The organism is Paenibacillus sp. NPDC058898, assembly GCF_049316025.1.
Taxonomy (GTDB): domain Bacteria; phylum Bacillota; class Bacilli; order Paenibacillales; family Paenibacillaceae; genus Paenibacillus_AQ.
Genome location: NZ_JBMOSM010000008.1, coordinates 200092 through 257762 on the forward strand (window position 1 = coordinate 200092; position 57671 = coordinate 257762).

Annotated in this window: 37 protein-coding genes and 1 pseudogene (2 of these 38 only partly in view); 6 read left to right on the forward strand and 32 right to left on the reverse strand. The window is 50.5% G+C overall.

All coding sequences use genetic code 11. From position 1 onward, the window contains the following. The 3 genes in view from ACOZB4_RS21980 to ACOZB4_RS21990 are tightly spaced (at most 13 nt apart) and all read left to right on the forward strand, a layout consistent with a single transcriptional unit that may run on beyond the window. Positions 1 to 186, forward strand: partial view of an AbrB family transcriptional regulator gene (locus ACOZB4_RS21980; RefSeq protein WP_127594012.1) — the 3' portion only. The gene continues 78 nt to the left of window position 1, outside the view; only the last 186 of its 264 coding nucleotides appear in the window; the start codon falls outside the window, past its left edge; its stop codon occupies positions 184 to 186. After that, positions 183 to 587 (forward strand): type II toxin-antitoxin system death-on-curing family toxin, encoded by a 405-nt coding sequence (locus ACOZB4_RS21985; RefSeq protein ID WP_379408429.1) that lies wholly within the window; start codon positions 183 to 185, stop codon positions 585 to 587. The genes ACOZB4_RS21980 and ACOZB4_RS21985 overlap by 4 nt, the downstream gene beginning before the upstream one ends. 13 nt (positions 588 to 600) lie before the next feature. Next, positions 601 to 960, forward strand: coding sequence for a TetR/AcrR family transcriptional regulator (locus tag ACOZB4_RS21990; protein ID WP_379408425.1), 360 nt, complete (start codon positions 601 to 603; stop codon positions 958 to 960). A gap of 73 nt (positions 961 to 1033) precedes the next feature. Here ACOZB4_RS21990 and ACOZB4_RS21995 read toward each other — a convergent pair whose 3' ends face one another. The 4 genes from ACOZB4_RS21995 to ACOZB4_RS22010 all read right to left on the reverse strand — a co-directional run bounded on the left by ACOZB4_RS21995 (position 1034) and on the right by ACOZB4_RS22010 (position 10266). Next, on the reverse strand, positions 1034 to 2173 hold the full coding sequence (locus ACOZB4_RS21995) for a toxic anion resistance protein (RefSeq protein ID WP_379408420.1): 1140 nt from the start codon (positions 2171 to 2173) through the stop codon (positions 1034 to 1036). 67 nt (positions 2174 to 2240) lie between these two features. Then, positions 2241 to 3929 carry a vWA domain-containing protein gene (locus ACOZB4_RS22000; protein WP_379408417.1) on the reverse strand — a complete coding sequence of 563 codons (1689 nt, stop codon included), beginning with the start codon at positions 3927 to 3929 and terminating at the stop codon, positions 2241 to 2243. A gap of 15 nt (positions 3930 to 3944) precedes the next feature. After that, the gene (locus ACOZB4_RS22005; protein ID WP_379408412.1) at positions 3945 to 4688 is read right to left on the reverse strand and encodes a hypothetical protein; all 744 of its coding nucleotides are present in this window, start codon (positions 4686 to 4688) and stop codon (positions 3945 to 3947) included. Positions 4689 to 5295: 607 nt separating this feature from the next. Further along, the gene (locus ACOZB4_RS22010) at positions 5296 to 10266 is read right to left on the reverse strand and encodes a pullulanase (protein WP_379408409.1); all 4971 of its coding nucleotides are present in this window, start codon (positions 10264 to 10266) and stop codon (positions 5296 to 5298) included. Positions 10267 to 10787: 521 nt separating this feature from the next. Between ACOZB4_RS22010 and ACOZB4_RS22015 the strand changes: the two genes are divergently transcribed. Next, on the forward strand, positions 10788 to 12704 hold the full coding sequence (locus ACOZB4_RS22015) for a beta-N-acetylhexosaminidase (RefSeq protein WP_379408406.1): 1917 nt from the start codon (positions 10788 to 10790) through the stop codon (positions 12702 to 12704). A gap of 233 nt (positions 12705 to 12937) precedes the next feature. On the opposite strand, the gene ACOZB4_RS22020 is transcribed toward ACOZB4_RS22015, so the two are convergent. From ACOZB4_RS22020 to ACOZB4_RS22035, 4 genes are all read right to left on the reverse strand, one after another. Continuing rightward, a complete protein-coding gene (locus ACOZB4_RS22020; RefSeq protein WP_422759645.1) occupies positions 12938 to 13621 on the reverse strand; it encodes a hypothetical protein in 684 nt (227 codons plus the stop codon). Further along, positions 13584 to 14450 carry an ABC transporter ATP-binding protein gene (locus ACOZB4_RS22025; protein ID WP_379408400.1) on the reverse strand — a complete coding sequence of 289 codons (867 nt, stop codon included), beginning with the start codon at positions 14448 to 14450 and terminating at the stop codon, positions 13584 to 13586. The genes ACOZB4_RS22020 and ACOZB4_RS22025 overlap by 38 nt, the downstream gene beginning before the upstream one ends. After that, positions 14447 to 16516: an ABC transporter permease gene (locus tag ACOZB4_RS22030; RefSeq protein WP_379408397.1), complete on the reverse strand. Its 2070-nt coding sequence runs from the start codon at positions 16514 to 16516 to the stop codon at positions 14447 to 14449. The genes ACOZB4_RS22025 and ACOZB4_RS22030 overlap by 4 nt, the downstream gene beginning before the upstream one ends. Positions 16517 to 16597: 81 nt before the next feature. Then, the gene (locus ACOZB4_RS22035; protein WP_379408394.1) at positions 16598 to 16975 is read right to left on the reverse strand and encodes a hypothetical protein; all 378 of its coding nucleotides are present in this window, start codon (positions 16973 to 16975) and stop codon (positions 16598 to 16600) included. Positions 16976 to 17749: 774 nt separating this feature from the next. Between ACOZB4_RS22035 and ACOZB4_RS22040 the strand changes: the two are divergent. Beyond that, positions 17750 to 18526, forward strand: a pseudogene (locus ACOZB4_RS22040) (transposase); the annotation flags it as partial. Positions 18527 to 18634: 108 nt separating this feature from the next. Here ACOZB4_RS22040 and ACOZB4_RS22045 read toward each other — a convergent pair. Further along, complete coding sequence (locus ACOZB4_RS22045; protein ID WP_379408391.1) at positions 18635 to 19954, reverse strand: sulfatase-like hydrolase/transferase; 1320 nt, start codon at positions 19952 to 19954, stop codon at positions 18635 to 18637. A 160-nt stretch (positions 19955 to 20114) separates the two neighbouring features. Here ACOZB4_RS22045 and ACOZB4_RS22050 point away from each other — a divergent pair, with 160 nt between their 5' ends. Continuing rightward, positions 20115 to 20972: an AraC family transcriptional regulator gene (locus ACOZB4_RS22050; RefSeq protein WP_379408386.1), complete on the forward strand. Its 858-nt coding sequence runs from the start codon at positions 20115 to 20117 to the stop codon at positions 20970 to 20972. 129 nt (positions 20973 to 21101) lie between these two features. Here the strand turns inward: ACOZB4_RS22050 and ACOZB4_RS22055 are convergent, their stop codons facing one another. From ACOZB4_RS22055 to ACOZB4_RS22165, 23 genes are all read right to left on the reverse strand, one after another. Further along, entirely contained in the window at positions 21102 to 22085 is a 984-nt protein-coding gene (locus ACOZB4_RS22055; protein ID WP_379408383.1) for a hypothetical protein, read from the reverse strand. After that, entirely contained in the window at positions 22085 to 22573 is a 489-nt protein-coding gene (locus tag ACOZB4_RS22060; RefSeq protein WP_076322520.1) for an RNA polymerase sigma factor, read from the reverse strand. Before ACOZB4_RS22060 ends, ACOZB4_RS22055 begins: the two co-directional genes overlap by 1 nt. A gap of 567 nt (positions 22574 to 23140) precedes the next feature. Continuing rightward, entirely contained in the window at positions 23141 to 29341 is a 6201-nt protein-coding gene (locus ACOZB4_RS22065; RefSeq protein ID WP_379408377.1) for a 5'-nucleotidase C-terminal domain-containing protein, read from the reverse strand. A 227-nt stretch (positions 29342 to 29568) separates the two neighbouring features. Continuing rightward, positions 29569 to 30522 carry an ABC transporter permease gene (locus ACOZB4_RS22070; protein WP_076322522.1) on the reverse strand — a complete coding sequence of 318 codons (954 nt, stop codon included), beginning with the start codon at positions 30520 to 30522 and terminating at the stop codon, positions 29569 to 29571. 6 nt (positions 30523 to 30528) lie between these two features. Further along, complete coding sequence (locus ACOZB4_RS22075; RefSeq protein WP_076322523.1) at positions 30529 to 31584, reverse strand: ABC transporter permease; 1056 nt, start codon at positions 31582 to 31584, stop codon at positions 30529 to 30531. Beyond that, on the reverse strand, positions 31577 to 33109 hold the full coding sequence (locus ACOZB4_RS22080; RefSeq protein ID WP_379408367.1) for an ABC transporter ATP-binding protein: 1533 nt from the start codon (positions 33107 to 33109) through the stop codon (positions 31577 to 31579). Before ACOZB4_RS22080 ends, ACOZB4_RS22075 begins: the two co-directional genes overlap by 8 nt. Positions 33110 to 33507: 398 nt before the next feature. Further along, a complete protein-coding gene (locus ACOZB4_RS22085) occupies positions 33508 to 34614 on the reverse strand; it encodes a BMP family lipoprotein (protein ID WP_076322525.1) in 1107 nt (368 codons plus the stop codon). A 366-nt stretch (positions 34615 to 34980) separates the two neighbouring features. Continuing rightward, positions 34981 to 35169: a hypothetical protein gene (locus ACOZB4_RS22090; protein WP_076322526.1), complete on the reverse strand. Its 189-nt coding sequence runs from the start codon at positions 35167 to 35169 to the stop codon at positions 34981 to 34983. Positions 35170 to 35634: 465 nt separating this feature from the next. Then, complete coding sequence (locus ACOZB4_RS22095) at positions 35635 to 38535, reverse strand: DUF4855 domain-containing protein (RefSeq protein WP_379408358.1); 2901 nt, start codon at positions 38533 to 38535, stop codon at positions 35635 to 35637. A 189-nt stretch (positions 38536 to 38724) separates the two neighbouring features. Further along, positions 38725 to 40275 carry an extracellular solute-binding protein gene (locus tag ACOZB4_RS22100; RefSeq protein WP_379408355.1) on the reverse strand — a complete coding sequence of 517 codons (1551 nt, stop codon included), beginning with the start codon at positions 40273 to 40275 and terminating at the stop codon, positions 38725 to 38727. Positions 40276 to 40382: 107 nt separating this feature from the next. Beyond that, complete coding sequence (locus tag ACOZB4_RS22105; protein WP_379408349.1) at positions 40383 to 41249, reverse strand: carbohydrate ABC transporter permease; 867 nt, start codon at positions 41247 to 41249, stop codon at positions 40383 to 40385. Between the two features lie 72 nt (positions 41250 to 41321). Further along, the gene (locus tag ACOZB4_RS22110; RefSeq protein ID WP_379408799.1) at positions 41322 to 42257 is read right to left on the reverse strand and encodes an ABC transporter permease; all 936 of its coding nucleotides are present in this window, start codon (positions 42255 to 42257) and stop codon (positions 41322 to 41324) included. Between the two features lie 175 nt (positions 42258 to 42432). Beyond that, entirely contained in the window at positions 42433 to 44661 is a 2229-nt protein-coding gene (locus tag ACOZB4_RS22115) for an AraC family transcriptional regulator (protein WP_379408344.1), read from the reverse strand. A 390-nt stretch (positions 44662 to 45051) separates the two neighbouring features. Beyond that, positions 45052 to 46323 carry an endonuclease/exonuclease/phosphatase family protein gene (locus ACOZB4_RS22120; protein ID WP_379408340.1) on the reverse strand — a complete coding sequence of 424 codons (1272 nt, stop codon included), beginning with the start codon at positions 46321 to 46323 and terminating at the stop codon, positions 45052 to 45054. 145 nt (positions 46324 to 46468) lie between these two features. Continuing rightward, positions 46469 to 48148, reverse strand: coding sequence for a DUF4855 domain-containing protein (locus tag ACOZB4_RS22125; protein ID WP_379408336.1), 1680 nt, complete (start codon positions 48146 to 48148; stop codon positions 46469 to 46471). A 76-nt stretch (positions 48149 to 48224) separates the two neighbouring features. Continuing rightward, positions 48225 to 49145: a carbohydrate ABC transporter permease gene (locus ACOZB4_RS22130; protein WP_379408333.1), complete on the reverse strand. Its 921-nt coding sequence runs from the start codon at positions 49143 to 49145 to the stop codon at positions 48225 to 48227. Positions 49146 to 49251: 106 nt separating this feature from the next. Further along, the gene (locus ACOZB4_RS22135) at positions 49252 to 50148 is read right to left on the reverse strand and encodes a carbohydrate ABC transporter permease (protein ID WP_379408328.1); all 897 of its coding nucleotides are present in this window, start codon (positions 50146 to 50148) and stop codon (positions 49252 to 49254) included. 1 nt (position 50149) lies between these two features. Continuing rightward, positions 50150 to 52735, reverse strand: coding sequence for a DUF5696 domain-containing protein (locus ACOZB4_RS22140; RefSeq protein ID WP_422759647.1), 2586 nt, complete (start codon positions 52733 to 52735; stop codon positions 50150 to 50152). A gap of 21 nt (positions 52736 to 52756) precedes the next feature. Next, a complete protein-coding gene (locus tag ACOZB4_RS22145) occupies positions 52757 to 54811 on the reverse strand; it encodes a YIP1 family protein (protein ID WP_379408318.1) in 2055 nt (684 codons plus the stop codon). 18 nt (positions 54812 to 54829) lie between these two features. Next, positions 54830 to 55705, reverse strand: coding sequence for a carbohydrate ABC transporter permease (locus ACOZB4_RS22150; RefSeq protein WP_256720520.1), 876 nt, complete (start codon positions 55703 to 55705; stop codon positions 54830 to 54832). Between the two features lie 2 nt (positions 55706 to 55707). Further along, the gene (locus ACOZB4_RS22155; RefSeq protein ID WP_379408310.1) at positions 55708 to 56580 is read right to left on the reverse strand and encodes a carbohydrate ABC transporter permease; all 873 of its coding nucleotides are present in this window, start codon (positions 56578 to 56580) and stop codon (positions 55708 to 55710) included. Positions 56581 to 56682: 102 nt separating this feature from the next. Then, positions 56683 to 56961 (reverse strand): hypothetical protein, encoded by a 279-nt coding sequence (locus ACOZB4_RS22160; protein ID WP_379408304.1) that lies wholly within the window; start codon positions 56959 to 56961, stop codon positions 56683 to 56685. Then, on the reverse strand, positions 56894 to 57671 hold the final stretch of the coding sequence (locus ACOZB4_RS22165) for an extracellular solute-binding protein (protein WP_379408301.1). It continues 1889 nt past the right edge of the window; only the last 778 of its 2667 coding nucleotides appear in the window; the start codon falls outside the window, past its right edge; its stop codon occupies positions 56894 to 56896. Before ACOZB4_RS22165 ends, ACOZB4_RS22160 begins: the two co-directional genes overlap by 68 nt.

Below are 57671 nucleotides of genomic sequence, written 5' to 3' on the forward strand. Positions count from 1 at the left end.
AAACAGATTGGTCTAGAACTAGGCGATACGGTACAAATTGATGTTAATCAAACAAATGGAGAGATCATCATTAAAAAAGCTAATAAGGTCTCCCTTCCTGATGGCCTCAGCCCTGATTTCTTAGATACTTTGTCTGAGATCATGAGTGAATACGACCAGACCTTAAAAGGGTTAAAAGATCGATGAGCCCTATACGTTATCTAACCTCTCAAGAGGTTATCGCCATAAACGTTGCGATGATACAGAAATATAGTATTGGCGAGCATATCGGCGTGAAAAATTCACATTTACTGGATTCCGCCCTCCATCGGCCTCAATCATCAGCTTTTGGAGAAGACGCTTATTTATCCATCTGGGAAAAGTCAGCTGCATTATTTGAATCACTGGGACAAAATCACCCATTTCAAAATGCCAACAAAAGAACAGCCTTCACGGCTCTTCTCCTGTTTCTACGTTATAACGGTTATCGATTTATCATGGAACAAAAACAAGCAGAGGATTTTACGGTCGATATGGTAAATCATAAATTCACCTTCCAAGAACTTACGTCCCTCATTAAGGAATATTCCATTGAAATAACGCCATAAAACAGCGGTCCTTTTGCGGGCCGCTGTTTCCGCCAATGTATACGCTGTTGTTGTGGTCAAAGTGGCAGAGTGCGTATTTACCCATAAAGGCATTGAAACAGCCACCATGCAGGATGTCGCCACCGAGGCCAAAATGGGCATTGCCACCATTTTTCGGTTTTTTCCGCGTAAGGAAAAACTCGTCGTTGCCATCGCTACGAAAAAGCTGGAAACCGTTCTCGAAACCTTCCGTTCCATCGCGGAACGGCTACGTTCGGCATTTTCGCCAGAAAGCTGTCCCTCCAAAAAAAATCCTGGTGGTCGAGCCGGACCTCGCGCCCGAGAAACAGCTGGCATCCTCAAGCAGATCCTGCTCAATTATTTGCGGGCCTAAGGCTTTGGCCAAATAAAAAGAGTGCGCAGTCTCGTACCTACACACTCTTTTTTAAAATATGTCCCGTCCTGCCTTACAGTCCCAGCTTCTGCCCCCGCTCCAAGCGCTGGATCTGCTGCTCGCCTGTTACCGCCAGCTCACTGAATTGATGGATCGTCTCACGCATCCGCGGGAGCGCCTCCTGCTTGTAAGTGCTGATGGAATCGAGCGCCGACAGCACATCCGTAAACGCTTGCTTCAAGGTATCGACGGAGATACTCGTTTCCAGCGACTGCTTGTGGATCGCCGCACCTTGATCCTTCAGCATTTTGGAGGTAGCGCTGATCAGATTGTTCGTGGTTTCGTTCAGCAGCTCGATTTTCTTCAGGACAATCTTCTGGTTGTACAGGGCACTAGCCACCGTGACCGAGATTTTCAGCGCCGTTACCGTTACGTTTCTCGCCCGATCTACGCCGCGAATTAATTCTTTGTTGTTCCGAATGACCACTTCAATCGCCATAATCCCCTGCTGGTTCACGACCAGCATCTGCTGCAGGTCCATCACGCGCTGGCGCAGCGGGAACAGCACTTCTTCGGTAATAAACCGGATTTTATCCTCCGACTCCTGCCGTATTTTGGCCGCCTCGACCTGGGATTCGATCTCTCCGTCCATGAGCATGCCCAGCTGAATTTCCTTTTGCAGCTTTTTGGTCAGCTCGCGGAGGGTTTGCTGTTCAATCTCCAGCGTGGTGTTGTCGTTCTTTAATACGGTTTTGCCTTTATCAAGAGAAATGATGATATCTGAAATGACGGCATCCGCCTTTTGAAACTTGGCAAAATATCGGCGCAGCGGGTTAAACACCATGCCCAGCAGCCCGCTCTTCGCAAAATCCACAACGCTCGGGTCCAAATCCTTCAGCTGCAGCTGCAGCTCCGTTAACCCTTTGGCCACTTGACCGCCTTCATCCCCGGTTTTCGATAATCTTCCCACCTGAACCTGCAGAAGCGCATTTTTCTCCGAGGAGGATCTCATCGAGCTGATGCCAAAGCTCTCGATGGATTGCAGCACCTGTCTTCGCTTCTCGAGCGATTCGATATCCAGCTCCATGATGGCCTGCACATTGTTAGCTGCCAGCTCCTTCAGCTGCGTGACTTCTTCCGGCTCAGGCTTCACCTGCTCTTCAATCGCCGTCTTAATCTCTTCGGGACTAATGACTTCCATCGTAAATGACAATATAACCCCTCCTACAAGTTTCTTGTGTGAACCATTTCGTTATATGTGAAAAACGCTTGTAATGCTGCTACATCTGCACATTCAGCAGCTGGCCGATTTTGTATACGACATCGTCAGTATCCGCGTTGATGCTGGCTGCTTCATTGATGCTGGATATGCTCTGGAGCGCCTGAATGTTGGCATTATAGCCGATCGTGTATACTGGGATTTTATACGCTTTGATCAGTTCCCGGATGTCATCCAGGGAGTGCCCAACGTTCGTCTCCCCGTCACTCAGCACAAAAATCAGAGGTTTCACGTCGGGATTCGCCGCCATCTCGTCCTGAAGCATCTTCATTGCCACCACAATGCCGTCAAACGTCGCGGTATTCCCGCTGGCTTCAAGGCTATTGATCGCCCCAACAAACATCGACTGCTGATTCAAGTCGTACTTCCCGATCGGAAGATTAATCGTGACATCCGTGGAATACGATACAAAACCGATGCTGTTGTCTCTGCCCAGATATTTCTGTCCCGTCAACAGCGATTCCTTGAGGCGGTTTAACGGCTCACCGTCCATGCTTCCCGACACGTCCGCTACAAACACAGCCGCAACCGGTTTGTTACCATCTTTTTTCTCTTTCCACAGCTTCTGCGCAGAAGGCAGCAGACTGCTGTCGACAACTTCAAGCTCGGATTGGTAATCGTTAAGACCATTGAACCCTTTTTTGTCAGCCATCTTCTGGTATTTGTCCTGCTCGACAAACGCCGCGAATTTCTTAATGATGTCCAGCTTCTCCTTCGGCACTTTCCCGAGCGCATACAAGGGACTGTCGTGCCTTACGCCAAACGGGGTAAAGACGTAACCGCTCTTCATGTCCGCCGCGTTGACATAGGTCTGATACTCCAGGACAAAGGCATCCAGCATGCCGGACTTCGCCGCATCGCGCATCTGGATCGTGGTCGAAGCCGTGAAAGGGACGTTCGCCTGGAATTTCTCGAAGCCCTGTACCGCTTTTTCGCTAAGCAGATCGGAGCTGTCAAACGTTTCAAGGGCCGTGATCAGGAAGTTTAGACCCGTGGAGCTTGCAAAAGGATCTGTGTAACCCATCGCCAATTCGTTATTCGATATCGCATCCGTCAGCGTCTTGACGTTCAAGGAGCCGTACTTCTCCACCAATTCATCGTATTTGGCCTTTCGAGTGACAACGCCGGTCACGTTCCCCGTGAGGCGCTTGGATACAAGCTCGGCCTTGACGCCATATTCCTTGACCATCTCCCCCCACAGTTCATTAGAAGGCGTAAAAGCGTCCGGCACGTACTTTCCGGATGTTATGTAATCGGTTGCGGTTCCCGACGCGATATTACGGATTTTAACCGATACCGGCTTGCCGTTCACCACCGGCTTGGAGTTGTTGAACTCCGCTGCCACTTCATTCAACCAACCGTCAATGCCAGGCCCTGCTTTCTCGGGCGAGGAGAAAATCTCAACATACAAGTCCGTCGTATTCTCGACCGAGATCGGAAACTTGGATATATCGGGCAGAGAGTCGGCTACGGCAACCGGGTCCAGATCGACTTGGCCTTTTATGGGATCCGCCGTCGTGACCACAATGTCCTTGTAGATTTTGTTAATTTTCTTAGCCGCACCTTCCGAATCGACCTCAGACTGGCTCTTGCCCAGATTGGAGGTTAACGTGATCCCCGCATACACCAGAACAAACACGACCACAGCAATGGCCACTAATACGACAAAGGCACTCCCTTTGCTTCGCATAATCATCTCCCTCTCTTATTGCTTATATAGTTTGGTTTGCTTGATTAACGTATCGATTTCCTTCATGCATGGCATCTCCTCCACATCCCGGTAATCGGTGCTGCCAAGCAAGGAAATCTCCAGCAGCAGTTTATCGAGCTTGAGCATGATTTCTTCATTCGCTTCCAGATAACCGGTCACGTATGCCAGATACTCTTGGTATAAGGCTGTTTTTTTCTGCGCCACCTTGCTGGATAGCTGGGATGCTTTGGGCTGATCGGCCATGCGGTTGAAATCGGATGCGGCGAAGACGCCCAGCTTGTTCAGAATCCCTCGGATATTGAGATAGAACAGCTTCTCAACCTCATCGATGACCGCAATGAATTTCTTGTAACTGAGCTCCGTTTGCTCAAAACGCTGACCCAGGACATCCAGCAGTGCGTTTCTCTTTATCTCGATTCGTTCCAACTGGTCCAGGGCAAGGGCGATATCATTCTTCAGCACTTTCACGTTGCGATAATGATGAAGCGCGTCTATGTAATCCTCACGGGTCTGAATCGTTTGGATCGCCTTCACAGCCGGAGGCTTGAATAACAAAACATAACTGCCATAAAAGAGTGCAAGAACACTAACAATCCATACGGTAATGACCGATGCCGACTGGAAGGCGCTATCGCCGCCAATATGGAATCCGAGCAGCCCGGGCGAAACCAGCACAATATTTACGATCGCGATAACCGCCATAAGAAGGAGCAGCTTCACGGATTTCGAGCCATTCAAGAATTAACACCTCCCTTACTCCTATAGAGCGATGACTGATTCGACTTATAACCGCCTTTTAAAATATCCGTAAAACATAGGTAAATGAGGATATAACACATACTACGTCTCATTTCGAAGTTAGATGCATTTTCCTCACGCGATAGGCCTGCCGATTCACAATTCATTCCATTTGGTATCAGATAACTCGCCTTGCTAATATGATACGGGCATGATCGTCCCGTGTCTGGAAAGCCATGGTGGAACGCAGAGAATTGTTGTAAGAATAGAGGCGCCAAGCCGAGGCAAGCAAGATCATAGAGGTAGGGTTACTATATCAAAATTACATAAATAATCCAATGGTTCTGCGACAAAAGACACAAAAAAAGTCCTTCAGGGATTGCCTGAAGGACTTCTAAATTATAAATGACGAACGAACCAACCAAGGCCACTCATATAACTCTGCGTCTAGAGTTGACGGTAGGCAAGGAGTGCATACTTACTATTTATAAGGCGGATGAGGAAGAAAAAAGAAAATACTATCATATGACGGGTAAAAAGAGCCGCTGAATTATCCAGGGCTCTTTTCCTGATTTAATATTCTTGCTTAAGAATATCTGGTGCTACTTCAGAGTCGGTCCAACAGATTCAGCATGGCTTGCGCGCTTTCCGCACGGGTGGTCTCAGCGTGAGGCGTAAACGTACCATTGGCCTGCCCCTTCATCAAGCCAAGGGACAAGGCTTCATTCACCGCTTGGACTGCCCATGGAGAAATTTGCTGCTTATCCTTCAGGTCCGGTGCTTCTGCTAAAGAAGAGACGTTCCCCCTGGTCCGGTATGCACGATAAAGCATCACAGCCAGCTCCTCGCGAGTGATGGCGACGTTCGGCGAGAAGGTGTCCTTGCCTCTGCCATTCACCAGTCCATGCTGATAAGCCGCCGCAATCGCCGAAGCATACCACGCTTCGCCGTCCACATCAGTGAAGGCCGTGCCTTGTGTACTTTCAAGACTCAGGGCACGAACGAGCATTGCAGCGAACTGCGCGCGTGTCAGCGACTGATTCGGGCTGAATTTCGTATCGCCGGTGCCATTTACAATATGCTTCGCGGAAAGCTCTTTTACCGCTTGCTCGGCCCAATGGCCGGTAAGGTCCACAAACGATTTATCATATTCCAATGCAGCATATGTGCTGAATTGGCTGACTTCGGCCGTCAGCAGCCCGTTTACCAGCTTGCCGCCAGCATATTTCAGTTGGCCTTGATCTGAGATATGGTAGATACCGGCCAGCTTGCCGTGAATGGCGCTGTCGACTGCAAATCCAATCGTTACGGGTGCTATGAAACGCTCCATTTTATATGCCTTGCCTTCTTTTGTGCGGACGGAAAGCTGGAAATCATACAGCTTGCTGCCCTGCTTCAGTTTAGCCTTCTCGGAAGCAGCTGCTTTGGCTACGAGTGAGGCAGCCATCTGCGATCCAACCTCTTCCAGCTTAAACGAGATAACCGCATCCTTAGCCTGATCGGCCGGTACGAGCTGGCGCAGCGCTTTGAGCAGCGCGGATGGAAGCTGTACCATCACGCCGCCCTGCTTCAGCGCAAGCGGCTTCTCTCCCAGGATGTCCCCTGCCGTCAGCGGCAAGAGAACCTCGATATCCTCGGCACCCAGTTGAATCGTCACTTTCTCTTGCCCGCTGCGCAGCGACTCTTCGTTGACGATCCGCTGACCCTGATTTGGCTTCGTTCCCGGATCGGTCGACGGATTGCCGCCTCCCCCGCCTCCGTTTCCATTTCCATTTCCATTTCCATTTCCACTGCCAGGGTTGCTGCCGTTCCCACCGTCATCGATCTTAGCTTTCATTTTAATTACAACGGCCGTCAGAGGCTCAAGCGTAATAGAGCCGGAGGTTAACGTAAATCCGGACTTCGCCTTAACGCCGGTCGTGCCCGCTTCGTCGTTATCAACCACCACCGTGCCGGAGGTTAGATCCTCGCTAAGCGTCAACGATCTCGACTGGTTATCGGCATTAACGAATACATAATAATTGCCGGTTCCGTCCGTGGCTTTATTTTTATACGCAATGACCAGATCCTGCGCTTTCACCTCGGGAATCTGCAGCAGGGTCACATTCGAATTCACTATGGACTGATCGCCCAGGCGGAAGGCGTCGGACGATTTTCTTAACTCGATCAATCCGGTCGTATATTCCCGCGTCTTGTTATTCTCCGGATACTTGGTTTCATCCGTTGCCTTTTCCCAATCAAACATGTTGATGGCATCAGAGGAGTCGTAGGAGTCGTGGATGAAATAACCGAAACGGTTTCCCGCCTCGTCCTCTAATTCGTGATATTTTTGCTCGGGCACACCCTGACCCAGCCATTGCTTAGTCCGCCCGTATTCCTGTCCTGCATGGAGGAAAGCCGTTCCTTGCGAAGTCAAAGTAATCAGGTTGCCCAGACGAATGCGTTTATGAATCTCCAGATCATTCGTTGCTATCGAAGGGTCCTTCTTGATAGACTGCGCAATGATGTCGTACAGCGGCAGATTGTCATGGGCTTCAATGTATTGAACGATGTCGCCCGGGTCATCTTCCTTCGTGTTGCTAGGCTGGGCCTTGATATTGTTGAAAATCGTTTGGATGTCGCGTGCGCCGCCCGTAATGAATCTAGGCTCACCTTCATTGCCGAAGCCGGATTTCAGCTCGTTGCGGAACTCATCCGAGAAGACGCCGACGTCGTCCGTCTTATCCATCCAATTCTGGTCTGCCCCCTTGCCTGCCAGGGAAGGATCCGACAGATGTCCGCCGAAGGTGACCCAGCCCTCGCCGATAAACAGAGCGTTCGGGTTAATGGAGGCTGCGGCATCATAGGCGTTCTGTACAGCCTCATACGTGGCGTCGCCCATCATGTCCCAGCGCATGCCGTCGATTTTGTATTCGTCGAACCAGTATTTCACGGAGTCTACCATCAGCTTCTCGGCCATCTTATGGTTGGTTGCCAGGTTGTTGCCGAAGCCGCCGATGAAATTGCCGTTGGCGTCCTGGAAGGCATAATAGTTCGGCACGATATCATTCAGGAATTCTGCCTTGGCCATATGGGTGTATACCACGTCCAATACGACGCCCATGTCCGCCTCGTGGATGGCGTTAATCATCGCTTTCAGTTCCTTGATTCGCAATTCCGGATCCGTAGGATCCTCGGAGTAAGCACCATCAGGCGAGAAATAACTGTGCGGATCATACCCCCAGTTGTACTCATTGTCTTTTGCCGAATATTCCAGCTCCCTGTTCTTCATGGCAGCTTCGTCCCCGTAATACCACGCCATTACGGGCAAAAGCTGAACATGGGTAACGCCTAGGGACTTGATGTATTCGAGCTTCTCTTTGAATGCGTCGTAGGATCCCCAAGTCGCGTTATGCAGATCGTTCTCAATCGTCGGATCCGACGTAAAATCCCGGACGTGAATCTCCCAGATGATGGCGTCTTCCCGCTGCTCATAACCAGGAATGTCCGCAAAACCGAAGCCGGCAGGATCCGTTTGACTCAAGTCGACGATAGCCGCTTTGCCGACGGTATCACCGTCCGGTCCTGCTTCACCTTTGGTGTTCACTCTGAATTGCGCCATGGATTTGGCATATGGATCCAGCACGGCTTTCGTCACACCGTTGTTGGTCACTTCGTATTGATAAAAATATCCTCTAAAATCCTGAATTCCGAGATCTCCCGGTTTCAAATGAACCGACCAAACCCCTTTGTCGCCTTTTTGCAGGGTTACATTGCCGATCAACTGCGTTGCATCATCCTTGCTGTACACATTCGCGGTGACCTCGGTTGCCGTCGGTGCCCACAGCTTGAGCTCGGCCCCACCGGACTGATAAGTCGCCCCGAGATCATCGCCGTCGTACGCGTACATCTCATCCAGCATTCTCCAGCCGGTCGAAGCCGATATGGTTTTTCCGGCGTAGGTTACCTTAAGCGGAGTCTGATCCAGTTGGAATAATGCCGACACTTCGATGGTGGTTTTTCCGACAATCTTCACGTCTTGAATGGTAACCGTGTTGTCGTCCTTATCCTTGATCTGCAGCTCATTCTTCAGCATATCCGCTTCCAAGCCATCGGTCATCGTAAATCCGAGCTGGAGCTTTCCGGGAGCCAATACCTCTGCCGAGACTAACCCCGTAGGCACCTCCCCATGCGGAGATGTGTAGACGGTATTGTCGCCTTCTTTAATAAACAAATGCTGGTATCGGTCTATCAGGGTAAAACCCTTGTCGCCGCCGTCTTTCCCGGCATCTCCCATGGACGGATCCAGCACGAGGAAATTAATCTTCTGGGCCCCCGGCTTCATCGGCACGTCCACGTAAGCGCCGTAACGGTCGGTTTGATCTGCCGGGAACATGGTGGCTCCTGTCGGCCAGTCTTTCGAAGGCGCAGCGACATCATCACCCCATATCCACAAACCGTACGAATCGTAATTCTGATCCTGCCGTTGATAGTGGATGCGCACGGTATCCGCCGGCAGGGCAACAGGCTCAAAGCTGTATACCGTATCGGAGCCTTCCTTGAGCCATACTTCGTTCATGTCAGGCGCGGCTAAGGTGAATTTCTTGTCGCCGCCGTCTTTATTGCCGCTGATGCGATCGACAACGACGATGCCGACTTTTTGGGCGCCGTCCTTGAGCGGAATATCGACGAAGGCCCCGTAGGCGTCCTGCTGCCCGCCAGGGAAGGGCGTTGCGCCTGCCGGCCAATTGGCGGACGGAGATGCGACGTCATCGAATATCCACAGTCCGATGCTGACGTAATTCGCGTCTGCCCGGTTGTAATGGACGCGCAGATGGTTAGCGGGAACCGGCGTTCCCGGATCTGCAGGCACCGTGAAATGAGCGGCAACACCGTGATTGTTCGCATTGTAGCTGAACGTAACCTTCACGTCTTGCGGCAGTTGAAGCCCTTCCCGATTAGTAGGGTAAACCGGACTTGCCGCATCGCTGCCCAAAGCGATTTGATACTCATGATCCCCTTCGTACACATCGGCTGTCACCGTGTATACATTGTCATAATCGGAATCCTGCATGATCAAGCGCGCATCCGTAGGCGACCAGTCGGCCGCTTCGCCGATGCCCGACTGGAAGCTGCCGATCACTCTTGGAAGCTTATCCGCTTCAATCGGAACGTAGTATGTAGAATCCGCAATCCGGTGGGTCCCGTGGTTGTAATAAAAAGTAACCTGAGAGTCCTGAGCGAGCGATATTAGAATGTTGCCATCCTTGCTCGCTCCGCTTGGATTGGAATAATTGGCGGAACCGTAATTCTCATCCCACTTACCGTCAATCGCGATCTTGTACTCGTACGATCCCGCGGGCAAGTGGCCGGTAAAGCTGTATTCTCCGTTCCCCATATTCTTCATGGTTGTCGCGGCGGCGGCCGGGTCCCAATCTCCGCTATGGCCTAGTTCGGATTGCAGAGTCCCCACCAGCGTAACCTGGCTTGGCACGTTATTGGCATCGGCCGTTGATGGCGGAATGCCGAGCATGGAGAAAATCAACGAAACAATCATGATGATAGACCACGTTCGTTTGCTTAAAACAGTCATTCTCATGAACAAATAACCTCCTTCGGTTCTTGGATTAAGTGCAGTTGATGCTATTTTAATGCCAATCATTGCGCAAACGCTTGCATAAATAGGTTTGAGCTTCCATCAAGTAAAGCACGACAATAACTGACAATGGTTAGAGAAATGGTTCGAAATATAGAATGAAATAAAGATAGATGAAAGCGATTACAATGGAAACGTTTGCATTCTTTATTGTAGTATCGAGGTTCCTTGCCGTCAACCACATTTTGGCCTGTTTTCAAAAACTATTTTGCGGCTCAAGTGAGACTCTCTCCAGCAGATCTAGCTCTAACAAATAAAGGGAATCAACCATCGGAATGACTGATTCCCTTCCACGCGCGTTTCATCCGTTTAAGGTGTTACTGATTGTTGTTTCTAGTAAAATGAATTGGAAGCATACTTTCGCAAACTAATGATTGATTTCCCACGACGATTCCCATAACATTAAACATTATAATGATATAATGTTTAATGTTCGCAAAATCATGGATGCAGGGGGATTTCATATGAAATTTCGTTTTGAGGGCGCTGTTACGGATGTCATGCCCGGCATTCAGCTGCTGCTGGATGAGCTTGGCGTAGAGCTTGGGGAGGACGGAGTCCCCATAGAGGTAGCCTTGTCGGATGGAGATCTGGAGGTCGGCAGGGACCGGACTCACACCTATATTCGTTACGGACGAAAACATCAATTTTTCCGGGGACTCGGCTTGCTGGTTCAACATAGCCGCCAAAGCGATACGTTCCACCTTCACGAACGTCAGCAATTTGACCGGATCGGCCCGATGTTCGACCTGTCCCGCAACGCCGTGCTGACCGTGGACAGCTTCAAGCTCATGCTGAACAAGATGGCCCTGATGGGGATGAACAGCGTGATGTTATACATGGAGGATACCTACCAGATCGAAGGCGAGCCGTATTTCGGTTATATGCGCGGTCGCTACACGCAAGCGGAACTGAAAGCCATTGACGATTATGCCGATCAATTCGGCATCGAGGCTTTCCCAAGCATCCAAACCTTGGCGCACCTGGAGGAGTTTCTGAAGTGGGAGCCCATCAAACATTACCGTGATACGAAGGGGGCCCTTCTTGTCGGCAGCGAGCAGACAGATTCCCTGATTGAACGGATGATCGAGGCTGCCAGCGCTCCGTTCCGCAGCAACAAGATTCATATCGGGATGGACGAAGCGGAGGAGCTTGGTCGGGGAAAATATTTGGATCACAACGGTTATGTGAGCCGTTTCGACATTATGATCGCCCATCTGGACAAAGTCCTGGCTGCCGTTCGCAAACGCGGCCTGAAGCCGATGATGTGGAGCGACATGTTTCTGAAGCTCGCTGCCGGCGGAGGCGGCGATGCGGCATATTACGATAAGGAAACGTCGATTCCAGAGGATATGGCCCGCCGCATCCCGAAGGACGTGGACATGGTGTACTGGGACTATACCCACATGGAGCCGGAGGACTATAAGAAGCTGATCGCCAATCACCGTCCGCTGGGGTGCAACCTCGTGTTTGCGGGAGCCGTCTGGATTTTCAACACCTTCGGCGTCAACTACGGTTTGTCCCTGAACGCTTCGGATGTTGCGCTTCAAGTGTGCAAGCAGGAGGGAATTCGCGAGGTATACGCCACGATGTGGGGCGATGACGGCAACGAAGGAAATCCGTTCGCGGCGCTGCTTGGTCTGCAGCTCTATGCCGAGCATGCCTACTCGGAACAGAAGCCGTCCCCGGTTCAGTTGGCGGAACGGGTGAAATTCTGTACGGGCATCGATATGGATACATTCCTCCTGCTTAAGGATCTGGACGAAATCCCCGGCCAGGAGCCGAACAACGCCAAGCAGAGCAACCCGTCGAAATTTTTGCTGTATCAGGACGTGCTCCTCGGGATGTTCGACAAACAGATCGAAGGCCTGGACCTCTCGAACCACTATGCCGAACTGGAGCAAAACCTGCGAGCGAAGCGCGATAGCAGCGCCGAGCTGGACTATCTGTTCGATATGCCGGAGAAGTTGAGCGCCGTCCTCAAACGCAAAAGCGAGATTGGCATTTTGCTGAAGAAAGCCTATGACACCAAGGACACCGATACCTTAGGGCATATGGCCAAGGTCGTGCTCCCTGCCATTTCCAAAGCCGTTCAAGAGCTGCGCATTGTCCACCGCACGCAGTGGCACCGGATGTTTAAGCCCTTCGGCTGGGAGGTCATCGACATCCGCTATGGCGGCGTCATCACCCGCCTGGATAGCGCATCGTTCCGCATTCTAGAATACGTTGAGGGACGGATGGCAAACATTGAGGAGCTTGAGCAGGAACGGCTGGTGTTCAGCACGACCAATCGCGACAACCACAAAGGGGTCGGCTGGTGCAGTCATTATTACCGCATGGCTTCGCCGAACGTGTTCTACCATGTGCTGAATCCTTTTTAAGAATAAGGACGGCATATTGATAGTTCATACCACATACACAAACCCTAAATGAAAAAGAGGTTGTCCCAAAAGTAAATTTTGGAACAACCTCAGCAATAAAATGGGATAGTATTCAAAGAAACCAAGGGGTTAAGCGATCTATTCTCGCCTAAGCTCCTTGGTTTTTGGTATCGACGGCGGCTTTCTTCAGTGGCCAGTCCTTTGCAGCCGCTCTTCCAACAGCTTGACGGCCACTACGTTTTAAATCTTGTTGTAGTTGAAAGCAAGTACTGAGCATTTATAAACATTAATATGCCAAGGACTCCTACCTTTTGAATAAAATAAATTAACTCGGAAACAGGAATTGGTCTCACATTGTGCAGATAAATATCAATTATTTGTAGTGATGAAGTTTGAGTCGTCAACAACATTAAAGAGAGATACGAGGTTGCTGCTATAATTGACCATCCTGTACTCCTAGTAATCACCATTGATAAAAAGCCTAATCCTGCATAAAAAAAAGACTGAACTGATAGTTGAAGACCTAGTGAAATAACTGCCATCAAACCGATCCAATTACTCATAAGAGCAAGCATAACTATCATTAAACACATATACAATAAGAAAAAAATCAAAACTGGCACTACGCCAAGCTTCCAGCGTTTCATAGGCAGGGAAAACAAGACTTCATTACCATTCTCCGACAATAGATCATGCAAAATAAAAATGCTCCACCAGCAACCGAAAATAGGGAAAACCATTTCAATAACTGGCATGGAAAGTACGATGTCTCCATTATTTAAGACAATAACAATTAATAATAATAGAGAAGTTAATAAAGGCAAGTATGCATTGATCCCCATTGATTTCCAATTAAAAATAATATTTAACTTGAGCATACTAATTTCCAACACTCTGCATGTAATAAAAATAGGCATCTTCTAAAGTAGGCATTTCAACCTCACTATTCGGTTCTATATCACCCTCTGATAAGAATCGAATATAAATCTGGTTTTCTATTGGTTGTTGTCTAATAATTTTCACTTTGTTTTCTAAGCTTAACAATTCTTCAGGATTAACCTTTGCTGACCTAATGAGATTATTCACACTCTGCCTAATACTATTTACATTACCTGTTGCTAATATCTTGCCTTTATGGAGAATCGCAATGTTACCGCAAATCGTTTCAATGTCCTCCACGATATGCGAAGAAATGATAATCAAATTTCGCTGCCCAATTTTGTGAAGGATATTACGAAAGCGTATTCTTTCTTCAGGATCCAAACCCGCTGTTGGCTCATCCACAATAATTATTTGCGGTTCTCCTAAAATTGCTTGGGCAATCCCAACGCGTCTAATCATACCTCCCGATAATTTCCCGATTTTTTTATTCCTGTGTTCTAATAAATTCACTTGTTCTAATACGTACTCAACTTTTGCGTTCTTTTCCTTACTTATGCCTTTCATAGTGGCAATGTGCATTAAACACTCCATAACAGTTAGATGCTTATATAAGGAGAACTTCTGTGGAAGATAGCCTATTAAACGTTTAACATCTAATTGATTTCGCCAGTTCACTGTCCCATATTCTATTGAACCTGAGTCAAGTGTTTGAATCGCTGTCAAGATTCTCATGAAAGTCGATTTCCCTGCTCCGTTAGGTCCCAATAGTCCAAAAATCCCAGGTTCGATAGACAATGATATATTGTCTAAAGCCATATATTTTCCATACTTCTTAGAAATAGAATCTATCTTTAGAGTCGTCATTCCAGCCCTTCTCCTTTTGAAGTTTTTGCAATAATCTGGTCCAAATGATCCCAATTTATTTTTTCCTCACTTTTTAAACATTGAATCCACTCATTAAAAAACTGGGACATCATTTTTTCGTCATTAATATTATCATCGAGGAACTCTAACAATTGATTATATGTCGCTAGATGATTAGGATAATAATCTTGCACAACACTAGAATATTTCTTAAGCAAGTTATTCTGATTTTTATCTAATCCAAACTTTATTTGCTCATACCAATAGGAATAGCTTCTGACAAAAAGTTCTCTCATCGTTCTATCTTGTTTTTCCCAATGATAATTTCTAACCAATCCTTCTACGATTTGTCGAATTAAAAATTCCCTTTGGAAGAAGTTGTTGGAATTGAGTAGTATACTGACATCAATAATAGCGTAATTCTCCTCGAACCAAAAGTTTTCATCATTTAATCTTGTCTCAATTAGAAAAATTTTGTTCAGAGGTTTATATTGGTAGGCTAATCGCTGGCTAATATCTTTATATAAATCCACAAATACGTTAATATCGGCCGTCATATCTTTAGACATTCCATATAGAGCATATGGTCTGACTACTTTAATATTATTTACATACAACTCTTCCATCTCGCCAGAGACCAAGGTGATACCCGAAGCGTCGTAAGCTTTCCAAACTCCTTCTCTTGCATCATATTCGAGATTCGTATATAAAGGATCAGGTCCTGTATACCTCATATTTACCTCAAAAGTATTTTCAGGCTTGTATGAATAAAATACAGCCATATATTTATCTATGAATTCAGCAACTGGTTGCTTACCAGGGACGGGGTACCAAGGTAAGAAACCTGGTAACATTACAGCTTGCTGGTTAGAAAAAAACCTTTGAGGTCCAGAACCTGAATATATAATTTCAATATTATATTTTTTGGATACCAATAAAGCACTAGGTAATGAAACAGTTAAATAATCAATTTCTTGAATGAAAGGCATCTCTTCATCAAAGAGTTTTACACTATGAACCTTAAAATTATGATATAGACTGAATATCAGTTTATCCATGTTGACATCAGGTTCAATCTGCATTCTGACCTTATTCTTCAATCCGTTTTTGACAGTAACATCCATGTCGTACTTGCTGACCCTAAATTCAGTGCCTTCTTGATAGCTTTTAATGGTCTTATTCAAATAAAAAGAATTATCTGATTTAATTGCTTGTCTTGAAGTAAGTTCCTCCAGATGCGGTGACATCGCCCTCCAACTTCCCAAGCTTGCCCCTACTGTTATCAAAGTCACTGCAAACATAATAATCTTCCAGTACTTAAATTTGTTTATTTGAGACAATAACGCAACAAAGATACAAATGACCGAGAGAAGCAATCCTAGTTTAGATAACCATCGGAAGTGTTCCATTGGAAAACCGTAAACAATGTGATATGCCCTAAACGGATCTGACTGTCCAAGATTCATAAGAAACATCAATTTCTGAAGCCACACTGGTAGCATTTTGGCTAATGCGACAAAAACAATCTGATTCAGAGGGCCTATAAACATCCCTATAATCAACATAATTGGGAATGCCATTTTTGATTTTATACATATCCCGATAATTAAACCAACAATACCCGAAATGATAAAAGGAATGAACCAATACAATATAAAGAACAAGAAGGATGGATAATAGAAGTCAGCTGGAATCTGATTTATGAAGAAGATTATAAATAATAAGACTAAGTGTAGAAAACAAAAAAAGAGTACTGTCATCACAATATGTATTAATTTACCTATATATTTTTCTCGTAAGCCATTAGGAATGGTTGCAAATACTTCATCAGACTCATTCGAAAATTCTTCTTTAACAAGAAAAATCCCATACGTAATAAACAAGAATATACAAGCTTGTATTATATACGCAGTTCCGTTCAAAGATTCCCCTGGCTGGTGGGACTGTACAAGATCTAGGGAACTGGATCCAAAATACAGTAGAGAACTTATCAATATGAAATAACTCCAATAATTACGGTGCATGATGAGTAATTCAATTTTCGCAGAATTAATAATCTTAGTCATTAGATCCTCCCCCGGTTGGAAAATAAAGGTGCAGAAAAGGAGGGAGAACTCTTCCTTCTCTGCACCAAGTCCTACTAGATATTAGTTTTGTGCTTTTCCATTTGCTACAACGCTATCATAATTAGGACCATCTGGATTGAGATCAAGATGATAGTCATTCGTTGCTACATTTTGGGCGGTATACAAAGTGCCATTAAACCCTATTGGTGCTTCTGCTTGCTTAACAATAGTATTATTCTTATTGTGAAGTTCAAGCCACACAGAGTTTGTGGAATAATTCTGATTATTAAATCCTGTAACTGTTACATCACCGTACATTGGGACTGTAGTGCCGGTAGAATAGGTCTGATAGTAGCTAATACTAACTGTGCTTGCTTGTCCACTTCCGGCAAATACTGCCGCTGTTGCACTCAAACAACCTAAAACGGTAACAATCGCTATTCTATTAATATTCTTCAAAATTACACCTTCCTTTTCAAAATATAGTTTTGCTGGCCAGCAATTCAGTTATTCCAATATAATCATATCCATTATTTCCATTATATTGAATAGAGCTTTATATGATTTATTTTATATTTTATACATTTTTGTGTAAATTAAGAAGACGATTTTTTTGTCGAAAAAAGTATTGTATTAGCTAAGTATGTTGTTTTAAATAATAATTTGAAATTTATAGTCTGACATCATTCGTTAACTTCAAAAAAGAATTTACTATAGACAAAGACGTACATTTACCAGTGATTTACAACAATCATAGTACAGTTATATGAGAAATGACGACTTGGACTCTCTATCTGGACAATCCGGTAGCTGGGGGTGGAGAATAAAGTGGAAAGAACCTAGAACCTGCATCGTGCGTGGGCTCTTACGTAATCAAAGAATCGAACATACAAAAAAGCTTTCTCGCTACTCGAAGTGGGTACATAGAACAGCGATTTTATATGGAGAGGCGGGCATGATAAGCTGATTAGCAACGCGAAGTCTTATGCTTCGCGCCTTTCGCGAGTACTCATGTCCGTAGAGACTCCATGCCAAATCGCTCTATTAGACTATCAAACGTACCTTTAACCACGCAGTATAGCGAAGAGCCCAAAAAAAGGAGCACCGACAGGTGTCTCTTTTCCAGGCTGTCGAGAAAGTCTCGACAGTTATTTTTTTGTACATATAGTTCAACACGACACCGCGTTAATATTATATAATATGAGTTAATAAACCGTTCGGAGGGTGTTAAATATATTGCGTTCTAACCGGGAAAAACAGCAGGCTTACGAGTTTGTTTCCATTGAAGAATTAGTTCCTCCAGATCATCTGCTCCGTAAAGTGGACAAGTATATCAATTTCTCTTTCATCGACGAAAAGGTTCGTCCGCTTTACTATACTGATAATGGGCGACCAGCTATTGACCCTGTCGTGTTATTTAGATGATTTTCCTCGGTTATTTTTATGGCATCCGTTCCGAACGCCAACTCGAACGTGACATTCAGACCAACCTCGCCTATCGCTGGTTTTTGGGGTTAGGTTTAACCGACAAAGTGCCGGATCATTCTACGATTAGCTGGAATCGTCGCACTCGCTTTAAAAGCACAGAGATTTTTCAGGAAATTTTTGATGAAATTGTGCTTCAAGCCATTCAGCACTGTATGGTAGGTGGACGCGTCTTAGTTTCCGATTCAACCACGTCAAGGCGAATGCAAATAAGCATAAGTACACAAAGGAACAAGTTTTACAAAACACCCGGGATTATGAGAGTGAACTTAATGCTGCCGTAGAGGCTGACCGGAATGAACATGGAAAAAAGCCCTAAAACCGAGAGAGGATGTGATTAAGAAAAAGGAAGTTAAGGTGAGCCGACAGATCCCGACAGCGGTTATATGGTCCGTGATGGGAACCGGAGAGATTTTTCTACCTGGACCACCGTACCGTGCACCTGAAATACAATATGATTACGGATATCCATTCACCGCTGGAAATGTCCATGATTCTGTACCGTATTTGTCCCGTTTGGATCGTTGACAAAATGAAAAGAGGTTCGTCCCTCAGTCATCTATGATGACTTTTGGGACAATCTCTTTTCTTAATTTAACTACCATAGCTTAACTGCTATGCTCTGCTCGACTCTCAGGATCCGTGACGCTGAACTTCCTCGTACCAGGCTCGCACATCCCGACTAAGCCGTTCCACGATCTCGGGGTAATGGTCCGCCAGGTTGGAGCGCTCCCCGGGATCCTTGGACAGATCGGACAGATGAACCTGATCCGGAACCACGCGGTCGAAATCAAGTTTCCCGTTCAGCACCAGCTTCCATTTCCCTTCCCGGACAGCCAGTTGGCCTTGATACTCCCAGAACAATTGCTTATGCGGCGACGGCTCGCCCATTCGCAGCATCCCCTTCAGGCTGCTTCCATCCAGTGCAACGCCTTGAAGCGGTGCCGCCGCCGGATCGACGTCCGCCAGATCCAGAAAGGTCGGTACGATGTCCATCATGGCCGCCACCTCATCGCGTACTTGTCCGCCCTCCAATCCGTTCGGCCAGCTTAGTATGGCAGGTTCGCGGATACCGCCTTCAAACAGACTTGCTTTATGCCCGCGAAAGATCCCCGCGCTCCCGCCGTAATAAACGTCTTCTGTCCCGTCCAGCCAGTTCCTGCTCTCGGAGGACGGTCCGTTATCGCTGGAGAAAAAGATGACCGTATCCTCATAACAACCCGCTTCCTTCAGTGCCTTCACAATCTCCCCGACGCCGTCATCCACCGCTGCAATCATGGCGGCCATGACCTGCCGATCCCAAGGCAAATGCGCAAACCGGTTCATGTATTCCTGTGGTGCATGCATCGGATAATGCGGCGCATTGTATGACGTAAACAAGAAGAACGGAGCTTTCTGCTCCCGAGACCGCTTAATGAAATCAACGGATCGTTCCGTAATCAGTTCGGTCATATACCGGCCGTTCTCCCAAACCTCCGTTTCATTTTCCCATAGATCATGAAGGGGATTGACGCCATGGGCTTGGCCCCAATAAAAGATGTGCGAGTAAAAATCGATGCAGCCCGCCTTAAATCCGAAAAACTCATCAAACCCATGCGCGTTCGGACTGGTTTCCTCTGACAGACCCAGATGCCATTTTCCATACAATGCCGTTCTGTAGCCGGCGGGTTTAAGCGCCTTCGCCAATGTTACCTCGGCGGCAGGCAGGCCATGCGAGCCGCGCTTCGCCCCCAGGATTTCACCGACTCCCGCTCTGACCGGATACTTGCCTGTCAATAAAGAGGCTCGTGACGGAGAGCAGACCGGAGAGTTGGAATACCAATTCGTAAAACGAATGCCTTCATCAGCCAATCCATCCAGGTGCGGGGTTTTCACGGTTTCCGAACCGTAACACCCAAGGTCCCCATACCCTAGATCATCGCAATATACGACGATAAAATTCGGTTGTTTCATATCTTAATTCACCTCTACTATGTTCGACTTGTTCCTCATCATCGTACCCTTTGACAGGCCCACAAGGAATGCTCAATCCTTGCAATCGTTATACAATATGTTGCATAGTAGCAACAACAAGAAAAATGATCAGGAACAGCAGGCAGGAGGAGGCGTGACAGTGAACCCAAGACTGTCCAGAGAAGAATACTTTAACAATCCGGTTTCATTTGAGACAAAAATGGGATTGTGGATATACAAATCCGGTACGCACCCCTTTTTCACCGAAAAAATCGGTCCCCGGTCCGTCGGATTTTATAGTATACATTTCGTTGCCAGTGGCAAGGTGAAATTCGGATGGGACGGCAGTAGCGTCTCCCTCTCGGAAGGCGACTTGTTCTGCCTCTTCCCCGGCTCGGTCTATACCTATGTCAAGGACTGCGAGCAGCCGTCTACCACGATCACCTGGACGGCTTTTATGGGCGAGTTGATGCCATCCATATTGGAGCATGTCGATTTATATCCGGAGCGGCCCTATCGACAAAACGCCTTCGGGGACGATACCCTGGCGATCATCAAGGAGATTCAGAGATTGCTCCGGCAGCCCCAGCTAGACCACAGTCTTCAGCTGATGTCATTGGGATTCCAATTGATCCACAGCATCAATTCGAACCGGCACCAATCTCCTTCTTCTGCTGCATCCGACTGGCTCGGATCCATCCCCGGGTATATGCAGCTTCACTGTACCGAGAACCTGTCCGTGGAGGAGCTTGCCGCGTGGGCCGGCGTGCATCGCAGTCACTTTACCCGCGCGTTTACCCGCCGATACGGCATCTCTCCGTCCCGCTACATGCAGCAGTTGATCATGGAGAAAGCGACCCGCCTATTATCCGCCGAGGGCATCAGCATCACGCAGACCGCTTTATCCCTGGGCTATTCGGATTTGTTTACGTTCTCCCGCGCCTTTACCCGGTATTTCGGAATGACGCCGAGTGCATTCGTGAAAGCGAACCGCCCATCATCGACGGAACGCGAATAGCAAGGGACCGCCATGCGATAAAGGGGGCGCCATTAGCGACCCTACATCAACGATTAGAGGCCATCCGATTAGGGATAGCCTCTAGTTTTTTACATTACCTTTTTTTCGTTGTATAAACGGTAGGACGACCTACTCCTCCATCAGCTTCCACAGCGTGGTGAACGCCTCGTCCTCCAATTGAAAGAACACAGGCGCATTGGCATATCGCACATATTGGCCGCCTTTAAACAATCTTAACTGGACCTCCGTCCCGTCCTGCAACTGGATATATAGAAACTTCTGCTCGCCCGACCCGGTCTCGTAGATCCCTTGCTCAAACAGAGGCTCGGCCGCTATCGGCTTCGCTTCATATAAAGCGTCAACGAAGGCTTGCACCTCCGCATCGGCGGAAAGCTCGTGTTGCTTATTCTCGCCCATGTTCCAGCTGTCGAAATCCTGCCATTTGACAGACGTCATGTTCCCCATCAGATTCAGCTTGCCTATGATATCCTCGCCCTTGGCCACCGTAATCCCGTTTAGATGCTCATACAATTCAGCATAGACTTCTCCGTCGTGCTCCATGTAGGACATGATTCTAAAATCGGCGTCATATCCCTTAACCGAGAAAATGTCCATTTCGCCGATTGTCGAAGCAAGCTCCGTGTAATCATCGGGGGAGCTCCACTCCGTAATCCCTGATTTCGACCGACCGAGCTTGTCGCCCCGCAGCTGCTTGGCAATTTCCGGCGATATTTGCGTACCGGTTTGGGTGTAAATATTGCCCTGGTATACAACCAAACCGATCATGTCGGCTTTGACGTTGCTCTCACCCGGAAGCTCGATTTTCGGGATGGTTACCGGGTCATGACCGGCCTGGGCGGTCGGCGGGGTATGCTCTCCAGTCCCTTGCGTTTGCGGAGTATAGGTAACAACGGGAATATCTTCACGATTCAACATTAGCGAAATAACCAAGACTAGCCCCAACATGACAGCCATACTAACGCCTACCATACCCCATCGATTCCTTCTTGTCGTTTGACGCTGATTTTGTTTCATTCCTTTCATGATCCGCTCCTCCAATCCCTTGTCAGGTTCTATTCGATCTATCAATGTTTTGTAGTCATTCCGATTCATCAATCGTCCTCTCCTTCCAAGTCCATGCGCAGCAGCTTCCTGCCGCGCTGAAGACGCATCTTGACCGCAGACTCATTAATCTGCAAGATCCCGGCGATTTCCTTAACGGAATAATCCTCGTAATAAAACAGATGGATCACCGACTTATACTTGAACGGCAAACTCATGACGTTATCCATCAGGGTTCGTTCCGTCGGCTCCACAAAATAATCATTCATATGCTCCATTTTGGTTACCCGCTTGCGCCACAGGCTTCCTTGCATGTTCTTACAATGGTTCGTAATCACCCGAATGAGCCAAGCTTTCTTATGCTCCTGATTGCTGAACTCAGGTGATTTATATATCAGCTTCATAAACGTCTCCTGAATAGCTTCTTCTACATCCTGTTTGTTTCCCAGGTACACCATCGCTATTTTAAAAAGCATGTCGCCGTATAATTCATAGGTTTCCGTAATATCTCCGCCCGGCCGGAGCGAATCGATCTGCATCGCCTTTAGACCTCCTTTTACCCTTAACACAGTTATGGACGCGAATCGGTCACATTTTGTTTATAGTTTTTTCGGCATAAAAAAGAGAATGTCCCAAAAGATCTTAGATCTGGCGTGCCCCTCTTTCTGATAGGAGACGCTCCGTGTACGAATCGTTCCTCCCATCGCTGTTGTCCCCAAATTTCTTAGATATATTTTAATCAAGGAGGAAATTCGGGGACAAAGGCGACCGCTGCCGCTTGTCCGGAATCGTTTCGTCCTCTCCGCTACCATGAGCAAGCACATCCTTTAGACATAAGAAGAGAAACCACATGTTCACAAAATGGATGTGCGATCCATCACCCATTTACGAAAGGGACGGAACGGTGGCAACGTACCAAAAAGCAAGAAATGGCGGTGCTGGGAATCATCCCTAGCACCGCCATTTCTATTTTCCACTTTTGATCAATTGGAGCGATCTTCAGCAGATTTGCTGTTGCCCCCGTATACTACAAAGATGCAGATACAAATCCAATATACATCCTGCCGCTATGCAACATGTTCATTTTGCGTACGTCAAATCCTGCATCATGCGGTGAAGCACAGCAGCGCTTTCCCCACGGTGGCACTCGATTTAGGGTTGAAGCGCTGATTCTGGTCTCCGTTCAGAATACCAAGAACCGCCAATTCATACACCGCTGTCTTGGACCAACCACCGATCGAGGTCGCATCGGCAAAATGGGCTTTTGCCGCGTCGGCTTGGTTGTATCCGGCATACTCCAGCGCGTTGTAGGCCATCACGGCCATCTCTTCGCGCGTGATCGTCCGGTTCGGCTTAAAGGTGCCGTCCGTGTAGCCGGTAATGATACCGGAATCGACGGCTGCCTGGACAGCTCCGGCATACCAATCGGATGACACCACGTCCTGGAAGCTGTCTGACGCAGCGTCTGCAGAAAGGCCCAATGCCCGGACGACAAGCGCTGCGAACTCGGCTCGAGTGACCGATGCGTTCGGAACAAAGGTCTGCTCTGTGCGTCCGGTTACGATCATTTTGGCCGCAAGCGATTCAACGTCTGCCTTGGACCAATGCGTAGCAATATCCTGGAACGTTACCGGGTTCTGCAGCACCAGGTACGTGCTGTTGGTACGGCTATAGATATCGATTTGTTGACCATTCACCTTGAATGGTACCGGCGTATATCCATTGCCGTTTCCGCCCACTCGAACAACCGCAATATCGGTCAAAGCATGCGCTTTGTCGACATTCAGGGACCGCTTCACATACGATTGGAATGAACCGAGCGTGACGGTCTTGCCATTACTGGACTTCGCTGTCACGGTGTAGCTCACAGCCTGCAGCGCATGATATCCTTTGGAAGCTGCTGATTTAAGAGCATCCGAATCCACTGCAAGCTGAATGACCAAGTGAAGGCCGCTAATATCCGAGCCGGTTTGCGCAGCCAGAGTTTGGAGATTGATCTCCTTCTTCGGAAGCTCATAGCTTCCGTAAGGCGTCGCTATCACCAGCACCTGTGCGCTTGTTTGATCAAGCCACGCCCGCAGCGCTTCATTCTCGATGGTAACGGATGAAGAGGAGATTGGCTGCGTGCTTGTTACCTCCACGGTGACTTTTCCGCCCGAAGGCTGTTTCAGTGCTTCCTTCATGGCCGCTCCGGTCACGCTGCCTGCTGCCGCACCATTCTCCACCTTAACAGGAACCTTTACCTTGCCTGGTTCGGCTGGCGGTGTCGTGCCAGGATTCGAAGGATTCACGGGTGGCGTCGTCGGTCCTGGCGTTCCAGGCGTGCCCGGGTTCCCAGGGTTCCCCGGTCCAGGCTCTCCCGGTCCGCCCGGATCAGGTCCTCCTGGAAGCGGCGCTCCCTTCAAGTCCGTAATCCGTCCTTCGACGGCGGAGGTTTTGGCTGTGATGGTGCCTACTTTTTTCACATAGTTCGAGAATACTTCATAGTCAGGCTTATAGAGCAGGTTCACGCGCCCTTCAAGATAGGCCTTCTCGAGAGAAGCATAGAAATCGCCGCCCTTAGCGGTAAACGCGTTCGTCGCTACCTCGTAGGATTTATTCATATCGATCGGCTCGTATCCGTTCTTGCCTTTGACCTCGATACGCAGGACGCGTGATCCAACCGGCTTGGTGGAGTCATAGATAAACTTCATGCCCGCGATATGCGGGAAGCGCCCGTCCTGTGCCGGCGTCTTGGAAACCCCGTTCTCCATGGCTTCTTTAATCTCAGCGCCCGTTAACGTAATCGTGACCAGATCATTGTTAAACGGAAGCACCGTCATCACGTCACCCATTGTGACTTTGCCTGCCTCAATAGATTCGCGTATGCCGCCGCCGTTCTGCAGGGCGATGACCGCATTCGTGCCGGCCGCTTGCGCCGCATCCAGCATGCCATCGGCAATCAGGTTGCCAAGATTCGTTTCCTTCGTCCGCACGTCGGCACGAACGCCGTTCAGCTTTACTTCGGTCAAACCGACTTCCGTTTGTTTTAGTTCCTCCACGCCCGGCTTATATTTGGTGTTCAGAATTTGCAAGGCTTCGGGATCCGGCTTTACCACGTATTGGCCGGCACTATCTTTCTCGTCAACGGAAATGAGCCGGCTATCCCACTCCTGCAGAACACCCTCGTCGTCAAATACGACCTCAAGCTGACCTAAGAATTGGCCTTTTTCCCCTGTCTGCACGATCAGCTTCGGTTCGCTGTCCGACCGGTCCACGACCGCCTCATCCAGCTTGGTATGACTGTGGCCACCCACGATGATGTCGATGCCTTCAACTTCCTTAGCAAGGTTAACGTCCACGTCATAACCGAGGTGCGACAGCACGACGATTTTGTTAATGCTTTCCTTCTGCAGCATCGCCACGGTGTCTCTTGTCTTTTGCACCGCATCATCGAAGGTGACGTCTCCAGGCGAAGCGATGTTCGCCGTGTCTTCGGTTGTAAGTCCAATGAGGCCAACCTGCTCCCCGTCTACTTCCATGATGATGGCCGGGTAGATGGTTGCATCCTTGGCATCCCGGGTCACTTCATTCTTGAATTTCTGGGTCAATAAAGCATCGGCCGAAAAATTCACGTTCGAGGAAACAAACGGGAATTCCGCATGCTCAATGAAATCGTTCAGCACCTCAGATCCTTTATCGAACTCATGGTTACCGAAGGTCATGGCATCATATTGAACCAGGTTTATGAACTCCAGATCCGCCAGTCCCAAATATTGATTAAAATACAGCGTGCCGGAGAATACGTCCCCTGCATCCACGAGCAGAGGATTGACCGCATTGGCTTTGGCTTCCTTGATCGCCGTCACCCGGCGCGCAATGTTATCCGGCGAGTTTACGGTGTCCAGATTGGCATGCGTGTCATTGGTATGCAAAATCGTCAGCGGGAAGCCGTCCACGGCTTCTCCCTTCAGGTCGATCTGCGCGACAACCGGATCATGATCCGATACGCGACCCTTGGAAACCGGGAAGTCGGCATTCAGATGAACGACATCGGCTTGCGCTGAGCGGGTCAGATTCTTACTGACGAGAATATGATCCAGCACCTGCGAGTTCCCGTCATACGTGTAGGTATACCTCTCCTCGAGCGGAAGCGTATCGATCAGATTGTCTAATTCGTTTCCTTTCAAAATGTTCGCCGTCTCGGTAAATTGGAAATCATTCAAATCTCCCAGAACGACGACGTTCGCATCAGGGTTAGCGGACACAACGTCTTTCACGAACCCGTTCACGACCGCTGCAATCTGATGGCGCTGCGTTTCGCTGGAGAGAACCGGCGGCTGGGTATTGCCGAATGGTCCTTGGTCCCCGGATTTCGAGTTAAAATGATTCGCGATGACGATCACTTTCTCGCCCTGGAATTCGAACTGTGCGGCCAAAGGTTTACGCGACGCGTTGAATGCCGCATTCAGCGGATCAATCCGGCCCGGATTCAGGGTTAACTGATCCTTTGCCGCATCATACGCAACGGATTCCGTCGAGGAGCCCTTTTTGCCTTGAACGCTGTCGGATAACTGAACATGATCCGCATTGTAGAGGAACCCGACCCGAATGTTCGCTCCCGGCGCTCCCCCATCGTCATTATTCACCGGATCAATATCGGTAAAGCTGTACGTGGGTCCTCCCGCTGCCTTGATGGCGTTAATCAAGGTCTGGTAGCTTTGATCTGCCGCGGTAGTTCCGTTGTTCTGCTCTCCGTTGTTATCCTGTACTTCTACAAGGCCGATAATATCCGGAGACTTGATGTTATTTACGATCGACTCCGCCAGCTTGTTGATTTTGGTGGAGCTTACGCCCGGATAAAAATTTTCAATATTATACGTCGCTACTCTGAGCTGTCTGTCATTCACGTCGATAGTGGATACCTCTTGCTTAAAAGAGCTGCTGTGGATTGCAGGCAACTCGCCTTTAGCCGGAATCACCTTGAAATTGCCACTGTTATAACCGATTACACCGATCACATCATCGGCAAACGTATCGCCGGTGCTTACTTCCTGCCCCGGATTGCCGTAAGCAATGATAAGACGCTGCGGGTTGAAATTGCCTTGTTCTTTCAGAACGAGACCGCCCGCAGGCGTAATGACATCCGCGGTATCATTCTCGACCCGGGTCGCAATGTTGTAGGTTCCGCTGCTTGTCCAATACGGACTAATGATCGTTGGCTGCGGAAGTCTGACCAGCATGCCCTCCAGAGATTCGTAGAAGTCGATGGCATCTTCGCCCGGATCGAACGTTGTCATGCTGTCATTATCGATAATGGCGGCAGGTATCGGGCGCCCGCCTTTACCTAAGGTAACCGGTTCGGGCAGCTGCTGAGCCTGATCAAGCTTCTTGATGGATTGCAGCTCGATTTGGGTGGAGGTCAAGTTGCTGGAGCTTCCCTCGTTAAACTCGGCCACTTTTCCGGTTACGCTCACCAGATCTCCGATTTGAGGCCGGCTTGGATCTGTGGAATACACAAAAATCGCATCCGAGGTATTCGGATTGGAATCCGGCTTCGGATCCTGGATATAGAATCCCTTGATATTGCCGTTAGAGAACGTATAACCATATTGGGTTACAACACCTTCAATATCGGTTACCGTCTGTCCTGTATACGGCGAAGTATGGTCCTCGCCTTGAATATCCGCGATGCGCGGCTGCTGAGTAGCTTTATAAGCAAATTCGTATACCTTGCTCACATCTGCGCCCGAGACAACAACCGCTTTGATGGTCGTGTCACGGTCTATTTGAATCGGCGAGCTGTACTGTGTACTAGCTTGCGTCGGGTCTGACCCATCGAGCGTATAATAAATGCTCGCCCCTTGCGTAGGGCTGGACAGCGCCACCGTTCCCCCGATGATGATCGGTCCCGCACCCGGACTGGCAATCACGGAGAACATCTCCTCGATTAAGGCATGCTCGCCTAACGGAATCAGCTCATAGATATTTCCGAACTGCTTCACCACGCCCGTGATGCGGCTAAAGGTTTTCACCGTCTTCAGCTTGGACAAGCCGGAATAGATGATGAATTCATGCCCGCCTTGCTCGGCTGTGTATTCCCCAGGTCTATTCTCGGACTTGATAGTTACATCATCCAAGTAGACAAGCCTTGCCTCATAAGTCTCCCCTGCAGCTTCGGATAGATCAGCTCCGGTGACTTGGAGAGCCTGAGGTACTCCTGCATTTGCACCGGTTACGTCATGCGGCAGCAAGGCGTGCGGTTTGATTTCCTGAAGATTGTTATAAATCTCCATCACGCCGGCCACGCTCACCCGATCGCCAACGCTGGCATTGAGGGGGTAGTCATAGAGAACAATACCTGCTGCATCGTCTTGAATGTAGGTTTCTCTGCCTTCAATATGCGTAATGACGCCTTCCGTCCACACATGCTCGCCATTTGCCTTGCTGCGGGCTTCAGCGACAGACGTTTGCGTTAAGATATTGTACTGGAACGAGGAGACGGGCCCATCCGGCTGGCCATTCAGGGCTGCATAGGCATCTACCCGTGTTGGTTCGTTGATTACGATAGGGCCATTGACGATCTGGAATCCTGATCCACTTCCGCCGGACAGATACACATCCGCATAGACGGAAGCCCCTACCGTAGGCGGATACAGCGTAATCTTCGTACCGGCAGGCCAGGCGTTAGGCTCCGGATTAGCCGTTACCATTCCCAAGCCCGTGCCCGGAGTGACCGGCGTAGCTGGACTCGCGCTGTTCCGGGGCTCCGGTGAGGTAACGGTAAAATCCGCCGCATTGTTATCCGTATCGAGGCCACGATCATTTTGACCAACGGTCAGTTCCTTGCGAATCGCTGCCGTGCTGTTGGAAAGAGCTGCTGTCGGGTTCTTTTCATATTCTGAAGCGGAGCCATAACCAATCAGATCGATGCGATCGCCAGCGGCGTTCACCAGGTCCACCTTGCCATTGGAGCCGCTCAAGTTCAGCGATCCTTGAACATTAGGCGCCGGTAGAGTAGCACCTACCGAGCCACTACTCTGTTGTTGGATTAAATAATAAGAATAAGGCTCTATAATACCAGTTAAAGAGGTCGTGCCGTTAAATGTTCCTGCTGCGCTGGCATAACGTACCTTCCAGCCTGTTAGGTCAACCGGACTGCCCGTCGGATTGAACAATTCGATAAAATCATGCGTATACACTGCCCCGCCATTCCCGCCGCCGCCATACACTTGGCTGATTACAACCTGATCATGTTGGGGAGCAGCCTCCGCCACCTTCACGGGACTGAAAGGAACGATGAGACTCAGAAGCATTACAATAGCCATAAACATACTTAGCTGCTTTTGGCACCTATGTAATCGAATGCGCATTCAGGTTTTCACTCCTCTATTCTATTAAATTCTGTAGCCTTATTTACTATATATACCAGAGATGTTTTGGGAGTTCTAACCTAAAGTATGCTAAATGTAAAAAAACCTCCGATAGACCTAACCCTAAGTGGGCATAGGCATATCAGAGGTTCTAGATGTCTTACATCGACTTGCGCAATCCGTTACCGTTTACCTGAATCGAACGGCTCCCCTACGGCTTTCGGCGCATTCGAGGATTTGGAGAAAATCACGAGTGCGATCAGCGTGACAACATAAGGGAAAATCTTGAGAATGACCGGCGGGATCACCGCCAATGACGGGATCACCTGCGATACGTTGGCTACCGTCGTGGCAAATCCGAAGAACAAGGTGGCCAGCAGGATGCCGAGCGGCTTCCATTGTCCGAAGATCAAGGACGCCAGAGCCAGGAACCCTAGTCCTGCAACGTTCCCCGTAAATTCACCGGAATACGTCAACAGAATGACAGCCCCCCCGAGTCCGGAAAAAGCACCCGAGATCATGACGCCGACATAGCGCATGGACTGCACCTTAATGCCGGCTGCTTCCGCTGCGTGCGGATGCTCGCCGCAGGACCGGAGACGCAGACCGAACGGTGTTCTGTACAATATTAGTGCGCTGAGCACTAACACTAACAGAACAAGCCAGGTTGTTGCATAGGTTTTGGTAAAAAACAAATCCCCAATAACCGGTATCTTGGACAGCACAGGCACATCAAACGGTGCAAAACCATTCGTGATGCTGATCTTGCCGCTACCCGTAATGTTACGGGCAAGGAAAATCGTCAGGGCACCCGCGATCATATTGATCGCCGTACCGCTTATAATCTGGTTGGCACTGAGGTTGATACTGGCAAAGGCATGCAACAGCGAGAACAACGCACTCGCTGCCGCTGCTGCCAATAGTCCTACCCATAATACCCACGATTGGCCGGGCCATTGGGCCTGCATTTTGAATATGACAAAGGCTCCGATGAAAGAACCAACAATCATCAAGCCGTCAAGGCCGATATTGACGACCCCGCTTCGTTCACTGAACAGCGCGCCCAAGGCGGTAATCAAAAGCGGGATCGTGTAAGCGATGGCATACGGAAAAATCTGTTCAATCGTTGTCCACATATGTCCTTACTCCCCCTGCTTTTTATTAGCCGCGCGACGCAGCTTCATTTTACGGTATAGTCGTTCGATCAAGATGCTGGTTGCCGCAAAATAGATAATGATGGCGATAATCGAATCGGCGATTTCCGGCGGAATCTCCGTCATGGCATTCATAAACCCTCTGCCCGAATAGAGAATTCCGAAGAACAAGGCCGACACCAATACACCGATAGGTGCATTGATTCCAAGCAGAGCTACGGCAATCCCGTCAAATCCCTGGCTCGGCAGAATGCCGATCTGCATGCTGGAGGCATTCCCCGTATACTGTGCAACACCCGCGAGGCCCGCGAGGCCGCCGGAGATGAACATAGACAGCACGATACTGCGTTTGACAGCGATACCCGCATATTCGGAAGCGTGCCGGTTGAATCCGACCGCCTTCAATTCATATCCGAGCGTTGTTTTGTTAATAAGGAAAGCGACGACCAGAACAGCAATGACCGCGATAAAAAAGCCCAGATTGACATAAGAACCTTGGAACATATCGCTGAGCCACTGCTGATGCAGCATCGCTTCCGGCGGAAGCTGGCGCGATTCCGTCTCCAGGCTCGCCCCTTTGAAGTAACCCGGAATAACATAATAAACGGTCCAGTAGGCCGTCCAGTTCATCATGATCGTGGATACGACCTCGTGCACATTATATTTAGCCTTCAGGAAACCTGGGACAACCGCCCATAGCGCACCTCCGATAAACCCGACCAGTACCATAACCAACAGGAGCAGAGCCCGCGGCAGATCCAGCGAGAGGCCGACAGCCGTCGCGCAAAAGCCACCGAACAGCATCTGGCCTGCAGCACCGATATTAAACAGTCCGGTACGGAAGGCAAAGGCCACGGACAAACCGGTCAAAATAAGCGGAGTCGCCGTCGCCAGCGTATTTCCGATCCTCTCCGGGTTCTTGAGTCCACCCTGGATGAGATACTTATACCCTTCTACCGGATTATGTCCGGTCAGCGCCATAAGCAGTGCCCCCGCAATGAGTCCGAACAGGACGGCAAGCAACGATTTTACGCTGTTATTCATGTGGTGCCTCCTCTTTTTGATACCCGGCCATCATTAGTCCGAGCTCTCTTTCGTTCGTTTCGGAGGTTTTAACGATACCTACCAGTTCACCGTTATTGATAACGGCAATGCGGTCCGACAAGTTCAGCACTTCATCAAGCTCCAGGGAAACCAGCAGAACGGCTTTCCCCTTGTCGCGCTGTTCGATCAGACGCCGGTGAATATATTCAATCGAGCCTACGTCAAGGCCCCGAGTCGGTTGGACGGCAATAAGCAGATCCGGATCGCGCTCTACCTCGCGGCCGATGATCGCTTTTTGCTGGTTACCGCCGGACATCGAACGCACGATCGACCGGCCGCCCGTTCCGGAACGCACATCAAAACTCTGAATGATATGCTCCGCATGCTTGCAGATCGCTGCTGGCTGCAGCAGCCCGTTCTTGGAATACGGTGGGCGGTTATACACCTCGAGGATCAAATTCTCTTCAATCGTATAATCCAGCACGAGTCCCCTCTTTTGGCGGTCCTCCGGAATGTGGCCGATTCCGCTTTCATTTCGTTGACGGACAGATAGACCGTTGAGCGTTTTTCCATTCAAGCTCACCGTTCCGCTCTCCGCCTGCCGAAGTCCGGTAATGGCTTCTATCAGTTCCGATTGACCGTTACCATCCACGCCTGCAATGCCCACAATCTCCCCGGCACGCAGGTCCAGACTAAAGCCTTTGAGCGCATCAACTTTCTTGCTGTTCTTTACCGTAAGCGATTTAATCTCAAGAACGGTCTTGCCCGGGTGACTCTCCTGCTTGTCCACCTTAAAGGAAACACTGCGACCCACCATCATTTCGGCCATTGCCTCGCGGCTCGTGTCTGCCACTTCTACGGTGCCAATCGTCTTGCCGCGGCGGATGACGGTGCAGCGGTCCGCAACCGCTTTAATTTCTTTCAATTTGTGGGTGATCAGAATGATGGATTTGCCTTCATTGACCAGGTTTTTCATAATGCCCTGCAGATCTTCGATTTCCTGAGGGGTCAGCACGGCGGTCGGCTCGTCGAATATGAGCACTTCCGCGTCGCGATACAGCATTTTGAGAATTTCCACTCTCTGCTGCATTCCAACCGAGATATCCTCGATTTTGGCATAAGGGTCCACGTTGAGGCCGTATCGTTTGGACAGCTCCTCAACCCGTTTGGCAGCCGATCTCACGTCCAAGCCGAAAAAGAACTTGCGCGTCTCGCTGCCCAGAATAATATTCTCGGTTACGGTAAACGGCTCGACCAATTTAAAATGCTGATGCACCATCCCGATTCCGAGTTTGTTCGCGACATTCGGATTCGAGATCCGCACGTCCTTGCCGTTGACTTTGATTACGCCACGGTCAGGCTGATACATGCCAAACAGGATGCTCATCAGGGTGGACTTGCCCGCCCCGTTCTCGCCGAGCAGCGCATGAATCTCGCCTTTTTTCAACCTAATCGTGATATCGTCATTGGCCACGATCCCGGGAAATTCCTTGCGGATGCCCACCATCTCGACAACATAGTCCATGGTTTTGGGTCCTCTCCTTCTTTTTTGTTGAATATCTTCCTGTGGATAAACTGCTTTAAAAAAACGCGGGTCGACTCACTTCCAAACAGCCAGAACGCAGTTACATAGATCGATTTCTACATTCAATATCAGGATGCAATCGCTTGCGCCGGTGATACGGTCTGATACCTAAAATAGCCCCACAAAGTGGAGCCTATGCTTCGATGCTTGTTCCAAATACTTTGCGGGGGCCCAAAAACATATAAATGCGATTACAGAATTGCTTACGCTTCGCTGAAATAACTTATAAATTCTGATACCTTAAAAAAAGACGGAGGGAATCCGTCTTTTTTCATGCGGTATCGCTGCTTTTCAAGTAAGTCTATCCACGCTTCTGTAGATGACCTTGGTGTCTTGGATTACTTAATCAAATCGCCTTGCTCTGCCGTAACTTTAATTTCGCCGGCTTTGATCTTGCCAAACACTTCGTCCACTTGCTTAAGGACGTCATCGCTCAGGTTCGGATTCTTCTCAGGAAGGCCGACACCATCATTGGTCGCATCCAGCGTAAGCGTCTGTCCGCCTGGGAATTTACCTTCCATTTCAGCTTTGATCATATCGTAAGCCGCATGGTCGATTTTCTTCACGGCCGAAGTCAGGACAACGGATTTGTCTCCTTCGTAAACGCCATCTTGATACTGGTCAACGTCTACGCCGACGATCCATACTTCAGATCCATTCTGTACGCGAGTCTTCGCTTCGTTAATCGCACCAACGCCAACGCCGCCTGCTGCTGCGAAGATCACGTTTACGCCACGGTCATACATTTGAGCCGCCAATTGGCTGCCTGCTGCAACATCATCAAAGGATCCTTGGTAAACAACGTTTTCTTTGTTAATTACCAGTTTCGTGCCGAGATTCTCGTTGGCGTAAGCTACACCCTGCTGGAAGCCCCAGTTGAACTTCTGTACAGGAGGGATTTCCATGCCGCCGATAAATCCAGCCTGTCCATCCTTCACATGAAGCGCAGTTGCTACGCCAGCCAGGAAACCGGACTCTTGCTCAGCGAAGAAGATGGATACGGTATTTTCCTTAACTACCGGATTGCTGTCGCCGGAATGAGGTGTTCCATCGATAATCACGAATTTAGCATCTGTATACTTGTCCTGTGCTTTGAACACGGCTGTTTCAAATTTGAAGCCTGGAGTTACAATGAACTTAAATCCGGCATCGTACAGGTTTCCGATCTCTTTCGAGTAGTCGGCTTCTGTCGTTCCGGCCGGCTTCAGGTATTTATACTCCATTTTGAAGTCCTTATTGGCCTTCTCGATACCTTCGTACGTTCCTTGGTTAAACGACTTGTCATCGATGGTTCCCGCGTCCGTAACCATCCCTACCTTGAAGTTTGCCTTAGGTGCATCGCCGCCTGCGCCGCCGCTTGGTTCTGACGCCGGTTTGTCGCCGCAACCTGCCAGCATTGTGACAGATAACGCCAAACTGATTAAAGATATGACCCCTTTTTTCATTAAGGATAACCCTCCTAGGTATATATGCCCGAATACTAGATTCGTGCTATTTACAATATATTAATAAAACAGACCCTTTTCAACATAAATTTGGGTGAATCTGTCAAGCTGCATCTGTGTCGCGGTGAAACGTTTAAGACATGTTTTATTCCAATTCTAGTAGAGATAGGAAGCCGTAATTACCGCGGTGTTGATATCACGGTTTTTATAGATAACACGGGGGGTTACAATTGGTGTGGTACGCAAACTTGCAAGTGATCAGACCCTGCAATTTGGAAAAAAATAATAGCCCCTTATGAAAGAAAGCACCTCGGCAAGGTGCTTACAAACATGCTGTTCATTTCAATGAAAGTTTTGAATGAATATTCACTTGCGGCGGGACTTCATCATGCGATTATACGTAATCAATCCGGCAATAATCATGGCGACTACGCCCAAGCTGCTTGCCGACTCTGGCGTCATGCCAAATACCCCTGCCAAATTCGTAACCAAGCTGTTCGTAAGCAGCGCCACCGCAATCAGCATAATCGGACGCCACACGCTATACCTTCTCATTCTCGCAACACCCCCAGCCCAGATTTACAGCAATATAATCCCAAATGACTAAAATCGCTTAATCTATTAGAAACATTATACCATGAATAAGTATGCGTTTACATTGTTCTTAACTTTCTCAGCATGAAATTTCCAGATAGCCCTTGATGTAGTTGGGGAGACTAGCAATCCTTTGCGACTTTGAATCAATTTAGCGGTTTTCTTCTTCCTTCATTATATTAAACGTGTTCATAAACATCGTTATACGCCACATATTTCCCATGTGGTCATCAAGACCGATTCGAAAGCAAAAGCCACGGGCCACAGCGTGGAAATAACGCTGCCTCCATGGCTTTTTTTACGAAACATAAGTTATCATGCATCATGCTCGGCAGAGTTTGCCATAAAATGCCCTCATCCTAAGTCAATTTCTCGGAAATCAGGACATATGCCATCGGAACCTGAGCTCGTGCTGGAAATAACTCATCAGTCCTTTTTATTGTACTCGAATGAAATCTTAACGGGATCCGACATTCCTTCCATAGACAGATAGGCGTCGCAAGTTCCCTTTAAATTGCCGGTAAGCTTGATCATGAATTCGAAACTTCCCGTTTCTGTTCTGGTCGTCTGGCCTTCGTAGCGAACTTTCCCTTTCGAATCGAGTATTTTCAAATTCACTTGGGACTGGCTGCCGTTCACGACCAGACCGTCGATTGTCAATTTCTTCGCAGCGGCATCCACCACGGCTCTTGCGCCGTCGATACCCGTCTCACCTCCTGCCTGATCATCCGTACCGAGAACTTCGATTTCATCAAGGAAGACCCAGACGTTGACCGGGAATTCGACTTTAACGTAGCGGGCAGACACTTTGTCGGCTCCCGCTTTCCCCGGCACGCCGTCTGTTATTCCGCTCCAACCCACGAACTCGGCCGAGGCAGTAACTTGTGCCGGTGGCGGAGTAACGGTTGCCAGCGTGCTCCAGGATTCGCCGTCAGAGGAAACGGAAAAAGTGACGTTCGGAGGGAAATAGATGCCGGGTCCTTTATCCTGAAGAAAATGGGCTCTAATTGCCCCGATCGATTTGTTGCCGCCCAAATCAAATGTGATGGTGCGGCTTCGTTCGTCAGGGTAGTCGCTTCCCGCATGGGCCTGCCACTGCTCGGTGCGGTAATCCGTCCCGCCGAATCGGCCGTCCGTAAGTTCGTTCCCGGAATCGGGATAGTTGCTGTTAGGCTGCTGTGAAATTGTATAGCTTTGGCCAAGAACCAGATTGCTGAGTCCCCATCCGTCAGACCAGGTTTGAATGAGAACTTGGGCGTAGGAATCAAGCACCGTTGCGGCCGGGACCGAAATCAACCCTTGCGCTTGGACGGCCGGGTCGTGAATGTGCGCGAGGAAATCCTGCATATACGTCACAGCGTCCTTCGGCTTGTTTTCGTCCAGAAGAAGCTTGATGGTCTGCAATCGATACGACAACTCTGTGCCAAAATCGGGCTTGATTTCGTTCGATGCGACATAACGCTGTACAAGCTCCGCCATCGTCTCCGGCGCCGGGCTGCTATCAATGGCGTACGTTCCGTTCAAATACTGGTACAGCCAGTCATACATTAAACGCAAACTTGGATCCTTGCTTACCCCTAAGTTGTATACTGCATTATTGCCTTGATAGTGAGCTCTGAAGCCATTTTGCATCAGACCGGATTTGACGCCGCTGTCCAAGTATTCGATAAAACGCTGACGAAGTACGGGATCTGTCAACATTCCGTCATCAAATTCAACTTCGTTCCCCATTCCGTACCGCTTTGCAGTATCTGTAGCATCGTCCAGACGGTCGGAAGCCATTCCGCCGAAGAAATAGTTAGGCTGAAGCGCCGCGGCATCGAACCCTGCGTCTTTCCACATAAACATTTTGTAAGCATATGAGTGTGGAATCCAGAAAACCTTCATGTTCATGGCGTGCACTTTATCCGACACCATGCGAGCTATGTCCGGTCCTGATTCGGATATGTCGATTTGTTCCGGCATCCAGTACATGCCGACAAGCTCAAGATTAGAGTAGTTGGCAGCCTGCCATCTTTGCTGGGTCTGGTCCAGCCACCACTGTACTGCTTTTCCTCTGTTTTCAGACGCTTTTTCTTTGCCTACGACGGAGTCGTTGAAATTTAAGGAACCGCTACCGTCAATGTCGCCAAAATCTGTTAAGGATTCCCCTGGATTCGGAATCATTAACACAACCTTGACTTGATGATCGGGCTGTTTCAGCTTGGCCCCAACTTCCTTGGCGGCCACATTCAACTGCTGCATATCGCCCGTGGCTGCAAATGTTTTATCCAAATACCATTTCCAATCGTCCAGGTTCGTATGTCCCTGACCGAAATCGCGACCAGCAGGCGAAGCAATCCCGAGATATAGAACGCCGTCATAAAGCCAATCGACCGGCTCGCCGTCTTTATTTACATAGCTGATATTAGGGATAATCCGTTCCTTCTTCCAATCGCCCAAACCATTCGCGTATTGCCCGTTATACAGCAAATTCAGATTCCGGATCCCGGCCGTAGCTTCCCCCGGCTCCAAAAAACGAGGCTGCTCGGCAGGAACCTTTACCGCCCCTTCAATCTTGCCGTCCATACCCATAATTTCGATTTCGTCAATGTATTCCCACTGTGTAGGATGCATATAAAAGATTACCTTCACATAACGGGCATAAGCCAACTTGCCATCCGTATTCCCGCCCTTGATTCCATCCCGGCTGCCATCCCATTCAAAAGTCTCCTGTCTAGGCGGTCCTGCTCCCCATAGCAGCTGCGTAGCGTTATGAGAAAGCAGCCCCCAATTTTCCTTATCGTCAGAGACATACATCGATACCGACAGCGGCACGAGGATCGAGTTCGTCGGATAATCCTGGAGAAAACGAGCGGTTATCTTCCCGACCGACTTTTCCTCCCCCAGATCAAATACGATTTCGCGCGCTTTTCCGCGCTGATGTCCTACCCATGCCGGGTCGTTCATATCCAATGCGCCGTATTTTCCGTCCGTAAGCTTGTATCCGTCATCGGGATGCGAAGCTTCCGGAGCTTCAGACCATTCATACGGGAGGCCGGCCGCAAGATTGCGGAATTGCGTCTCCTCTACTTCCGAAGATGCTGCTGCTTGATTCTCGTCTCCTGCTTGTGATTCCTGTTCCACTCCCGGTTCACCAGCTTTCGTCGGTTGATCTAGTTCGACCTGTGGATTACCTGAATCATTCCCTGCTTCCATCTGGTCTGCATCTACCGCCTGCAGGACAGTCACATCGGGAACAGGCGATTTCGCCTGCACTGCAGAGACCGGAGCCATTAGTAATACGGCTGCCATTAATCCGGATACCCATTTTTTATTCAAATTCATCAAGGCCAGCTCCTTTTTCTTATTCTCAAGTACAGAAATATCAAAGATTCTAAACTCTTATTTCTGTTCCGGGTGAACGCTAAATTTGGATCCCCCCTTTCGCGAAATCTGATATAAGCAAGCAGCAGCGTGTACAAGATCGGCTTCCTCCGAAAGAGGAAGCCGTCTTCACCACGTCGTGATTCTGATCTATTTCGCCTTTGCCGCCAGGAACTCATCGATTTGCTTTTGCAGCTCCTGCTGAATTTTTTGGAGGGCAGGGCCGGCTTCCGCTTCGAATTTCTTCAATGTCTCCTCCGGATCGATAACCCCGTTGAACAGCGCATTATAGTATTGTCCATCGACCGTATTGTACTGGCTGACTTCGTTCTGGACCGGAGTGCTGTCGAATTCGAAGCCGGCCAAAATATCAGTGGTGAACATGTCGGCATCGCGAAGTACGGCATCCAATTCATCATTCTTCGGATCGCCACCCACAACAGTGCGCTCATCGACCGGATTCCATAACCAGACATATCCGAATGCAGAGTAACCGGATGTATCCAGGCTTTTCAATTTGTCCTCTCCTGCCGCTTCCCAATGCTTCCCTTCAATTCCGTAAGAGAGCAGGTCGTAGTTTTCCTTCTCATTCGCCCAGTTCAGGAACATAATCGCCCGCTCCTTGTTTTTGCTTACCTTCGGAACAGCCAGGAAATTCCACTGCTTAAAATTGGTGAAATTCGCGCCTTTTTCCGGGTTGAAGAAGGTGACCGTTTCCAGCTCGCCGCCCGGTACATTGTTCTTAATCGTGTTCTTGAGGGAATCGCCGATACCGAACGCGCCGTTTGTGACGATGGCTACTTTGCCTGCTGAGATCGGCTGGTGAAAATCTTTCGTCGTCAAAATGTCCTTGAAAATCAGTCCGTCTTTAAACCATTTGTGCGTGTTCGCCAGCCACGTTCCGATCGGCTCCCGATCCTCCAGCAAATTGTATACTTTCCCGTCGTTGTTCTTATAGTAGAGCATCAAGCTGTTGCCGAGCGCGTGGGTCGGCCTGACATGAGTCTCGTAATCGTTCAGCGCATGATGGCCGACGAATGAATACGTGTAGGAGCCTGCGGTCATCGGGATGATGTCTTTTTCCTGCTCCTTCACCTTGTAAGCAAATGCGATCAGGTCATCATACGTCTTGATTGGCGGTACGCCCAGCTTCTCACGAATGTCTTTGCGCACCATGTAAGAATTGCCGGACATGTAGCTGAGGCCAAGCGGAACGGCCATAATTTTGCCGCCGTATTTGTTGTAGTCCCACATTTGCTGCGGCCGTTTCTCCAGCACCGTTTGGCCGTACTGGGCCAACAGGTCATCCAGCGGTTCATAAAATCCGTTTGCGATCATCTGGTTGATGTGCAGCCATGGCGCATCGAAGATGAGATCGATGTTTTCGCCGGAAGCAAGCGTCACCTGTGTCTTTTGCGCCAGATCGGACCAGGGCACGAACACGACGTCGAGCTTCACATTGATCGTATCCTTCATTCGCTTCTCTGCTTCGGCGATGACTAAATCCATATCCGGCGGCCGGTCGCCGGGAATCATGATTTTCAAGGTGACCTCTTCAAGTTTGGCGTCACCGCTCACGCCATCTCCGGTCTGACCCGACGGTCCGTGCGTCTTCCCTTCCCCTTCGTTCTTGCCCGAACAACCTGCAATCGCGAAGATTACGATCAGTAACGCGAGCACGATGGGCAATCGTTTTTTCATGGTTCATTCCCCCTGTTTCAAATATAGAGAATATAGGCGGATGGGCCGGCCGAAACCGGCAGCGCTCGAAGGCTCGAACCGGTCAGACGCGCATTCCGCTTGTCGTTCTACCCTTTTACCGATCCGAGCGTCAAGCCTTTAATAAAGAAACGCTGGATGAAGGGATACACGAACACGATCGGGCCAATGGTAACGCAGACGATCGCCAGCTGCATCCCATAGGTCGGCACGACGACGTTGTACTGCGTTTGGCTCCCGCTCACATAAGCCATAACATTCAAATTGGACATAAGCTGGCGTATCATCATCTGCAGCGGCAGCATTTTGTAATTGTCGATGAACAGCAATGACAAATACCAGTCGTTCCAATATTGCAACGCGTAGAACAGGCTCACCGTGGCGATTACAGGCAGCGAAATCGGCCAGATGATCCGAAAGAAAATAAAGATATCATTGGCTCCGTCCACAGTCGCAGCTTCATTCAGTTCATACGGCAGCGTCCGATAGTAGGAGACAAGAATGAAGGCATAGAACGGATTAAGCAGATAGGGCAAAATGAGCGCCCACACCGAGTCTTTCAGGTGCAGCCAGTTGGCAATCAGCATGTAGAAGCCGACCAGCCCTGCACCGAACAGCATCGTCAGGAAGGTCAAAAACGATAAAATGTTGCGGTACTTCACTTTCCGGTGGCTCAGCGTGTACGCATAGGCAGCTGTCAAAAGGACGCCCAGCACCGTGCCGGCGATCGTCACGATAATCGTCATGCCGTAGCTTAGAAATACCTGCTTGCCGGAGAGCAGAAATTTGTACGCATGGAGGCTGAATTTGCTCGGTAGCAACTGGTACCCCGCCGTCTGCAGAAGCGATTCATCAGCGAACGAGTTGATGAACACAATCCAGAACGGAATGAAGCAAAACAGCGCAAACGCGCCCAGCACCGCGTACATCAGAATAAGAAACAACCGTTCTCTCATGTCGATCACACCTTACATTGTCCGGCGAAAAGGCTGCATGGACCGGGCCATTGCCCGTTTCGCCGAACCCTTTTAGAATAGTCTTGAATCCGCGTCCACCCTGCGCGCGATCGCATTGAAGATCAGAATCGTGACGAGCCCCATGCAGGACTGGTACACGATGACGGCAGACGACATGCTGAAATTACCCAGCTGCCGCAGCGCACGAAATGCATACGTATCGATGACATCTGTCGTCGGAAAGAGTACGCCGTTATCTCCGATGATCGCGTAAATCATGCCGAAATCGCCGTAGAAAATACGGCCAATGCCAAGCAGCGCCAATACCATCACGGTCGGCCGCATCAACGGCAGCGTTATATAGAGCATCTGCTGCATTCGGCTCGCGCCTTCAATTCGGGCGCTCTCGTAATATTCAGCGGAGATGCCCGTAATGACGGCCAAAAAAATAATGGAGTTATATCCGGCCATCTTCCAGGCACTAATCACGGTTAAGATATACGGCCATACGCCCGGCGACAAATACCAGTCCACTCCTTCGTAGCCAAGGGCGGCAAGCGCGCGGTTAATCAGCCCCTCCGATGTGCTGAATAGCGTCAACGCCATCATGCTGACGACAAGCCATGAAATAAAATACGGTAAAAAAATAAACGATTGCGTGATTCGCTTGAACAGCCTGTTTCGGATTTCGTTCAGGAAGATCGCCAGCACGACCGCGCTGCCGAGGCCGGATAGAAGAAACAGCGCATTCAGGAAAACGGTATTCAGCGTTACCCGCAGCCAGTCTTTCCCATTGAAGAAAAACTCGAAGTTTTTAAATCCGACCCATTCGCTCCCCCATATTCCATCCGACAGCCGGTAATTCTGGAAGGCGAGCAGATGCCCCAGCATGGGCATATACGCAAATACGACCAGAAACACAATGCCGGGCAGCGCGAGCAAGTACAAATACCGGTTCCGCGACAGCTCGCGCACAAACGACCCGCCGAACCTTTTCCGTCGCTCCAAAAAGCGTTCCTCCTTTCTTGTGGGCTTGCAGGATTCGAACGGAGCCATCGTAGCATTCACGGCTGCGGCTTGCCTAGTTCTCATTAGCCGGATTCGGTTCTCGTGTGGCTAAATCGCGGGAGTTCGGCCAGTTGTTATTGTTCTGGCGAGTTCTCAATCGCCGCCCACCCGCCTGCTAATTGGCAGAGTTCCCGGCTTTCTGCCGCGTCGTCCGCTCCAGCCGCTCGCTTGCCTTGCTGTCGCGGTATTGGCTTGGCGTCATGCCGGTCGCTTTCTTAAATGCGGTGAAAAAGTGGCTTTTCGTCTGAAAACCGGACTGCTCTGCAATCTCGGTGATCTGCATGCTGGTCTGCTCCAGCAGCTCCTTAACCTTCCCAAGCCGCTCGTTCAAGATGAAATTCGATAGAGGCATGCCATATTGTTCGTGAAACAGCTGCCGGACGTATTTGGCCGACAAAGCGATATGGTCAGCGATATCGTCTACCGACAGCAGCGGGTCATGGGTATGATAGCGGACATACTCGATGATTTCCCCAATCAGCTTTTCCTTGCGATTGAATCCCTTTTGGTCGCTAAGCTGCCGGATAATCCGCCCAGTCTCTTCCTTCAGCCATTCGCGGACCTCGGTAAGCGTGGAGAACTGCCTCAAGTGGCGCTCAATCCCTTCAACACTCTGAATAGACATCATTTTGCTGAACGACTTGACGATCGCAAACAGAAGCAGCTTCAGTTGGAATTGGCACTCGGTATACTTCATCGTCTGCAGGCGCGTGAACACCTCCTCCAGCATGGCCAGCACCTTCTCCTCTTTGCCGCTGCGAATCGTCTGGATCAAGCTTTCATGGACGGCGGAGTCGATCGGCGCTTGTAAATCGGCATACCGCTCAAAGTCTTGTTCAACGTAGATTTTGTCATCACCACTGACAAACTTGAATAATGTCAGCTCGTTCATATCGTCGTATACTTTGCGTAAATCATCATGCACGCGCCGCGCTGAGCTTTCGGCGATCGTAACGTCCAGCTTTACGTGACGGGTGACTTGACGACTAAGCTCCTTCAGCTCTTTGGTCAACCCGGGATCAGGGAGGGAGCTGGCTGTGCCAACCAGCACGACCAGATGGTCGGTCCCAAAATCGACCACCTCGATCGGCCGTTCAGGTGTACCCAGCAGTTCCTCTGCGATATTGCCGATTGCATACTTGAGCAGCTTGCGAGAGACGAAATCGTACCGCTCGGATATCTCATAATAGGAGTCGATCTTGATAACAGCCAATCGAAGCCACTCATAGTCAAGCAGGCACGACTCGCGGACAATGGCCGCTCTGGCGCCGTCAGTCAGTCTGCCCTGCAGCAGCCATTGCCGTAAATATTCGGTCTTGATCAGCGGATAATGATCGCGAAGCATAACGACGCCCTGCTCAATGACACCGTAATCGTTCTCCCCCTTCACGCCCAGCTTCCGCTGCAGTTGATCCGCCAGCCGGCGGAATGGCCCGACGAAACGGCGCGAATTCCAATAGGCGACCAGAAGCAGCGCGATGAGCAGCAGCAGCGAGCAGGCGATGATGACGGTTTTGAACGCCCCTGCCTTTTCGCGAAATTGCTTCATTTCAGTAACAGATATAATGGTCCACTCCGACGATTCCATTCGGGCATAGTTGACGAACGCCGCCCCTCCCGCTCTGTTCATCTCGAATGAACCTTCCTTCAGCCCCGGTTGGATGTTATCGATGGTCTCCTCGAGCCGCTCATCCTGTTCCCCCAGAATCCATTTTCCTCGATCATCCACAATAGTAAGCAGCGTATCCGCTCTTTCACCGCTTGAGATCAAATGCTTCTGGAGCTCCTTCTTGTCGAACAGAACAACAAGATACCCATCGCGGTTTTTCTGCACTGGAGTCGAAGGAAGCTGAAGCGCCAAATACGATTTGTTTCCTATCTGGTGATCAAAATAGCGGAGAAAGGTCCCGGGAGTGCGCTCAATTCGCTGCAGCATCGGCTGATCGGCAAATTCCTCGAACGGAAGCAACCCAACTTTGGAGTCGATCACCTCACGTTTGCGAAAGCTGAATAAGTAAGCGGTTTCAATATAAGGTTCGTTAGATAAATATTTAGTCAATACCCCCATCGCGCTGGCATTCTGCAGCAGATCGTCGGCGGAAGCATACATCCAGTTTTGCACGGTACGGTCTTCGTACATGGTCAGACTGTACCATTTCAGCTTAGCCAGGATGTACTCGACCCGCTCCGCCATTTCGTTGATGCGGTCCTGATTAAACGTCCCCATCTGGGAATAAGCGTAGTGCGAAAATTGGTTGGCCAGAAACAACGAGAGCGGTATGATGGTGATTGCAAAAAAGATGCCGCTTATCACAAATATGCGCCAGGATGTCGATCTGAACATAGTATCCCCCAGTCCTCCTTCGTCAATGGCAGTTCTCTTATGACTGATATGTCCTATCATAATGCACCCCTTTTCTGTTTGCCTAGTTCTCATTTGTCCGTCAAGTTCTATTTCTCCGGATTCGCCTGCAGCATACGTCCACGATCTGCAATTAAGTGTAGGAATACGCAGTGGGACTGGCCCCAGGGAATGAGACAAATAAAAAACACCTTCAAGTAAATGCAACCATATCGTCAGATATGGAAACAATCTTGAAGGTGTTTTGTCCGTGGCAACAAGAGCAAGTTACTCCGTGGTAATCAAGATGAGCGCAATAAAGCTTAGATTAGCGACGTTCCCGTTTGAGAAGCCTTGGAACAGCTCAATGCAACGTAAGTGTTCTGCACCATTTCATCGCCCTGCGTTCGACCCGATTGTAAATGTCGTTCGCGCCAATTCAGTATATCCGTCGTCGGCGAGCAGTATGGCATCGTAAGTTCCGGCCGATAGGCTCAGGGAGTCGAAGCTGATCGTCCCGTTCGGCGGCTGCCCTTCGCTTGCATACTTCCAAACGATCGACGGATTGCCGATACCCGGAATTATGCCTTCCTGGTAAATGCCGATCCAATCCTTGCTGCCCGATGCGCTCGTATATGTTACGAGTATAGTCTCTTCTTGAGCATATGCCGGCTTATCCGTACATATCGTTACTCTGTCCGACAAATCGGGGGTCGGAGCGAGCTGCGTGCGGAATGTGGAGACAATTGCACGATGATCGGACGGCCAAGACGCAAGCACAATATCCGAATAGGGCCCGTTTTCGCCGACGATTTTGCTGTCCAGCGTAGTCGATGGTCCCGACGCATACACAAAATCGATGCGGTCATGTACTTCATTCGTGCCGATTTGTCCGTTTTCCCCCGGCGTCCACGTATTGGCAGGATGCTTAACCGGATTCGGGTGAATTTCACGGTATGAGTCGCGGAAATTTAACTGTTGCAGCTTCGCAGACACGGGCCATTGGATTGAAACGCCAAAATGATTGCTTTTTGTTGCATTCGTCCAATCGAGGTGGGACGGCACATTAAAATCGCCCGTAAGAAATACCGATAGTCCGCGGCTCGCAAGGTTCGGCAGCACTTCGAACCGACTCTTCATCTCCGCCATATGATATTTTTTTTCGTTGCTCAGCACATCATGTACAGATTTTCCGTCCCGTATGTCATAAGGCCCGTACGGATACGCAGACAGGTGCATGTTGCTCATCGCAACCACTTTGCCCGGCCTGACCTCAATGTAAACATACTCTCGCTGGTGCGCGTTGATAATGGGAAACCGGCTCATGATGTTATGGCCTTCGGCATAATAAAAACCGAGCTTTTGCGCAAGCGCGGCAAGATTGCCGCCTGGCTCCTGGATGCCGACGATATCGGCCCCGGCTGTCCGGATCGCCTCGGCGGTTTGATCGAAAGACACAACGCCTCCTCCAAGCCAAATGTTGAAGGTCATAACCTTCAGATCAACCGTTTCCTCATGCACCGCACTTGTAACGTTTGCTTTAGCTAATGCTGGAGTGCTAAACCCGGCCAGCAGCTTCACCGCTGCATTGCAAACAGCAACAACAACTGCAATACGGACCCGCTTGTGACGATGAAACAAGGCTTGGAGGGTGCATACCATCATACAACCAACCTCTTTTCCAATGATTTTTTGAACCATCAATTCAGGCGTGCATCTCAAAGCTGCAATATTGACGACACTTGATCTAGCCGAGCGTGATATGAGAGTGGGATGAGCAAATTGATAACGTATCGTATGAAATCAACGCTCATTCCGCCAGATCGGGCACCGTTTGCTTCACATAAGTACCCCTTACGAATTGATACATAAAGTCATAATTCGAACGCACGGTCGGATCGCTGCTTCTTGAGCTGTCCAGAAGGGAAGTATTGCCTTGATAATAAGCTTTGAAGGCACGGGTCATATATCCGTAATCGACGCCGCCATTCAAATATTCGATGAATCGCTTGCGCATCTCCTGATCTGTGTTCATCCGTTCATCCGTTTCAAATTCAACGCCGATCCCATACTGGCGGGCAAGCCCGGCCGCATCCTCGAGACGCGTCGCTTCTGTTTCGTTGAAGAAATGATTCGGCTGCAGAGCCACGGCGTCAAAGCCAAGCTGTTCCTTAGCGAAGCTGCCGTTTGCGTAAAAATGCGGAATCCAGAAAAACTTCTGCTTGTGATTGCTATGGACAAGATCGCTTGTATACCGGATCAACGGTTCATCAAATTGTTCACCGAGCCACGCGCTTTCGGCGAGCCAGTACATGCCAGACAATTCGAGATTGGAGTAGCCCGCCGCTGACCATCTTTGTTTAACTTGATCCATATACCAGCTTACTGCTTTTTGTCTGTTATGGAGAGCCGCTTCCGCGCCTACCTGGTCGGGATTGAAGTTCTCCGAAATGCTGTCGCCGTCAACGTCGCCAAAATCCGTCGTAGCGGTGTCCGGGTTAGGAATCATCAGCACGACTTTCGTACGGTGCTTCGGAGCGCCGAGTTTTTGACCGACTTCTGCAGTCGCATCGTTCAAATGCTTCATGTCGCCGTCCGCGCCAAACGTGGTGTCCAAGTACCACTGCCAATCTTCAAACAAGGCCGTGCTGCCAAAGTTTCGTTCCCCGCCTGGGGTCAGCAAACCAAGGTAAAGGACGCCATCATAAAACCAATCGGTCGGTTCACCTTGCTGGTCGACATAACTAATGTACGGGATAATTTTATCTTTTGTCCAGATGCCTTCTCCGTTTGGATACCAGCCGTTGTACAGCAACACAAGATCGCGGATGCCGTTCGTATCTTTGCCCGGTTCCAAATAAGCCGGCTCTTCAGGCTTGATCCCAACCGCATGCTTCGCTTTGCCGTCCGTACCCCAAATTTCAATTTCATCGAGGAATGTCCACGTTTGCGTCGTAAACGTAATTTTTACATAACGCGCATATGCCGATGAAGCGTTCTTGTTCGGATGCGGCAATCCGTCCGCTGCTGCGTCCCATATATAGAACTGTTCGGTTGCCGGTCCCGGCTCCCACAATGGAATTTGTGTATTCCGATGTGCCAGCGTCCCCCAGTTTTGGCCATCATTGGAGACGTACATCGAAACCGTTACGGGATAAAATATTCCCGCATTGCTGTCCTGCATAAAATGCGCTTTGATGGCGTTAATGGATTTGAAATCCTGCAAATCGAACACCACTTCTCTTGTGATACCGCGAAGATGTCCCTGCCAGCCGGGGTTCACATATTCCAAAGGCTCGTATACCCCATCGGTCAACTCGTTTCCGGAGTCAGGGTAACTTTCATTCGGAGCCGCTGAGTACTGATAGCTTGATTCAGCCGCCAGATTCCTTGGTGTTTCAGTTTCTTCTTGGGCCAGTGCACTTGGAGTAAGGGTAAACAGCATGACGGCAATGATCGTGAGTATAAATCCATTTTTTTTCGTAAACATCAGATTACCTCCCTATAAATTCTGGACCCGACATTCAGAGCCGGAATACGGTGGGTGTATCCATCATGACATTCGATCAGCCGACGATGCCCGAGCGTTCGACTCCTTCGACGAAATGCTTCTGCAAGAACAAGTAGAAGATCATCAACGGAATGATCACCAGTACGGTGCCCGCATTCAACCGAATAGAGGTCAGCATATATTCGGGCGAGCTCGCAGCCAGCAAACCGGGCAAAGACGCAAGCTGCATCGACAGCACTTTTGTATCCGTCAAATACATCGAAACGTAGAATGAATCGTTATACTGCCAGACGAATGAGAACAACACGACGGTGATGATCGCCGGCATCGCGTTCGGCAGCATAACCCGATAGAAAGTTTTGAATATACCTGCGCCGTCCACGAGAGCGGCCTCCTCTAGTTCTCCGGGAAGCGAGCGGAAAAATTGCTTGAAAATATAAATGTAAAGCCCGTTTTTTAGCCCCGTCGCCGTAATGGACGACAAGACAAACGGCCAATGGGTATCAAGCAGGCTGATACCCAGTCTGCCGGTAAACAGCTCTACAAGCCCCAACGGATCGAAATACCGAAAATGCATGTACGTCGGAATCATAATCGTCTGCGGCGGGACGATGATCGTGAAGACAACGAGCATAAATAGGAGGCCTTGCCCAGGATACTTCAAGCGCGCGAAGCCGTAGCCCGCCAGGGCGCAGGAAGCCGTCTGCAGGACGGCAGCCATGGCCGAGATGCCGATCGTATTGAGCAGCGCATCCATGTAATTCATTTTGTCTAGCACGAACACCAGATTGTCGAGGGTGGCATGCTTCGGAAACCAAATGATCGTTTGATCGTAAATGTCTTCTTTTCCCCGAAGGGCAAGTGAAATTTTCAACAGGATCGGATACAGGATGACATAGCCGATGCCCATCACGAGGACTGTGCGGAACAATGCCCATGACCAAGCCTTGATTTTGCCGGCGGCTGTTACAAGCATGATGCCCCTCCTCCAAATATAGTGTAGCTGCGCAAGCTCCCTTCAAGCACCGTTCAAGCTTCCACGCTGGCAAAAGCTCACAGCAGCTCCGATTCGGCAGCCAGCGCTATGAATCGTAATAAAACGCCCTGCGTGAAATGACGGCCGTGAACAAACCAAGCAGCAGCACGATGACGCCGAAATAGATCCAGGACATTGCAGCGCTCAAGCCGAAATCAAACAGCTTGAACGACGTTTCTTTCAGCAGGCTGGCCATCCGGCTGTTCAGGAACGAGTCGATGATCGTATAGATCACGTTGGTCAGGATGAGCGGCGCCATCATCGGAAATGTAATTTTCCAGAAATTCTCGTACCCTGTGGCGCCCTCGATTCGCGATGCCTCATAGAGAGACGGGGGGATCGACTGTAGCCCTGCCAGAAAAATGAGAATTTGCACGCCGGACGAGCTGATGATGTCATAGATTCGATCGACTGCGTCCGCCAAATAATTGACGAGCCCCCGGTTCATGCCCATATCGTACAGGATGCCTTTCAGCTCGAAGCTGCCGAGACTGCTGAAGCCGCCCTCTGCGAGCGTCTGCCCGATCGCCTGTGACATATAATCGGCCCAGCCCAGGCTGGAGATGACGCCGGTGGACACGATAACCGGCAGGAAGAAAATCATGCGCGCGAGCGACCGGCCCCTGAACCTCTGGTTCAGCACGGTGGCGATAAACAGGCTGAAAAAGATGATAAGCGGTACGTTCACAGCCATTCCGATGACCGACTCGGTCAGTATTCGGTTGAACGTCGCATGGACATAGAAGGCGTGCTTGTAGTTGTCCCAACCCAGATATTCAAGCTCCAGGCCGCTTTCCCCCAGCTTGAGCTCATGCAGGCTGAATTGAAAAGATTGGGCCAACGGGACAGCAAAGAGGAAAATGAATCCGATCAGCCACGGCAGCGTAAACAGCATGCCCATCAACGCCCTCTTGCGCTGAAGAGTGAAACGGACTTGACGCATGTCACTTCCCTCCTATCCGATAGCTTAGCGCACCGACGGCATAGCCGCCCGGTGAAACCGGTTTGTCGTTGTAATTGACCGTAATTGCCGTGCCGTCCTCATACGTGGTCCGGTAGACTCCTTCAGACAGCTTCTCGTGCCGGGAGATTCGCAGGTTCCGGACCGGCTTCAGTGCCTCGTTCACTTCCTTGTAGGCTGCGGCTGCTTCCTCGACCCAGTCCGCATAGCCGGCCGCGTACAGTTCGCGGGCTGCGGGAGACTTCAGCTCGGACGGCATGCTGTACACCCAGCGATAGTAAACGTTTGAACCCGTCTCAATCGCCTTCAAAATATTTTTTCGGGCATACTGGTCGTCCGCCTGGTTGAACGGCAGGCCGGCCAAATCCGCGTAACCGTGAAGAACCATCTGATAAAAAGGGACCGATTCGTCCTCCAGGTTAAAGCCGCTCGAAGCTGCAGGCGCATTCACAATCGTCTGCGCATACGGCAGCAAATAAGCGTTGCCGCCGCTCGCCATCAGATCCGGAAAGTCCGCGGACAGCTCAATCAGCTGAGATTCGACGATCGCTGCGCTCTGCTGCCGGTCTGTCGGCTTCTTCTGGTCGAAGTCGGAATAGAGCGTGTCGCCCAAATCCCGCAGCGACAGCCCGCCGATGCCGAGCGGCTTCACTGCCTTGGTGAAGCTGCGGATAACCGCAGGAAGCCGGACAGGAGACAGCGGGTAGTGGGAGAAGGACTCCCCATCGAGGATGAAGCTTGGCCTGTCGACACGGTACACGCTCGCAGTCTTCTGCGACATGTATTTGATCGCATCGCGTCCAGCGCGGAATCCGTGACCGTCCGTATAAACGTTCAGGAAGGCCGCGTCCGGATAGAACCTGACGCCCTGTCCGTGCAGCTTCTGCGCGAACTCGGTAAATGTCGCCCGTCCGCCAATCTCTTCACCAACCGCCACCCGCGACGGGTAACGATGTTGAGTCCCGCCGTTAAACCAGCCCATATAACGCAGCTTGACGGCTGTTACCTGTTCTTTGCGCAAGTCGGCAAGCACCTCCAGCGCCTGATCGAGCGTCGACAGCGGCGTGACCGCATCATACGGCACGCCCAGCATCGATTTGCGCGTTTCCATCCCGCCGACGAGCTCGAGCACGAACGGAGTGTCCGCCGCAGGTTCCAGCCTCCGCAGCCGGTTATGTTCGGCCAAATAGTCGCGATACAAAGCTGCCATCCCGGAGTAGTCTGCCTTGTCATCCGCCAGAAATCCGTAACGAACAACGATGTCCCCCCCGTACGGCGTTTTCTGGTGAACCGGATTCGTGCTTGTCGCCGAGTTTCCGGCGATGATCACCTTATCCCTGCTCGCTAGCGTGAATGACGGGGCGATATAGTTATAGCTGTTCAGCCTGCCGGCGATGTCAGCCTTGATGGATGCAATCGCGTCACCCTGCTCAATGATGCCAAGCCAAGCCGCGTCACCCGCCTTCATCCCAAATACAGGCAGTCGGACCGTCTCATGCTCCGCCAGCTTCTCATCCCTGGCGATCGCGCCGTCCTCTCCGTACACCGGAGCGAGGTATGGTGGTTCGACGGTCCGCCCGTTGTTCAGCCGTATAAGCGCTCCTGACCCATCGGGGACGAGCATGTAACCGGACTGCAATGAATCGGCCGCCCCGAAAAACTCCAGCAGCGTTATGGTATGCAGCGGCATTGTCCCCGTTTTCTCAATCGCTCCTGCATCAATGCGCACGACAAACTGCTCCCCGTCGAGCCTGTATTCGACCGGAATCGAAAATCGCGGCCGTCCGGAGCCCGCTTCCGGCTCCAGACCATTCTCTTCATCGTCGTAAGCCAGATCCTCCTCCCCGTACCCGACCTGATCTAAAATGTCGAGCACGGCAGACACCGCCAAACTGGGCAACTCCCGCCGCGTATACACATCGCGGTCTGCTTCATATTTGAAACGCTTTTTCATCTCGCTTACGGCCCGTTCGTCCGACAATCGGCTGATAATCCGCTCCTCGAAACGACTCCCGGTCATCACTCGCGGTATAGACTCAATCCCGCGGACGACCTGGCCGACCGTATACGTCACCTTCACCCCGTTCTCGATCGGTTCCGTTTCGAACTGTCCAAGCGCGACACTGTCCGCATAGCTGTCGTACTCTTGCTCCTGGCCCGTATCCAGCAAGTAGGACAGGAAAAACAGGGATGACAGCCGATCTTTATGCACTCCTGACGCGATTGGGTCCGATTCGCGGCTCGTGGGGTTGGAGTGCCACAATCGGCCGCTTTCCTTGTGCCTGACGGCAAACGACGTCGTCTGCCGGTCCATGAACAGCGTCAGCCGGCCGTTTTCGGCCGCCTTCTCCATCCCATCCGGAACGGCGCCCTGATCCTGAATCCAGGGGAGCGCGGGCGCCGAAGCGACTGCCGCCGTTCGGCTCGCCTCGAGCCGGGTTTCCGCTTCAGCAATTACGGCAGCCGGGTCGCCCGGCGCGGACAGCGAAGACAAGACAACTGCGGCCACAAGCGCAAGCGCCGAAACTCCGGCCGTGATGATAACGAACCGTCGCCAAAGCATGCTCATTCGCATCAAGCGCATCTCCCCTCATATCCGTAATGATAATTCCTGGTAGACCGTCAAAATAAAGACGACCAGTTGCTGAATCAAGCTAAACACCAATAGGGCCAAAAAAACGATGATGGCAATAACGACGACCGTCAAAACCATCGTCACGACAGTCTTTAGCGGCGTGTACTGATGCACCGTCAGCGTGGCCACGAACAGCAGACCGGCAAACCACAGCACGCCGATCGTGCCAAATAACGAGTAGAAGCTCAACTCCTGCAAGGTAATCATCCAGCCGAAAGCCAGCTGCAGCGTGCTGGCCAGCAGCAACGGCAGCATGGCATAACCGCTCGCGATAACGATCTCCTTGAACGTCCCTTCTCCGTCCATAAGCGTCGTCAGCGACCAGTTGGCCACGCACCAGACCAGAAACGGTATAACAATGAAGGCGAATTCCTTCACACTGTTGATCCGTTCCCACTGCCCGCCCGAGACGAGATAGCCGGAGTAGAAGGCGCGCAGGACAAAGATGAAGCCGACTAGCGCGACGATAGTCAACGCGACCCAGAGCCTACCCTTCCCTTCATATTTCAATTCCCAGAACTGCTTGAACGGTCTGACGGTCGTAAGCAGCGCGGTGCGGACTGGCCCATACTCGTCATCCGATGATCGCTTTGGCGCGAATCGCTTGGCGAGGACTAAGACCGCGATGGTAGCGGCGAGGCAAGCAAACAGCCAGGCAAAATTGTTCCACAGGAACGCTTTGCGGTAGCCGGCGAACGCCTTGGAAAAATACGGGCGCGAATCGCCGAACTTGAAACTCGCCATCGCCGCTTCGTAGTTCCCTTCCTCCAGTTGGGCCTTCCCTATGCCGATATGGGCAAGCTCAAGATTGCCGTTGAGCTTGCTCGCTTCGCGCCACAGCCTTGCCGCTTGCTCTTCCTTGCCATTGTAGTAAGCCGATGCCGCATCAAGCATACGCGAGCCGTAGCGTGTCGGCTTGAACAACGTGAGCCTGTTCAGTGCGCGGTCGAGCACAAGAATGTCCCGTCCGAACCAGGCTACATCCGCCGGCCCGCGGAAATTGCCGACCTTATCGCCGATTTGGCCGAACTGGAACAGCAGATTCCCGTCATAATCGTAGGCAAATGTGCGGCCTCGCTTGGAGTCCAGTACCAGGTAGATCTGGTCGGCGTCAACATCGATGGAGATCAGCGTAGAGCTACCACCGAAGCTGCCGGAACGCGTCGAGCGTAAATCTCCCATAACCGGAATCATGCCATCCTGCCTTAGAACGTCGATACCCGATGGATTGAGTCGCTTCACCATATCAATCGTAGTTCGGTTCTCCGTTGCCGTCGCATAGACGAATTGTTCGGCGTCGATAGCCAGATTGTTGAATTCGATTGGGACGTACAGCGCCATTTGCCGGCGCTGCGCATCGGTCGCGAGCTGCTTCCAGAACAGGTCTGCCGCGTTGAAGCGGACCGGATTTTTGCCGAAAAAGCCGCTGAAAGCCCCATTCGCATCAAATTCTACGATGCCGTCGAACACACCCTGACTGACCGCGAACAGCCGCCCCGCAGAGTCGAGTGCCAGCTTTGTTGGCAAAAATTTAAAATCCGCGCGAAGCGTCTCGGACTCAGGCGGCCCTACGATACGCACGAGCTTCCCTTCCCCGTCCAGCTCGACGATCCGCCCATTCTGCGTGTCTGCCACGTGAATATGTTGCTCCTTGTCGACGAAGACGCCTTGCGGCTTATTGAACGCATCGGCCTTGCCTTCGCGCTGGAAGGAATCGATAATCCGGACGAGCCGCCAATTTTCGTCCACCACGACAACGCGGTCGTTGCCCGTATCCGCGATATAGACGCGCCTGTCCGGCCCGACAAACAGATCCTCCGGATTATTGAAGGCCTCCGCATTCACAGTCCAGCCATAGATGACCTTATCCGGCATATACGGCAGCGGAGCCGGAACGGCCTCTCCGTCAGAGGAGTAATGATAGCCGTAATAGGGAGCCGCATCGGCTAGCGGGGGCGATGCCAGAGCAAGGACAAGCATAACGAGAAGCGGCAGCCATATCCGATTCATTCCTTTTGTCCCCCCCTCTCAATCTTTCATACCGGATGTCGACATCGTTTGGATAACGTTGCTTTGCGAGATAATGAAGATCGCAATCGGCACTGAGATCATGAGCAGCGTTGCAGCCATCGAGGGTCCCGTGCGCACGATGCCGCCCGCCAATATTTGCCCGAGCGCATGGTCGAGTGTCTTGAGCTGTTCGCTGTAGATGTAGATTTTGCCAGTGCCGCCCGCGCCCCACAACCCTTGAAAGGAGAAAATGATGAGCGTCATCCAGGCCGGTTTGACGATCGGCATCACGACCCGCCATAAGATCCGATACTCGCTGCAGCCGTCGATGCGGGCTGCCTCGAGCAGCGCGTCCGGTACCATTTGCTCCATAAACTGCTTCATCAGGAACAGTCCGAGCGAAGAGCCGAGCGCCGGAATGATGACCGCCCAATAGCTGTCCAGCAGGCCGAGCCACGACATCGTCATGTAGTTGGGAATGGCCGTCACATGCCCGGAAAACATGAGGGAAAGGACAACGATGGTAAAAAGCACGCCTCGCCCCCGGAAGCGGCGTTTGGCCAGCGGGTAAGCGGCCAAAGACGCCAGTATGACATGGCCCGCCGTGCCGACGACCGCAATAAAGACAGTGTTGAATATATAGCGCGTATATGGCACCCAGAATGAGGACAGCAAATAATATAATTCCGTAAAGTTTCGCAGCGTCGGATACCGGACGAAAAACCTCGGCGGGAACCGGAAGATCTCGTCGAGCGGCTTAAACGCGTTGCTGACGACAAACAGCAGCGGCAGCACCATAAAGGCGCCGACGCCAGCAAGCGCCAGAAACAGCAGAAGGTCGACGGCAAGCGAACGGTTCCATCTTCGATTACGTCGAATCCGTATCGTCGCCAACTTTATTCACCGACTTTCTTGAGCAGTCTTTGAACAAGCAAATTGGAGCCCAGCATCAAGACGAACAGCACGGTCGCGATCGCTGATGCATAACCCATCTCGTACCGGATACCGCCATAATCATCCAGATGGGTGACGATGGTGTGGCCTGCGTACTGCACGCTCGGAAACCCGGCGATCTGGGTCGAAACCTCGGCAATTGCGAATGAAGCTGTAATTTGGATAACCGCGCCAAACATAAGCTGCGGACGCATTGACGGGAGCGTGATATACCACAGCTCTTGCCAACGGTTACGGATGCCGTCGATTGCGCCGGCTTCGAACAGCGTTTTGTCCATCCCCTGCAGTCCTGCGATGAACGCCAGAAAACTTGTGCCCAGACTGAGCCAAAGCTGCACGATGATCAGAATCGGCAGGATGTAGTTGATGTCGGACAGCCACAATATGGGCTCCATAATGATACGGTTGCGCAGCAGGAAGGCGTTGATGAAGCCGTAGGAATCATTCGCAAACAGCAGCTTCCAGACGATAAAGGCGTTGCCCGACAAAGACGGGGCGTAGAACACAAGCGTGACGAAGGCGCGGATCTTCGGCGACACTTCGTTGATCAGCCAGGCCAGAACAAAACAGGCCAGATAGCTGATCGGGCCGGTAATCGTCGCGAGCAGGATCGTATTCTTCACCGCAATGAGGAACACTTCGTCGTTAATAAACAAACGGGCATAGTTGTTAAGCCCGACCCAGTTCGGGAACGCCAGCATATTGAAATCCGTCAGGCTGAGCAGCATAGACATGAGAACAGGCAGGACCGTAAATGTGAAGAAGATGGCGAAGAACGGCGCCAGCATCAAATAATCCTGCCGGCTCGCCTTCAACTCGAGCAGCAGCCTGCGGAATCGAGTCGGACGCTTCGTCCGAAATGGCGCCGCGCCTGCCTTCGTCTGTTTAGACAGTACGCTTATGATGCATCCTCCTCTCTAATCCGTTGGCAAATGAAATTCGCGACGTTTAACCTTAATTTCCTGGTTGATCGTCCGCGCGTAATCCTTCAGCGTCTCGCGCGGATTGGCCCCTTTGTTCAGCACCTCGAAAAACGCATTGTTCAGATGGCGCTTCGTGAAGTAGCCACCGGGCACGTCCGGAACACCGCGTACCCATTCCAGCTGCTCCATCAGCCGCTCAAAATCGTCAGCTGGCCAAGGCAGCTCCCGCAACGCCTCCAGATTGGCCGTCGGATACCGCGCTGCAGCGCCCATGAGGCGCCTCCAGCTCCCGGCCGAACGTCAGCTGGGCTTCCTTGCTGGTCCACCAGTCGATGAACGCCCAGGCGTTCTCCTTATTCTTCGCACGCTTGAACATGACCGAGCCGAGCGTGACGGACGCGCTTTCGCGATGGATTGCGCCTTCGCTTTCCGATGTTCCCGGGACAGGAGCGAAAGCCCATAAGCCGCGGATTTCCGGAGCGAAGACGACCAGTGAATTGTAGGTTGTGTAGTCCGCGATGCCCACCGGCATCTCGCCGATGCGGAACCGGTTGATGAAATCGAATTGCTGCGGTGCCTTGTAATTGACATATAGATCCGTCCACCGCTTGAAAGCCAACAATGCTTCCTCTGCATCCAATCCCGACGCCTTGCCTCCGTCCTTGTAATACGAGCCGCCGTTCTGGTACAACAGAATGTCCATTGTCACATCCGGCGTCAATCCGATCGACAGCTGTCGCTTGTTCAGCACCGGGATAAGCGCATACATTTCCTCCCATGTCTGCGGCACCTCTGCGCCGATCTCTTCCAGCACGTCTTTTCGGTAGAACAGCATCGGAAACGTCTGCTGCTCCGGGATAGAGTACACCCCGCCCTCGTACTCGAACGGGACGAACGCGCTGGTTGCAAACCGCTGCTTTACATGCTGGAACGAGTCAAAGGCCGACAGGTCCTGCAAAGCGCCACGCATGGCGAAATCGATG

What these genes read in the sequence shown, in the direction of transcription:
- ACOZB4_RS22060 (WP_076322520.1), bottom strand. Translation starts at nt 22,573, where the DNA reads ATGCAGATCGATTCGCTCCGGCCGGGCGGAGATATTACGGAAACCTAT.
- ACOZB4_RS22000 (WP_379408417.1), bottom strand. Translation starts at nt 3,929, where the DNA reads ATGCGAAGCAAAGGGAGTGCCTTTGTCGTATTAGTGGCCATTGCTGTG.
- ACOZB4_RS22055 (WP_379408383.1), bottom strand. Translation starts at nt 22,085, where the DNA reads ATGAATCGGAATGACTACAAAACATTGATAGATCGAATAGAACCTGAC.
- ACOZB4_RS22120 (WP_379408340.1), bottom strand. Translation starts at nt 46,323, where the DNA reads ATGATGGTATGCACCCTCCAAGCCTTGTTTCATCGTCACAAGCGGGTC.
- ACOZB4_RS22025 (WP_379408400.1), bottom strand. Translation starts at nt 14,450, where the DNA reads ATGACGACTCTAAAGATAGATTCTATTTCTAAGAAGTATGGAAAATAT.
- ACOZB4_RS22010 (WP_379408409.1), bottom strand. Translation starts at nt 10,266, where the DNA reads ATGAGAATGACTGTTTTAAGCAAACGAACGTGGTCTATCATCATGATT.
- ACOZB4_RS22030 (WP_379408397.1), bottom strand. Translation starts at nt 16,516, where the DNA reads ATGACTAAGATTATTAATTCTGCGAAAATTGAATTACTCATCATGCAC.
- ACOZB4_RS22140 (WP_422759647.1), bottom strand. Translation starts at nt 52,735, where the DNA reads ATGAGCATGCTTTGGCGACGGTTCGTTATCATCACGGCCGGAGTTTCG.
- ACOZB4_RS22045 (WP_379408391.1), bottom strand. Translation starts at nt 19,954, where the DNA reads ATGAAACAACCGAATTTTATCGTCGTATATTGCGATGATCTAGGGTAT.
- ACOZB4_RS22020 (WP_422759645.1), bottom strand. Translation starts at nt 13,621, where the DNA reads ATGCCTATTTTTATTACATGCAGAGTGTTGGAAATTAGTATGCTCAAG.
- ACOZB4_RS22135 (WP_379408328.1), bottom strand. Translation starts at nt 50,148, where the DNA reads ATGCGTCAAGTCCGTTTCACTCTTCAGCGCAAGAGGGCGTTGATGGGC.
- ACOZB4_RS22065 (WP_379408377.1), bottom strand. Translation starts at nt 29,341, where the DNA reads ATGGCTATTGTAATGCTTCTGAGTCTCATCGTTCCTTTCAGTCCCGTG.
- ACOZB4_RS22015 (WP_379408406.1), top strand. Translation starts at nt 10,788, where the DNA reads ATGAAATTTCGTTTTGAGGGCGCTGTTACGGATGTCATGCCCGGCATT.
- ACOZB4_RS22115 (WP_379408344.1), bottom strand. Translation starts at nt 44,661, where the DNA reads ATGTTCAGATCGACATCCTGGCGCATATTTGTGATAAGCGGCATCTTT.
- ACOZB4_RS21985 (WP_379408429.1), top strand. Translation starts at nt 183, where the DNA reads ATGAGCCCTATACGTTATCTAACCTCTCAAGAGGTTATCGCCATAAAC.
- ACOZB4_RS22160 (WP_379408304.1), bottom strand. Translation starts at nt 56,961, where the DNA reads ATGGGCGCTGCAGCGCGGTATCCGACGGCCAATCTGGAGGCGTTGCGG.
- ACOZB4_RS22145 (WP_379408318.1), bottom strand. Translation starts at nt 54,811, where the DNA reads ATGAATCGGATATGGCTGCCGCTTCTCGTTATGCTTGTCCTTGCTCTG.
- ACOZB4_RS22095 (WP_379408358.1), bottom strand. Translation starts at nt 38,535, where the DNA reads ATGAATTTGAATAAAAAATGGGTATCCGGATTAATGGCAGCCGTATTA.
- ACOZB4_RS22130 (WP_379408333.1), bottom strand. Translation starts at nt 49,145, where the DNA reads ATGCTTGTAACAGCCGCCGGCAAAATCAAGGCTTGGTCATGGGCATTG.
- ACOZB4_RS22080 (WP_379408367.1), bottom strand. Translation starts at nt 33,109, where the DNA reads ATGGACTATGTTGTCGAGATGGTGGGCATCCGCAAGGAATTTCCCGGG.
- ACOZB4_RS22090 (WP_076322526.1), bottom strand. Translation starts at nt 35,169, where the DNA reads ATGAGAAGGTATAGCGTGTGGCGTCCGATTATGCTGATTGCGGTGGCG.
- ACOZB4_RS22075 (WP_076322523.1), bottom strand. Translation starts at nt 31,584, where the DNA reads ATGAATAACAGCGTAAAATCGTTGCTTGCCGTCCTGTTCGGACTCATT.
- ACOZB4_RS22100 (WP_379408355.1), bottom strand. Translation starts at nt 40,275, where the DNA reads ATGAAAAAACGATTGCCCATCGTGCTCGCGTTACTGATCGTAATCTTC.
- ACOZB4_RS22085 (WP_076322525.1), bottom strand. Translation starts at nt 34,614, where the DNA reads ATGAAAAAAGGGGTCATATCTTTAATCAGTTTGGCGTTATCTGTCACA.
- ACOZB4_RS22125 (WP_379408336.1), bottom strand. Translation starts at nt 48,148, where the DNA reads ATGTTTACGAAAAAAAATGGATTTATACTCACGATCATTGCCGTCATG.
- ACOZB4_RS22105 (WP_379408349.1), bottom strand. Translation starts at nt 41,249, where the DNA reads ATGAGAGAACGGTTGTTTCTTATTCTGATGTACGCGGTGCTGGGCGCG.
- ACOZB4_RS22070 (WP_076322522.1), bottom strand. Translation starts at nt 30,522, where the DNA reads ATGTGGACAACGATTGAACAGATTTTTCCGTATGCCATCGCTTACACG.